Below are 56,867 nucleotides of genomic sequence, written 5' to 3' on the forward strand. Positions count from 1 at the left end.
CCAAGGGCATGTTACTGTTGCAGGCGACGATCTTCATGATAGATACTTTTCATAGGAAAGCAGAAGGAACGGGACAGCCCCTTTTATCAGCTTGCCTAGTCAATGTCATGAGCTTACGGCGTAGGGCAGCCACCTGCACGGCCCTTCATTGGTGTGATGGCAACATGGCTGCCCCATAAAGCCTCATCCCCCCTCACAACAGGCACAGCGCATCACATTAATATCATGCCCTCATGTCATTCCGTAAGGAGATAGATACGCTACCGTAACCCTTCTGCTACTTCTTTGCCTCCCCCGCGATGAACCGCTTCATCCCGTCTTTCTCTTTAGAGGCATCCCCTCCTACATCAGATTGCGCCGGGGGGGCTTTACGCTCCCGGCCGGAATAATTGGTGATAATCGTCCGCACCGCTCCTGCGGCTTCTTGCGCGGCGGCCTCGGCAACATCTGCCCATGATTTATCCAAAGAATGTGCTGGCACGTCATGAATCTGCGTTGCCGCACCGGCCTCTTGTCCATCAGGCGTAAGGACATGCCAAATAATCGTCACTTGCTGTTGCGGCCCCGCACTGGGAGGGCCTGCATCAGGCGAATCCTTTAGGCTAACGGTTGTTTTAACAATATAATCCGCCCCCTCATGCTTTGTTTGCACTTTATTATGTGCATCAGGCAACATGGTATAAAAGGCTTGGCCAAGCACCGTATTGCCATCCCCCGGCGCACCTTGGACGCCATCAAAGCAAATACGTGCAGGGCGATTCATCAAGCTCTGCGGGTTATCCATCATCATCCGTGTTTGGATTTCCGTTAGTTGATGAGCAATTTCTGGGGCCATTTGGAGGGCCACTGTATTTAATGCATCAGGGTCCGCACCGCGCCAGCCCGCTTCATCAATAACCGCGCCATAGCCTCTAGCCCTTACTTTGCCATCTGGCCCAACAATCGCATAACGAGGGCGAATACCGCCATTATCGGCCTTCACAGCACCGAGGCGCACCCACCAATCCCCCGGTTGCGGCATTTTTGCTACGGCTGGGATGGACTGCCCAACAAGCGCAATAACCATATCCCGCGCCCACATCGCCGTTGCAGCCCGCCATGGCGCATTCCCTGGCACAGGGACAGGCACCGCCAAACGAGCAGGCGGCAAGTTCGCTTGCACAAGACGTTGCGCTTGGCCACCGGGATTATGCTCAAAAGGCTTATAAACACTCAAACAACCGCCTAACCCTAGGAGAGGCACACATAACCCAGACATAAACAGCGCACGACAAAAGCGCATGGATAACCCACTTTCCCTACAATTTTTGGACAAACCCCACGTCCCCCAATGAGAGATGCGGCTGCAACTTAACGCCCTTTTTCCCCCCTGACTACAGGCGAAAGAGGGAGATTCTAATGGCGGATGAGGATGTAATTAATCGTCACATCTAGGTCGAAATGATCGCCCTGCATATCAGGCGGGACAGGCGGTAACTGCGCCCCTTGGAACATCCCAGCCGTTGCCGCATCAAGCGAATAAGAATTAGACGAATCCGTCAAACGCACACGAATAACCTTCCCACTTCGATCAATCACAACATGGACAGAAGATGGCCCTTCCTCCCCATTCTGCGCAGCTTCATCAGGGTAGAACATATGGTTGCGAATCCAGCGATCCACCTCACTCCCATAATCAGAGCTAACCCCTTTAACGCTGCTGCGCGTCTTGTAAGGGGCGTTGATCTCGCCATTCATGCTGAGCGGGCCAAGGGAGAAATCAACCGGTCCCCCCGTGCCCCCACGGCGGCCCCGCCTACGAGGCTGCGGTGTTGGCTCGCCATCAAAAGAGAGATTCATAGGCCGGGCAAAGGGGTTGGCGTCACTCTGCCGGGTCACAGGATGATGGCTTGGCGTGGCCCGATTATGACGTGGCAAACGCGGAGCCGCTTTGGAGAGCGGATGCTGTGCCGATTCTGCATTCGTCAGCTCCCCCGTAGGCGATGTCGTCAACGATGGAGAGGAGGGCGCATGTGGCACAGGCTCCATCGGTGCGGGGGTGGCTTCTTCCTGACTACTGGGCGGGGGCGCACTGGCCGCCCCACCAACCTCATGCGTTGGCGGGCCTTGCATACTATGTTTAACAGGTGGGGCATCAAACACCATTTCCACCTGTGGTTGCTCCGCTCCGTTCATCGTCCCATGCTTGCCAGCATCCGTCATGGTGACTAGCCAAAAGATAAGCCCATGAACACTAGCCGCCAAAAGCAACGGGCCAATGAGAGGGGGGTCCACCAGCACTTGCGTGCGCCGCATAGGCGTGCGCGCCTCTGTCCGCAATCCCATAGCAGAAGCAGCATAATCACTCAGCCGCTCCCGGCGCGTCTGCAAAGAGGCATCCGGCATCGTCACAGGGCTAAAACCCGTTGGCAGCAAGAGGGACAGAAAGCGGCTATCATCATAACCTTTCCCTTGTGCCTCAGAACAACCCATATTGTCATCACCGGAAACACCCTCTAGCCCTACTTTTCTGTAACCTTTAGTAAAAGCAGTCTATGTCTCCTCCCACTCTGCCCGCCTGTTTTGAGCAAGATCGTGCCCTTGCTGCCTTCATCGCACAGATTGGCCCCTGCCGCCTTGCTGAACAAACACGCCCCGACCCACAAACGCAGGACCCTTACGCCTCGCTCATCAAAGCCGTAACGGGCCAGCAGCTTCATAATACCGCAGCACGCACCATCTTTGGCCGCCTCTGCACCCTCGGTCCGCAGCGTGATAAAAACGGCCCACCACCCACGCCAGAGATTTTGCTTACTTTAGATGACGCAACCCTCCGCCAATGTGGCCTCTCTGGTGCTAAAATTGCGAGCCTCCGCGCGATTGCCCAAGGACGGTTAGACGGGATTGTCCCAAGCCTTACCGAGGCTCATAAAATGGATGATGAAACACTCATCACCCAATTAACCACCCTGCGCGGTGTGGGCCGCTGGACAGCGGAAATGATGTTGATGTTCCATCTCCGCCGGCCTGATATTCTGCCAGCGGGGGATTTAGGCGTGCAAGAAGGCTGGCGGCGATTACAAAGGCAGCCTAAACGCCTCACCTCAAAGGCATTAAAAGCAGCCACGATAGCCTTTAGCCCTCATCGCTCCACTTTAGCGTGGTATTGCTGGCAAGCTAAGGAAAGGCTCCCTCCTTCACCATCAGCCACCATCAGCTAACAGCGAATCCCCGCCTCAATAGCAAAAAACCTTGACGTCCTCCCCCCTTGCTCGCACATAATGCGCCGCCATTGCTGGGCTTTTAAAAAAGCCTGCATTTTGTTGACCTCCTTCCTGCAAGGGATATTCATGCCTAAAGAAGATTTGATCGAGTTTACCGGTACAGTGACAGAGCTCCTACCCAATGCCATGTTCCGCGTCACGCTGGATAACGAGCATACCATCCTCGCCCATACGAGCGGCAAAATGCGCAAGAATCGCATCCGTGTTTTGGCCGGGGACCGCGTTAATGTTGAGATGACCCCGTACGACCTCAGCAAAGGCCGCATCACCTTCCGCTTTAAATAAGCGTTTTCATGGCTGCGTCATCTCGGCCTGCCCTTGTGCTGGCCTCCGCCTCCCCGCGCCGTATCGCTCTCCTCCGCCAAATCGGGGTAGAGCCAGATGCCATCTGCCCAGCCAATCTGGATGAGACCCCCCATAAGGGCGAGCTCCCCCGCCCCTATGCGCTCAGGCTTGCCCGCGCAAAAGCCGCTCATCACGCCCATCAATATGGAAAACCAGCCCTTATCATTGGGGCTGATACGGTTGTGGCCGCTGGGCGGCGCATCCTCCCCAAAGCCGAGGATGAAGAGACAGCCCGCCGCTGCCTCACTCTCCTTTCTGGCCGCCGTCATAAAGTCTTTACCGCCATCGTCTGCCAGCCCACGCCAGAATGGCCAGAAGGCCATTATTGCGAACGCGTGGTCGAGAGCTCTGTGACCTTCAACCGCCTCACCCCTCAGCAGATCGAAGCCCTCATTCACGGGGGTGATTGGCAAGGCAAAGCGGGGGGATATGCCCTCCAAGGGCAAGCGGCGGCTTTTATTCGACAAGTTGGCGGTAGCCCCTCTGGCGTCATTGGCCTTCCTTTATTTGAGATGGTGCAACTCCTGCGGGGCCAGCCCCTCCCTGCGGGGCAAAAATGGGTGGATTAATCCCGTTATGGAACTCCGCCTAGCAAGCTCCCCCGGGGAAATCCGAATCGCCCTCCTTAAAGACGACATTCTCCAGGATGCTGCTCTTTGGCGGCCCGGCGCGCCAGATGGCTGGGGGGATGTGCATCTTGTCCGTATTACCGCCCATGCACCTGCCCTTGACGGTGCTTTTGTTGAACTCGCCGGGGAGGCTGGGCCTGCTACTACGCAAACAGGCTTTATAAAGGGACGTAAACTTCCCCCAGAAGGGAGCCTCCTCTGCGGGCAGATTACGCGCGCCGCCCAAAATGGGAAAGGCCTCCGCCTTAAAGCCATCCCTTTGCCCGCTCATATAACACCGGGTCCAACACCGCGCCTTTTAAAACGCGGCCCCACCCCTTTAGAGGATATTCTCCAACATACCCCGGCGGACTGCCCTATTTTAGTCGATAATGCCGCCTTGGCCGCACGCCTGCCTGCCACTCTGCACCCGCGTTTAGAGCGTGTTCGCCGTAGTTTTGATGATGTGTTAGAGGCCGATTGGGCCGCTTTATACGCTCCCACGGCCCTTCTTGGCCCCCTCATCGCACATATCACCCCCACCCCTGCCCTCACAGCGATCGATTTAGACGCCCAACAACAGCCCGATTTTGCAGCGAATCTAGCCTGCTTCCCCGCCCTACTCCGGGAGATTAAACTGCGTAACCTCTCTGGCCCGATTCTCATCGACCCCGCCGGTGTACGCAGTGCCAAACGCCCCGCCTTAGTGCCTTTCCTCCGCAAAGCGGCCACGCAGGAGCATGACCCACTCTCCCCGCGCATTACCGGCATAACCCCCAGCGGCTTACTAGAGATCACCCGCCCCCGCCGCCGTGCCCCATTGCATGAGCTCCACCACTCCCCGCACGGGCAAGGCCTTGCCATCCTCCAACGCATCCTGACAGAGGGTCTTAAAGGCGAGCAGCTTTTTGCCCCACCAGCCATTATCCATGCGCTAAAAGCCGACCCCATCGCTTTGGATGACCTCTTCCATGCTACTGGCCAACGCCTTACACTCCATAGCCGTCCTCTCCCTCCATCATCATGCTGGAGCCTTTCATGAGCTGCCCTATCTGCCATAAACCAACCCAAACCCGCTTCCGCCCCTTTTGCTCCCAGCGTTGTGCTGATGTCGATTTAGGACGCTGGTTTAAAGGCGCGTATCGTACCCCTTCCTTCCGCCAAGATAATGACCCTGCCGACCTCACCGAGGCAGAAGTCGCAGCCATACGCCTCGCCCAAGAGCCTTCCCCTCAATAAGCCCTGCGGCTTGGCCTCATGCTCATCACACTTTCTTCACCAAAGAGGGTTGATCCCCCCTCATCCATAGGGTAAACCCCTTCCCATAGCCGAGCGGGATTCCTGCTCGGCCCGGTGCCCAAGTAGCTCAGTTGGTAGAGCATGCGACTGAAAATCGCAGTGTCGGTGGTTCGATCCCGCCCTTGGGCACCATTTAATTCCCCTTAAAAATCTTGTTCTAGTGCTTTATGTGCCGCAGGATGGGCATAACAGACATGCTGGGCTTTCTCTTTCCCCTGTCCTCATGCTGCGCTTACCTATCTCCATCAAAGCGTGTCTATGAGGATTCGCCTCTCCACGCTTTAGGAGACGCCCCTTATGACAACGCCTTCAGCCCCCACTATTACCCTTAATGGCACCTCCCTCCCTGCTCTAGGGATGGGCACATGGCGCATGGGCGACAACCCTGCCCACCGAGCAGATGAGATTCGCAGCTTGCAAATGGGGTTAGAGGCAGGCCTAAACATTATTGATACCGCAGAAATGTACGGCCAAGGCCGTGCGGAAGCTGTTATTGGCGAGGCTATAAATGGGCGGCGTGATAAGGCCTTCCTCATCAGCAAAGTTCTCCCCAGCCACGCCTCTTACAAAGGTACGCAAGAAGCGTGCGAACGCTCCCTACGCCATCTGAATACCGATTATTTGGACCTCTATCTCCTCCATTGGCCCAGTGCCATCCCTTTTGAGGAAACACATCGCGCTTTCGAGACCCTTAAAAAACGCGGTCTCATTGGGGGATGGGGTGTCTCAAACTTCGATACGGAGGATATAAAGCCCCTCCTTGCTCATAAGTTCCGCCCCGCAGTTAATCAGATTCTCTATAGTCTCGACTATCGAGGGACGGAATATGACCTCCTCCCCCATAATGAGACAGCGCATATCGTCTCAATGGCTTATAGCCCTATCGGGCAGGGGGGAGCCTTGTTAAAACACCCGCTCCTCCATGAGATTGCCCAACGACATGAGACCACGCACGGCCCCGCTACCCCCGCGCAAATTGCCCTTGCATGGGTGTTACGCCGCCAAAATATGATCGCCATCCCCAAAGCAGGCACACCACATCACCAAGCCCTTAACCTCGCTGCGCAGGAGATTATCCTCACCCACGCAGATTTACAGGCTCTTGATGCCGCTTTCCCCCCACCACACCGCAAGATACCGCTCGCTGTTATTTAAGTCTTTAATTTTGCTCCAATCGGCTGACCGTTTGGCGTAATGGGTAAAGCTCTAGCTTGTGAATCACCGCTGCGGCGTTAGTGACCTGCACACTGAGTGTCTCAAGTGGGTTAGCGGGATAGATGAGGGCTGTGCCAACGGACATGCCCTCATTCGCAAAGACTTCTAGCGTGCTAGCATCCAACACAATCCGCAGCTTAAACCGCCGACTACCGGGCACGAGTGCAGAGGAGAACGTCCCGGTAAAGAAGGGATGGCTAAAGCCATGTAGATTACTTCTATCAAGCCATAATTGGCAGGAGAAGCCATCAAACCCAATGCTTAAACTCTCCCCTTGCCGGTTAGAGAACACCACAACAAAACGCCCTGCGCGCCCTTGCTCACCATCGGGCAGATTGCTGTTATGACGTTCCTCCAACGCTGCATCTAAAACCAACTCTATCGCCTCCCCAGCAGGGATGGCCACTTGCCGACTGCTCTGCGCCTCTAGCCGTGAGAGCGGGAAAGGGATCGCCGCCTTACGCAAGGCTTCCAACTTATACGGGTTTTGGGCGATACGCAGCCACCCAGCCGTATCCCGCCGTAACACCACTTTCCGCGGCAGGGTCATAATACCGCGCCAGCTTTTATTGGGCAGTTCCTCGCAATACTGCCAATTATCTAGCCAAGCGATATAGACAGTTTGCTTCCCCGGCATGTTCTCATAGGTCTGAAGCGCGTAACTATCTTTGCCGAAATCCGTAAGGTCCACAATCGTATCATCTGGGATGAAACGCTCGCCATCAAACTGCCCGACAAAATATTGTGTTATGCTCCCCCCTTGTGGCCCACCGGGGTTGATAGACACAAACAACACCCAGCGTTTCTCACCGGGGGCTTCACCCTCAACCTCGACCTCTGCCAGGGCCGGACATTCATAGTCCACCCCGGTAATGCCGGAAGGACCAAAGTCGCTCAAATGCATCCAATGTTTTAGGTCAAAGGAACCATAAAAGGAGACCTTATGCTCGCGGGAGCGGACCACGACCATAACCCATTTTTCAGTCGGACCGTGCCAAAACACTTTCGGGTCGCGGAAGGAATTATGCCCAATATCCAGCACGGGATTGCCTTCATAATCCTTCAAGGTCTGCCCGCCATCAGGGCTCCATGCGAGATATTGCGTCTGTCTTTGTGGCGTTGCCCGCGTGTAAATTGCCACTAATCCACCAGCCATAGGCGGCAAAGCCGGTGCCATAGGGACAGGAACATCCTTCCCTGCCACAGGATCATCCCTTAGGGCGGCTAAATACTCAGACTTTTGATGCCCCTGCAGAGGCCCTACAGCGAGGCGATCAATCTCTCGTTGGTCTTGCTCTCCCTTGCCCTCCAGAAGACGCGCGGCTTTTTGTGCGGCTGTCTCGACAGAGCCGGGCTGTGGTTTATCCTGCGTTCGTGCAGGAAAAAGGCCAGAGCGATTATCCCTATCTAAAATCGCACACCCGCTATAAGCCTCCCCGGCTTCTGTCTCATGAATCGCAATCGGAAGGTCCTGCCATGTATAGAGGTCCGTACTCACAGCATGACCCCAATGCACATGCCCAGCATAAGGCCCAAAGGGGTTATGCTGATAATAGAGATGGTAATATCGCCCATCAAAAATCAGCCCATTAGGGTCATTCATAAAACCCTTTGGAGGGGAGAAATGGATCTTAGGCCGATATTGTTGGTCCGCCACCGTCTCATGCACATGCTGAGGGACAGGTGCCGTTGCATTACCCGGCTCCGCATGGGCGTTATTAGGCTGATCCGGTGCAGCGTTAGACCCGCCCCCCTCTGCTGCGCGCACTTTACCGCCCATAAAAGCCCCTGCTGCCAGAAATGATCCTAAAACCATACGTCGATTAACGGTCATTCTTTGACCTCTCCCTCGCTTTATTAGGGCATGACCCATCTTTAAGCTCGAAGGGAAAATGCCCTTTTAAGGCCCCTTCTTGCAAGTTGTTTACGCATCCCTGTGGATGAATCTTTAGACAGATGGTCTCCCCTTTTTGCTCTACACATTGGCAGCGCGGCTAATCTGCTCTACCGTCTTTCTCACCGCAATTCGCCTCGTTGCTTTGCAGGAGCCAGCCTTATGAGACGTCCCGACCCTTTTTTAATGAGCCTCATCGCCGCTGTCCTGTTAGCCTCCTTTCTCCCCTGCCCTCCCACATGGCAACCTTGGCTCTCCCGCTTAACATCACTGCTTGTTATTTTGATGTTCTTCTTCCAGGGAGCAAAGCTGCAACGCTCTGCTTTAGTTGAGAGTATCCGTAATTGGAGGTTACAAGGCAGCACGCTCCTCGTGAGCTTTGCGCTGTTCCCCCTCCTTGGTGTGGGGCTTTATGCGCTCTGCCATCTACTCTCCCCCACGGGATTTTTAGGCCCTGACCTCTGGATAGGGGTCCTCTTTTTATGCTGCTTACCTTCGACTGTACAATCCTCCATTGCCCTTACCTCTATTGCGCGCGGTAATGTCCCTGCCGCTATTTGTGCTGCGACTGTCTCCAATATCTTGGGGATTCTTTTCACACCGTTATTAACGAGCCTCCTCCTCCATCGCAGCCATGGCGGCTCTGGCATGCAGACTGTCCTTAATGTCGCCCAAGAGCTTCTTCTGCCCTTTATTGCAGGGCAGATTCTACAACCATGGGTTGGTCCCATCGTACGCCACCATAAGATTCTTCTCTCTTTTTCAGATAGAGGCTCCATCATCGTGATGGTCTATGCGGCGTTTAGTGTTGCCGTGCTGCAAGGCTTGTGGCATCGCGTCCCGCTCCTCACCTTATTGGGGGTTGGGCTGGTCGATACACTCCTCCTCGCCCTTACCCTTACCCTTACCTTCCTCTTAGGCCACGGTATGAAGCAATCCATTGAGGATAATATCGCCCTGCAATTTTGCGGGTCTAAAAAATCGCTCGCCTCAGGGGTGCCGATGGCGAATGTTATTTTCCCTAGCGGGGCAGGTATTGTTGTCCTGCCTTTGATGATTTTTCATCAAATACAATTATTTGTCTGTACTGTTCTCGCCCGCCATTACGCTAACCGCCCCCAATAGAGGTCACAGTGCCGCGCTCTTTTGCTAAATCCTCCCCCATTGCTGCTCTTTATATAGAACGTCTCCATGAGCATCTCAGCCTGACATCTATTGTACGGGAATACTTGCTCGAATTACTAAGCCGCCCCGCTGCCCCACCGACCTTGCAACATTGGATCACCACCATTTTGGAGCAAAATAAGGAGCAAGAACGGCAAATCAGCCATCGCCTCCGCCAACATGGGGAGAAACCACGCAACGAGTCCGATACATTATCGGGTCTGCTTGATACGGTGGTGACCTGCTTCCCCACAGGGGAACAGGCAACGCATCTATTAGGGGTCATGCTTGATATTGCAGGCTATCTCGCCCGCCTAAGAACATCCCTCGCCCTGCTCTTACTCTTAGCTGAGAGCTCTCCTTGGCCGAGGATGCGGCCATCCTCACACAACTCCGCCATAACAGCCAGAACGCTTCCCGCAGCCTCAAAGAGGTTCTGCCTGCCCTTTTGGATGAACCATAAAGAAAAGGCACGCCCTAAAAGACGTGCCTTTCTCCGTATCATACGGCCTTAATCGTTAGGCCGTCACAGTCCCAGCGAGCAGGCCTGCGAGTGTACGGGCGAAGCCACTGGGGTCGGGGAGGGCCTCACCTTCCTGCACACGAGCGAGGTCCAGCAGAATACGGGCATGTTCTGCAACGCTCTCGCCCTTCTCCGCACGCTCTGCCAGAGCGCGAATGAGAGGATGACGGGGGTTAATCTCCAAGACCGGGGGCAGAGCGGGCATTTCCTGCCCAGAGCGACGCATAAGGCGTTGCATGGCTAAATCCGGCCCGCCTTCGCTGGCCAATACCACCGCACTCCCTGTCAGGCGTACAGTGCTGCGTACCTCCTTCACAGCCTCACCAAGAGCATCCTTCAGAGCGGGGGTTAGTTTTTCAACATTAGCTGCATCCCCTTGCTCCTCCGCCTCTAAAGCGAACTTCTCCAACTCACCATGAGCCTGCGCGACAGAGCGGAAGGTCTTGTCTTTGTAAGAATGGAGGCGGTCTGGCCAGAAGCTATCCACAGCATCAGAGAGCAACAGCACCTCCAACCCACGAGCACGGAAGCCCTCTAGCTGGGCGGAGGCCTTGAGAGCATTCAGATTATCCCCAACGAGATAATAGATGGTCTCCTGCTCTGGCTTCATCCGGCTGATATAATCATCCAGCGTTGTCAGTTCATCATCATGAGTGGAATGGAAGCGAGCAAACTCCGCAATCTCCTGCCGATGTTCGGAATCCTCCCATAGCCCTTCCTTAATCACGAGGCCAAAATTATTCCAAAAGCCAGTAAAGGCCTCACCACCTTCCTGCGCGCGTTTTTTAACCTCGCTGATAACACGTTTGGTCACCGCCTTGCGGATGCGTGCCAATACAGGGGTGGATTGCAACATCTCACGCGAGACATTCAAGGGGAGGTCATCCGTATCAACCACACCTTGGACAAAGCGCAGCCAGTTCGGCACCAAATTGGCCTCATCCGTGATGAACATACGCCTTACATGCAGGTGAATCCGGCTCTCCCGGCTGCTCTGCTCCATAAAATCGAACGGGCGCGCACCGGGGAGGAACAACAGAGAAGCAAACTCCACCGTGCCTTCGGCCTTCCAATGCAGGGTCGCATAAGGCTCATCAAAAGCGCGGGCTGTATGGCGATAGAACTCGGTATAATCCTCAGATGTAATCTCGGATTTTGGACGCAACCAAAGGGCCTTGCCCTCATTGATGGTTTCTTCCTTCTCCTTACCATCCTCATCCGGCTCATGCAGCACGACTGGCCATGCGATATGGTCAGCCCATTTACGGATAATGCTGCGCAAACGCCACGGGTCTAAAAACTCCTCCGCATCATCTTTAATATGGAGGGTAATATCTGTCCCCGCATGCGCGCGCTCAGCAGGGCCAAGGCTGTAAGAGCCTTTACCTTCCGACACCCAGCGGGCAGCCACATCCTCCCCCGCCCGGCGAGAAATCACATCCACCTTATCAGCCACCATAAAGGCCGAATAGAATCCCACGCCAAACTGACCAATCAGATTAGGGCGGTCCTCCGGCTTGGCGTTGCTCAGCTTCTCCCCAAACGCTTTGGTGCCAGAGCGGGCAATCGTCCCCAGATTTTGGGTCAACTCCTCCGGGCTCATCCCCAACCCGTCATCAGAGAGCGTGATGGTTTTGGCCTTTTTATCCGCCTTGATATGGATAGACGGGGCCTCTGGCAGGGATAATGCAGGGCTCGTTAAAGCCTCAAAGCGGCGTTTATCCATCGCATCAGCCGCATTCGCCACAAGCTCACGCAGGAAGATTTCCCGGTCGGAATATAAAGAATGAACAACCAAATCAAGCAGCTGCCCGACCTCAGCACTAAAGCTATGCTGCTTCATCTCCGCTGCATTTTTGCCATCACTCATGATGCGTTGCACTCCTCCAAAATGGCAGACTCCAAACAGGCTTCATCTTCGGCGGCCGCCTGCTCTACCGCAAAAAGATGGAGCAGATATGGGAGAGGCCTCCCCCGCTTTCAAGCATTCTTGGCAGCGTGAGAGGCCTCCAGCCTCATTATGGGGGCAGACCAACCGCCTTAGACGAGGCCGAGAGATGTCCCCTCATCCACCACAATGGCCGAGCCATGCATCGCCACAGCCCCGGGGCCAGCAAGGAACAGCACAACCGCCGCAATATCCTCAGGGGTGGAGAAAGTCCGCTTGCTGGGGTTGGCCTCTGCCACAGCCTGCAACGCCTCTGCCTTTGTGGGGTCGTTTATCAACGCATCATGCATGGAGGTCTTAACCCGGCCCGGCTCAACGGCATTAATGTTAATACCTAGCGGCCCAAGCTCTAAAGCAAGGCTACGCACAAGGGCGGTAGCCGCGGCCTTACTGGCAGCATAAGCGGCATAACCGGCAAAGCTGTAAAAGCCACAAATGGAGGAAATCGCCACAATCTTCCCCCCATGAACATGGCCTTTCTTACGCCGAATATAAGGGAGGGAGGCCTGCACAACATGCCACATGCCGCTGACATTAATGCTCATCATTTTATCAAAGGCTTCAGGTGTTTCATCCGTAATGGGTGTCTCAAAAAACACCCCGGCGGAATGAACCACGACATCCAACGTCCCTACCTTTGCGGCAATCTCTGCCAATAGGGCTTTTACCGCTGGGAAGTCCGTAATATTCACCCCATGAGCGCAGACGCGCACATCATGCCCAGCGGCTTTACCTGCGGCCTCAACAGCTTGTACGGCCTTTGTGTAATCACGCTCCGGGCTGCTGCCTATCAGGATGAGATGGTCTCCCTCCTTCGCAAAGGCCTGTGCGATGGCAAGCCCAATGCCGGACGTACCCCCTGTGACTAATACATGTCTCGCATCTGCCATCTTCATACTCCCTTTCCGAACGTGACAACCATGATACAACCTTCCCTACCTTTAGAACCAACTCCGAATCCCGAATGTAAAGCGCGCCTCGCTCGCTTTATCCCCACGGCGGCGGGCCATATGCCGCCCTTGGGTCAGGGGGGAATCATACGTCACGGCCACATAAGGGGCCATTTTGCGCCATAACTCATAGCGCAGACGCAACCCGGTATCGATATCCGCAAGGCCAGAGCCAATCCGCCGTTGTTTATCCGCTCGGCTATACAAATTTAACTCCACCTGCGGTTGAAGAATGAGACGATTGGTAAGAAGAATATCATAAGAGCCTTCAAACCGCCCAGCCACGCCTCGGTCACTAAAATACCCTGTCGCTTGGACCTCAAACTGATACAAGGCCAGCCCCTCTATCCCAACAGCTCCCCACGCACGTGTTGGGCCGCTATCAAGGTCTAACCTTACGCCACCTTGAAGGTTGAAATAGGTGGAAATCGCCCGGCTATAAAGAAGCTCTTGGTCGCCATCGCGCACCCGCCCTTTCGTCATAGTGCCCTCTGTTTTAAGCCAGAGGCGGTTATAATCACCACCATACCAAGCCTCACCATCCCACCGCAAAGATGACCGCCCACCCGCTTGATAGCGGCCTTCAAACTCATCCAACACACCATGAAACCACCGCCCTTGATCCATCCCCTGTAGATGATGGCCAATATCCACCACCGGCTCACCAGGCGCATCTACCGCTTTATGCACAAGGCGCGGCGTCTTTTTTACAGGCGCAAGCGGAGCGGCTTGCGTCTTATCCTGCTGAGGCCCCTGTTGAGGCAGTGCTTTTGGGTTCGGCTTCTTAGCGGGCATGGTCGTATCCGCCATATCCATGCCAGACATATCCATATCCCCCATATCTTCAGCATGAAGCGGCGTGACAGCGAGGCCCACCACAAGAGCAGCCCCTATCATTGTGATGTGTTTCATGACACCACCACCTCACGGAACATCCCCGTTTGCATGTGATACATAAGATGGCAATGATACGCCCAAACCCCACGAATATCCGCCGTTACAAGCACACTCATGCGGGAGCCGGGTTGGGAAATAACCGTATGTTTGAGCGGGCGATGCTGGTCATCCGCCCCTGTCTCCAACTCGCTCCACAGACCATGAAGATGAAGCGGATGTTCCATCATCGTATCATTAATGATGGTAAAGCGAACACGCTCCCCATAAGCGAGGTGAATCGGCCCGGATTCGGAATATTTCCGCCCGTTAAAGCCCCATATATACCGCTCCATATTGCCTGTCAGATGTAAGATAATCTCGCGTGAGGGCGGGCGTTGGTCCGGCGGAGGACGCAGGGCGATGAGGTCGCTATAAGCAAGGACGCGGCGGCCCAGCCCTTCCAACCCATCACCGGGGCTTGTGACGCGCTCTATCGGGTGAGCTGCAACATTTTGATTCTCCACATTCACAGGGGGCGGGCCGGGGTCATCAATCTCATCAGCCGGGGCGCGGGCAATGGTGGGGGGCATCGCCATCTTCGCGGCCCCGTTTTTCATAGGCATGGCCATGCCCATATCCACCATACCCCGCACAGGCCTGGGGTCCATCGCAGGGAGCGAGCCTAAAAGCCCCTCATGCGGTGTTAATGTCCCACGCGCATAGCCAGTACGATCCTCACTTTGGGCAAAGATTGTATAGGGCTTACCCTCTTGTGGGGTGAGTAGCACCGCATATGTCTCACCCGGCCCAATGCGGAACTCATCAAGATTAACCGGAACAACCGGATTCCCATCGGCCTCCACCAGCTGCATGGTAAGGCCGGGGATGCGGACATCAAATAACGTCATCGCCGCAGCGTTAATCACCCGTAAGCAGATGCGCTCACCGGGGGTGAATAACCCACTCCACCCCTCCTGCGCGGGCTTGCCATTCATTAAATAACGATACAACACACCACTTACATCGGAGATGTCAGTCGCGCTCATCCGCATATGCGACCATTGCAAGCGGCTCTTTAACGCAGCCCCTAATCCCCCAGCAGCACGGCTCTCCTGCGGCAGGGAAGCTATACTCCGTTGGCGGAAATTATAATAATCATCCTGCATCTTCAGATTAGCAACAATCTGCGCGGCTGAAACATCAGACCAATCAGAGAGGAGAATTGTATAATCACGCTCCGCTTTAGGCAGGAGAGAAGCCCCCGCAGGCTCGATAATCAATGCCCCGTAAAGCCCTGCGGATTCCTGATGGCCCATATGGCTATGGTACCAATATGTCCCACTCTGCTGAACAGGAAAGCGATATGTATAACGCCCCCGCGGTGGAATCCCAGCAAAGCTTAGCCCCGGCACACCATCTTGCGCACTCGGCAGACGGACCCCATGCCAGTGCAGAGCAGTCGGCTCATCCATATGATTATAAACATGGATGACCACCTCCCGCCCTTCTTGCCAACGCAAAAGCGGGCCGGGCATGTGCCCATTCACGCAATAACCCACACCTTGCTGCCCTGCGATATGCATCGTCCGGCGCGTAATGTGAAGCTCAAACTCCAAAGGTGGTAGCAAAGGCGCAGCTGAAGCGGCTTGCCGCTCCTTTGCCCGCGCAACTAATGGCGTGACTAGGCCCGACCCAGCCGCACCCAACCCCGCCAAAAACTGACGGCGTGGCACATGGTAAGATGACATTATATATTACCTAAAAAGACACATCATGAACGGCTAAGCCTTCCCAGCTTCGCCATAAAACGCAGTCAAACAGGTAATAAAGCCGGAGGACGCCACGGCGCGGCCAATAATGAACGCGCTTTGATACAATCCTGATAAACAAGCAGCCTTGTGCCACTAAAGGACATAGGATGAAGCCCCTGGCCAGCAGGCCATAAGCCTGCATCACACACGCTATGATGACCCTGACAACAGGCAGGCATAGCCCCTGTCTCCCGCCCTTCATGAGCTAAGACAGGCCCCGCCCTCATCACCGCTGCGCTCTCCACCCTCATCATAGGCGGCTCCATCCCATCGGCCATTGCAGAGGGCGTGATAAAAGCTGGCAGCTGCATCAGCAGACACAGCACCACCCCCATCATCACCCGCCAAAATGACCACATAGGCATGAGACGCCTTTTCTCCTTTTACAGACGACACCAGATTAGAAAGGTTCTTCCTTTTTGGAAAGACATTCCCTTAATCGCACTCTAACAAAGGACCATCCCTCATGACGACTCCTCTAACCATCTCCGTTGCTGGCATGACATGCGAAGGCTGCGTGCGTGCGCTCACCCGCGTGTTAGAGGCCTCCCCCGCCATCAAACAAGCAACTGTCACGCTAGAGCCGCCACAAGCGCGTATTCTCTTTCAGGCTGCCCCACTCCCACAGGCAGAGATTAATGCCCTCATCCGGCAAGCTGGTTTTGAGCCCGCCTAACACAACATGCAATAACGTGGCGTATAATTCAGCACTGGCCCTTCTTCTATAAACAAGGCACAATAGGCCACAATGCCGCATCATGCCCGCCATGCCCCGTCTGCCCCCTCTCCTTCCCCCGTGAAGGACCGCTCGCCCTGCGCAAAAGCGCAGCATCAACGGCGGCACGCTCGATTTGTCCATGGCAATATTATGCGCCATGTCATCACCATGGCCGGGACGGGGGCTATTGGGCTGATGGCCGTCTTTTTTGTCGATCTGCTCAATTTCTTCTATATTTCACATCTGCATGACCCCACCCTCACCGCCGCTATTGCCTTTGCGACCTCACTTGGTTTTGTCCAAGTCGCTGTCTCGCTCGGTATGTCCATCGGCCTTGGGGCCAATACGGGGCGGCTCATTGGGGCATGCCGCCATTTCCGTGCGCGGCGTCACGCCTCGGCCTTTCTCGTCCTCATGCTGGTTGTTACGACCGCCCTAGGGGTCACAACGGCGTTACTCGCTCACCCCCTCCTCGTCCTCCTGGGGGCCCGTGGGGAGGCCCTAAAACACGCCTCCCACTTCATGTATATCACCTCCCCTGCTTTACCCCTCGTCTGCTTAGGGATGGCTCTATCCTCCCTTCTCCGCGCTGTTGGGGATGCAGGGCGGGCAATGCGCGTTACCCTCACAGGGGCCGCTTGTACGGTGATTATCGACCCCATCTTAATCTTCGGCTTCCATTTAGGCTTAGAAGGGGCAGCTATTAGCACCGTCCTCTCCCGTTGTGTGATTTCACTAAGCGGGTTCCTTAATCTCCGCGGGCATGACATGCTCGAACGCCCCCGCCTAAAAATTATCCCCCATGCTAGCCGCGATATTGGCAGCATCGCCCTGCCCGCTATCGGCACGAATATGGCAACACCCATCGGCAATCTTATCGTCACCCATGCGATGTCCCGCTTTGGGTTGGAGGCTGTCTCTGGCCAAGCGGTGGTGGACCGCATGGTCCCTGTCGCCTTTGCCTTTGTCTTTGCCCTTACAGGCTCAGTTGGCCCCATCATGGCGCAAAATCTGGGAGCATGCCTGCCTCAGCGCGTCCAAGAGACCTTCCTTGCCGCCCTCAAACTCACCGCCCTCTGCGTAGGGTTGGATTGGCTCTTCTTCGCGCTGGGAGAGCCGCTTATTCTCCATCTCTTCCACGTCCAAGGTGATGCAGTCGGGCTTGTAAAGCTTTTCTGCCATTGGGCCGTGGCGAGCTATATGTTTGTCGGGCTGCTTTTTGTCTCTAACACCGCCTTTAATAATCTAGGCCACCCGCTTTATTCGACCATGTTTAATTGGGCGCGTGCCACAATTGGAACCATTCCCTTTGTCGCGATAGGCGTCCATTACGGCCCGCGGGGGGTCATGGTCGGCCAAGCCCTTGGCGTAACACTCATCGGCTCTTGCGCGCTCATCACGGCATTAACAGTGATTCGCCGTCTCCCCCAACGCCCCCAGCGACCAACACGCAAGAGCCATACAAAACGCAAAGCCCATTAGGCCGCTGCTTGCGCAAAAACATCCCGGTAGAACGCCAATTCTCGCTCCAAAGACTCCGCTATAACCTCTGCCGAGCGAAAGCCATGCCCCTCCCCTTGGTAAATATGCAGCGATGAGGCAGAAAGCTGGCTCTGCAACGCCTCTGCTTGAGAGAGCGGTACGACGCGGTCCGCATCCCCATGGAGGAACAACACCGGCGCGGTGATAGCCGCCGGCCATGAAAGGGGCGAACGCGCCCGATAAACCGCCTCGCCCTCTGGCCAAGGGGCGATTAATCCATCTAAATAACAGGCCTCAAAACGGTGCGTCTCTGCCACTAAGCCGCGCAAATCCGTCACGCCATAAAGCGATGTCCCTGCTACAAAAAGAGATGAATGCGCAAGGGCGGAAAGGACCGTTAGCCCCCCTGCACTACTCCCCCGAATGACACAGCGTTGCGGGTCCACCCAGCCTTTATCCACCACCCCTTGCACCGCGCGACAACAATCTTGCACATCCAGCACGCCCCAGCGGCCATCTAAAGCCGCACGATAAGCGCGCCCAAACCCTGTAGAGCCACGATAATTTACATCCAGCACGGCAAAGCCACGGCATGTCCACCATTGCACCTTAAAGGAGAGGTCCGTCCGTGCTTGCCCTGTTGGCCCGCCATGGACAATCACCACCAGCGGGGGCTTACCCTGTACCGCCTCACAATGTGGCCCTTGGGCAGGGCGGTAAAATTGTGCATAAAGCGGCCCCGGCCCTTCCTCTACAGGGAAGCTCACCGTCTCTGGCAGGGCAATATCAGCCGGGGTTACACCATCAGGCAACGCCCAGGCCTGCCGCACACATATGCGCCCCTCTATCTCACTCTCTAAAGAGCCCATCATCACACAAGGCGGGGCATCTGGAGGGCTATTTAGCCACGCAAAATCTCTCCCCCCCTCCACAGGCACGGGCACATCATCGGGGACAGCCCCTATCAGCACATCCTTCCAGCCTGTTTGCGGGTGATAAAGCAACGTCACAGGCACACCATGACGCACCCCACGCGCTAATAATTGCCCCTCCGGCAACGCAGCGCAACATGATTGCCCAAACACCCATGCTGGCAAGCCTATCTCTGCCGGGGCGGGGGGTAAGGGCTGAGGTTGCCAGGTCACCTCCTCCCCTGCAGCGTCAGCTTTGGCCTCAAAGGCAATGGGCGTCCAATGCCGGTTATAATCCGCGGCTGCATGCTCTGGCACCCCATCAGAAAGCGCATAAAGCCGCTCCCCCGCCCAAAACGGGCCCATCACGCTACAGGCCTGCCCCGCCCCACCGGCGAGGCACATTGTCCCTTGCGCGCCAGTGAGGTCCTGCACATATAGTCCGGTTTCCGTCCACGGCATATGAGGGTTCTGCCACGCGATGAAAGCTAAAAACCGCCCATCTGGCGATAAACGCGGGGCCATGTAAAAATCCGCCCCGCTTTGCAGGGAACACACCACCCCAGAGGGCATAACCTCCACAAGTTCAGCATGAATCACCCCATCAGGATGTTCCGCCTCCCGCACACAGACCAACCGCTCCCCTTGGAAGGCTAGGTCCGCATAAGAATAAGCAATGCCTCCCTCACCATAAGCCGCACCACATACGGGCTGCGCCTCTCCCCCTTGCACGCTGCGCCATAACCCGCCTCGCTTCCTATCGCTAAACACCACATGAATCGCCGCGCCATCATACATAGCGGCCCACGCGCCCCCGCCATAAACATGCATCTCCGTCCCCGGCTGGGCGTCTGGTGGGGTGAGGTCATGCAGGCTGCCATCTGGCGCACGCCCGACAATCACGCTACGCCCTTGCTCATCAGGCCGGCTCTCTTGCCATAAGACCCAGCCTTCTACAGCACGAATCTCGGCAAAATTGCGGGTTTTACGCGTCATCAATGCTGGGGTTACCCATGGATGCACCACGCTAGATGAGCCTGAAGAACGCCGCGCTGTCATAATATCTCTCCTGCATAAAACGCTCTTGCCTTGCTGTGAGCTCCCCCCTTATCGTGCTACCACAAAGCAAACGCACATCCCTCTTACAGGAAGCCCTTGCCCTGATACAGCATCTCTCCTCCTTTCTAGAACATCTGCCCCCCCTTTATGCGTATCTAGCACTCGGTGGCATTATTTTGCTGGAAAGCACGGGCGTCCCCCTCCCGGCGGAGAGCTTGCTCATCTTTGCGTCCCTTTATGCTTCCCATACCCATCACCTCACGCCGGAAAACCTCATCATCGCGGCCATTAGCGGGGCTGTTATCGGCGATAATATCGGCTATCTGATTGGCTATCAGCTCGGTTATCGCTTGATGGAAAAGCACGGCCATAAAGTCGGCCTGCATTATGACCGCATCGTCTTAGGCCGGTATCTCTTTCGCCGTTATGGGGGGATTGGTGTGTTGGTCGGGCGGTTTGTGGCCTTCCTGCGTATTCTCATTGCCCTTTTAGCAGGGGCCTCGCGCATGCCGTGGCATAGCTTTACCTTCTATAACGCATTGGGAGGCACCCTTTGGGGGTTGTGCTATGTCCTCATCCCCTATGAGCTTGGTAGCCAGATTGATAGCTTCACCGGCCCGGTTGGGCTTGGTTTTGCCGCCTTTATGCTGAGCCTACTTGTCGGCTCCTTCTTCCTTCTCCGCCATCATGAAAAGACCCTCATCCGCAGGGCTCTTATTAATGAAAAACGCCTCAAGGCCAAAAAATCACGCAAACGCCCGCAACGCCCTTCTTTGCGAAAGGAGTCCACAAAATGACAGTGCAATCCCTAGTTTCCCTCTTTAAGAGCAGCCTGAACCATTATTGCACATATCCACTGAATATCCGCAAACGGACAACACGTGCTGAATATTGGCCTTGCTTTATAGCAGGCCTCACATTACTTTGTACGTTATGTGTTTTATGTTTTATTTTCTCTCAGCTTTGTATCCGCTATGATAGCGGAATATGCTTTTTATTAGGGATTATCATTTATTTTGCCCTACTGACTAGCGAGGCTGTCATCACCATCCCCACCATCACCGCCCTCATCCGCCGCCTGCATGATACAGGCCGCTCCGGCTGGTGGCTGTGCATCAGCTTTACCATCATCGGCTATATCCCGTTAATCATCTTCCTCTGCCAAAAAAGCCAACCAACCGCTAATCGCTACGGCCCCGTCCCAAAGCAGCGGAAGTAAAGCACCTTACCGATTATAATGTTACGGAATAACTTATGTCACATACAGACCAACCAGAAGATGTCTCCAATAACCCAACCGAAGTAGCAGAATATTGGATACAAAAGCTTCTCGATAACGCTGATAAAGCCCCAGAAGATATTCATCTCTCTGATTTCGTGAAGGTATTGGAAAAATTACAGCCCCATCAATCACCGGGAGCCTCCCTCTTTTTCCGTGGCCAAGCTAATACAGAATGGTCTCCACTCCCCGGTATTTTTAGAACTTACAAACTCGCAGCAAATGAGGATAACATCATCCATGAAGTCTTAGCCAACCAAGCGGATGAGTTTCGCTATGATAAAACAACCTTTGAAAAACTCGTCCGTATGCAGCATTTCGGCATCCCCACCCGATTGCTCGATATTACAAAAAATCCGCTCGTTGCCCTTTACTTTGCTGTAAACTCTAAACCTAAAGCAGATTGTGCGATTTTTGTATATTATGAAGAATATATTGAGGATGTTTCTAAATATATTAAGGACGAAAAGGGAGACATTATCCCTCAAAAAGCTATTAGCCTTATTAATAGAATCTCGTTTAAAAAAATGCTTGAAGATAAAGCATCCCTAAGAGAGATTGAAAAATCTTTTAATATCTTCGCTAAGAAGAATATAAAAACTCCGGAAAGCAATAGAACTACTATACATGCAAATGTATCCTTATTGAATTTTAATGAGAAAAGTTTCATGAATTTCCTTTTTGAAATTTATTGGAAGAAAATCTACGAAAAAGATCTTAAAATTAATAAAGAACTCTCTGATTTCATAGAAAAAGATGGAGTTAAATTTAATAAAATTTATCCCTTCTTATCCTTGTTGCAACATATTAGGCAAGATAAACTTTCTTTCGAACCGCATATAGATTTAGCAATTCTTGATGAACCTATTATTGTCATCCCACCCAATACCAATAAACGGCTCATTGCCCAACAAGGGGCCTTTATCTTATTTGGTCTTAAAGACCTAATAACTGACATTCCTCTTCATAAAACCATCCCATTAGGTATGAAACTTATAAAAATCATCATTCCCGCTAACGCAAAGGAGAATCTTCGTAGAGAACTCGATTTTATCGGGATTAACGACATGACCTTATTCCCCGACCTCGAAAATACAGCCCGCTACATTAAAGAGAAGTACGACCGCTCCTAAAATACGGCGGCCCCGTGCCGATAAATAGCCGTTGCATCACATTAACACGCCCTTTATGTTTCTGGGCCATTAAAGGGGAGAATCCCTCTCCCTTGCTCATTTTCGAGGATAATGATGACTAATATGGTCAAGAAAAGATCGTTCTTTTTACAAAGCCTGCATAATGTCTTTAGCAACTATGCTAAATTTACAGGCCGTGCAACACGTGGGGACTTCTGGTTTCTATGCCTCTTTACGTTCCTTCTTAAATTGTTTTGCGCTTCTATTATGATAATAATTGCACTTCATTTTTATGGAATATCTAAAATCATATCCATCACACAGTCGATAGATGCTAGATTAGGAGCTGATTTTATTATTACACTATCCCTCTATGCGTACTTTGTCTTTCTCTTCTATATTCTCCTCTTCTCCCTTACGCTTCCTATCGTTACTACAAGCGTAAGGCGGCTGCATGATGTAGGCCGATCTGGTTGGTGGTTGCTGCTGGCCCTTACGGTTATTGGGACCATTCCGCTCTTTATTTTCTTCTGCTTAAAAAGCCAACCCCACGATAATGACTACGGCCCGGCCCCGTTAGCCTAACAGCACAATAGGGGGAGGCTTCCCTTCCCCCTATTAAGGCCGCACCACAATCATAATCACAATCACAATCATCAAAATGGTGGGGACTTCATTAGCGATGCGGTAAAACCGCTCGCGATGGTGGTTGTGCCCTTCGGCAAAGCCGCGCCGCCATACCGCACAAGCCCCATGGAAAGCGAACATCCCAAAGAGGCAGACTATCTTCACCCACCACCATAAAGCCGACCAATCCACCACACCGGGGAGGGAGGCCATCAAAGCCCCGGTAAAAAACGTCACCACCATCGCAGGGGCCATAATCTGACGTTGCAGACGCCGTTCCATCAGGCAAAAGCGCACATATTCTTCAGAGTTCGGGGCCATTTGCGTGTGATAAACAAATAAACGCGGCAAATAAAACAGCCCTGCCATCCATGAGACAAACGCCATAATATGCAGTGCGACAAACCAGCTAAGATGTGTCAGTAAAAATAGCTGCATTACCACCCCTCCCCAACGTTATTGTTTTAGTTCTGGAGCCAAAGCTGGCTCTAAAAGGGGAAGAACCTCATCCAAATGCTCTACCCGCACAAACCCCTCCACTGGCCAAAAGGGCGGCAGCGGATGGCTGGCAGGGCGCAGTAAAATGCACGACATCCCCGCCCGGCGTGCGGCCTCGGCCCCAGTATCGCTGTCCTCAATCACCACGGTTTGCTCTGGCCTGACACCTTCCTCAGCCGCGCCATGGAGATAGACAGCCGGGTCCGGCTTGGGGGCCCCCATATCCGCTGCTGAATGAATCCGCTCCGGTGCGAGCAGGCGGTCCATCCCTGTATGGCCAAACTTAGCCTCCATCTCCATCACAGAGGAGTTAGAGCCGACACGCACAGGGATATGGCGTTTCTTTAACGCTTCTAAAAGCGTAATAGCCCCCGCTATGGGCTCAACCCCCTGCTTCATCAAGGCCACCAAATTCGCATGCATTGTGGCATGTGTATCAGGGGGGAGCGAATGGCCAAGCTCTGCCTCCATCTCCGCAATAACCTGCGGCAAGGCCTTCCCTGCAAAGCGCGCTATGCCCTCCTCATCCGAAATATCCAGCCCGACCGAGCGCGCAAAACGCGCCGTGCCACGGCAAGCAGGGGCTTCGCTATCAATCAGCACGCCATCACAATCGAAAATGACAAGCTTAATGCCCGCTCTTAAGGCGTCCTTCATATTTTAGACGCTCCTTATTGTCTCAACTAATGTAGCAACATGCTCTGGCGGTGTGGTTTTTATCACCCCATGGCCCAGATTAAACACATGTGGCCGCCCTTTTAGACTATCACGAATACGGCGCGCTTCTTCCTGCAACGCCTCACCACCATTCAGCAAAATCATAGGGTCGAGATTACCTTGTAAGGTCACACTTGGAGGGACCATCTCCGCCACTTTGGCCATATCGGCCACCGTGTCTAACGCTAAGGTGTTAATGCCCGTTTTCTCGGCATATTCCGCAACCATAACACCCCCAAGGCGAGGGAAACCAATCAACGGAACATCAGGGTAACGTGCGCGAATATGGGCAACAATCTGCTTTGTTGGCTCAATCACATAACGGCGGAAAGCCTCTGGTGGGAGAATCCCCGCCCATGAATCAAACAACATGACCGCTTCCGCCCCGGCCTCAATCTGCCCACAGAGCATCTCCGCCGTACTGCGGGTCAGCATCGCCATAAGCTTATCAAACAAAGCCGGGTTCTGCTGCATCATCGCCCGAATATGGGCAAAATCACGAGAGCTACCACCCTCCACCATATAACACGCCACCGTAAAGGGGCTGCCCGCAAAACCGAGCAAGGTTGTCTCTGCTGGCAACTCCACCCGCAAGCGGCGCAACGCCTCCCGCACAGGGGCTACAGCCTCCATCACGCGGCCTTCATCCAGCCGAGCGAGGTCAGCTTCATCACGGATGGGCGTCATGACGGGGCCGCGCCCTTCCTCAAAGCGGAGGTCCTGCCCCATCGCCCAAGGGAGGATAAGAATATCGGAGAATAAAATCGCCCCATCCATCCCATAACGGCGGATGGGTTGTATGGTCAGCTCGACAGCAATCTCCGGCGTCATACAGCGTGTGAGAAAATCCGCCTGCTCCCGCATCGCGCGGAACTCCGGCAAATATCGCCCCGCTTGGCGCATCAGCCATACAGGCGGGGGCCATACAGCCTCCCCCTTTAACGCGCGCAAAAGCGGTTTGTGGCGTATTGTCTGCGTCGCTAGGCTTCCGCTTTGCTGCTGCGTCATGCTGCTTATCCTGCTCTCATATCCTAATATGTTGCTTATCCTTGCCTTGGAGAGGCGGCAAGCGTCAACTCTGGAATAACCGGACTTTCCTTAAAGCAACGCTTATAAGGCTATGATATTATAGCCTCACATCCCCCAACCAAAGGTGCCTTCATGCTCATCCTTGCCAGTGGTTCCGCCATACGCCGCCAACTCCTCCAAGAGGCGGGCGTGCCTATAACCACACATCCCGTTGCGGTGGATGAGGACGCCCTACGTCAACACGCCGAACAGGAAGGGCTTTCCCTCCGCGAGACAGCCCTCATCCTCGCCCGTGCCAAAGCCCGCGCGGCAAGCTCTGCCTTCCCTCATCGCTACATCCTCGCAGCAGACCAGCTTTTAGACCTAGAGGGCACAGCCTTTGCCAAAGCCCGCACAATGGAGGAAGCTCGCTCCCATCTCCTCACCCTTCGGGGCAAAACCCACGCCCTCCATACCGCTTTAACCCTATGGAAGGACGGCCAAGAATCGTGGGCGCATAGCGAAAGCCCCCGCTTAACTATGCGGTCTTTCTCCCCCGCCTTTTTGGACGCCTACCTCCATAAAGAAGGCACCGCCTTATTAGCCTGTGTTGGCTGTTATCGGATTGAAGGAGTGGGGATTCAGCTCTTTCATCTCATTGAGGGAGGGCATGATGCCATTGCAGGCTTACCATTACTGCCCCTTCTCCATGCCCTGCGGGAGCGGAAGATTCTTCCCTCCTAACAATAATATTTTACGGAAAAAATAACTTTCCCTCTTGCCTTTTCTCCAATGAGGGGGGTATATCCCTCCCCACAGGCGCATTATGTGCGTTCTGATATAAATGTGGGGCCATAGCTCAGTTGGGAGAGCGCTTGAATGGCATTCAAGAGGTCGTCGGTTCGATCCCGATTGGCTCCACCATTTTCCTCTTAAAATAAGACGCTTCTCCGAAGCCTTACCGTGCTGCCATCCTATTGATGATCGGTTCGCCTTATGCAGACGTTTCTTTTTGCTAAGAAAATGTTATTATATAACATTACCTACGGTCTCGGCTTGGATGTCCTGCATGTTTGTTCTGCGTCTTTTAGCGCATATACCGCGTTTTTTACGCCTAACCCTTAGCCTCCTTGCCATCCCCGCCTATGCCCAACAGCCCTCAAACGCCGCCCCCGCCCTGCGGCTAAGCTGTGTGGAAGCTGTATGGTGTGATATTGCCCAGCAAGTTGGCGGCTCTACGGTGCAAACTTACGCACTCATCCATAGTGAAGGGCTAGACCCGCACCATCTACAGCCCTCCCCCCTTATGGCCCAGCAGCTCGCGCAAAGTGATGCTATCTTGCTCAATGGGGCTACGTATGATGATTGGGCCAAGCCATTACATGCAGCCTCATCCAAGCTTTTTATCGCCGCCGATTATGCTGACTGGCATATAGGTGATGACCCACATCTCTTTTTCGACCTCCCCACGGTCCACAAAACAGCGCAGCGCATTGCGGAATGGCTCAGCACAAACAGACCCCAAGCGCGCGCAGACATCAGCCAAAATCTTGCTCGTTTTGAGCGTGATGTGGCTCGCCTCTCCACTCAGCTAGAGCGACTTCGCCATGTCGTCCCTAACGCCCCCTTCGCCATGACCGAACCGGCAGGGGAACGCCTCCTTTACGCTGCGGGGCTGCATATGATTGATGAAGGCTGGGCTAGAGCCTTGATGAACGAATCCGGCCTCTCCCCGCGCGATACAGCCCAGCTTGAAACCGCAATTCAACACAAAGGGATTCGCTTCCTTGTACGCAACCCCGCCCTTGAGGCCCCCCAAGCCCACGCGGTGGAAGCCCTCGCCCAACAAGCGCACATCCCCATCATCACGATCGGCGAGAGCCTCCCCGCTGGGCTGCATTGGCAGGACTGGCTAGGCCACATCCTCACCACTATAGAAACCACCCTCACCCAACAGGCCACACCATGAAGGAGGCTCATCTCTCTGCTCAGGATGTCAGCCTACGCGTAGGCTCCCAGTCTATTCTCAACCACGCTACATTCGACCTCCCCTTAACGGGCCTAACCATCCTCCGGGGCCATAATGGGGCGGGGAAAACATGCGTCCTCCGCGCCTTATTGGGCATACTCCCCCACCAAAGCGGCACGCTCCTCCTCCTTGGCCACCCACCAGACGTTGCACGGCATCAATGTGGTTATATGCCCCAAAAAGCGGACCAAACGGCCCCGATGCTCCCCGTCATCAGCCATATGAAGGCCTGCCTTAACGGCGCGCATTGGGGCTTTCCCTTCTCTAGCAAAACCACCCGCCATCACGCCGAGGCCCTTCTAAGAGATGTTGATGCGCTCCCCCTCGCCTATCGCCCGCTAGGCTGCCTCTCTGGCGGGGAGAGGCAACGCATCGCCCTCGCCCAAGCCCTCGCTAATAACCCTAAACTCCTCATCCTTGATGAGCCTTTCGCCGCTTTGGACACACAAAACCATAAGGCGTTGCTCCAACTTTTTGGGCAATTATACCAACAGCGAAGGGTCAATATCCTTATCACCGCTCATGGCCCTTTAGAGACAGCCTCTCTCCCCCTGCCTGTGCGTGAGGTGACGTTAGCAAGAGGGCACATCCATGGTTGAGCCATCCTTTCTCGCCTTCCCCTTTATGCAACATGCTTTTATTGGCTGTTTTCTCGTCTCGCTCCTCGCAGGGAGCTTAGGGTGGTGCCTCCTCCTCCGGCGGCAAGCTTTTGCAGCCCATGCTCTACCCCATATTGGCTTTAGCGGGGCCGCAGCGGCTGTGTGGCTCCATATCTCCCCTTTATGGGGAATGATTGCCACCAGCATGTTAGGCGGGGTCTTTATGGGCCATGAGGGACGCAGCAAACATCATCCCGCCCAGCGCGATATGATGACAGGGCTTATCCTCGCAGCAAGCCTCGGTATAGGGGTGCTATGCTTGCATGAGGCTAACGGGGCCTCCTCCCAAACAACAACGCTCCTCTTTGGGGATGTCTTAGGCTTGGACCTCCCAAGCTTGGGCATCCTTGCTCTCCTCACCCTTCTCTGCCTTGGAGGGCTGGCACTCCTCTGGCGGCCCTTGCTCTTTATCAGCATGGCCCCCAGCCTAGCGCAGGCACAAGGCCTCTCCGCCTCTCGGCTTGGGCAGCTTTTCCTCCTCCTCGCCGCCTTAGCCTCTGCCGCCTGTGCTGAAATTGCCGGGGCGTTGCTCTGTTTTAGCCTCATGGTCGGCCCAGCAGCGGCGTCCTTAAAACTAGGGCTTTCCCCCTTTAAGGGGATTCTCTGCTCTATCCTCGGGGCCTTACTCCTCTCTTGGGGAGGGCTGATCCTCTCTTGGTATAGCGATATTCCCCTCCCTTTTTGGATAAGCTTGGGCGGGGTTGGGCTTTATGCTCTAGCCAGCTTTCTCAAACGCTCGTTTTAGAAATCTTGCAGACCCATCAATTTCCAATGGAAGACGATAAGGAGCATAACGATAACGACATGGAATAAAATCAAGCATTTGCCATCTATGACAAACACCTCATTATTGCCCTTAGGCCACACAGTCCGGACGAACCTGCCCAAACGTGTTAGATTAACGGGCCCTGCTGTGGCTTTCATCGCTCTTTATCCTTAATCCTAGCTCGTACTCTGGCCTTAACAGATTCATCCTACTTTATAAATCATCTCTAAAAGCAAAAGGTGATTCATCTCCCTTCCAGCCCATAAAAATGCTAACATTTACGCAATTTATGCAACTTCTTCTTGAGGCTTGTTCCGTTCCCGGCTATGCGCCCTTATCGTAAGGTAGCGATTTACCCGTGGGCAATATCCATACGGGGGTCGTTGTATGTTCATTGAGCCAATGAGGTTTACGTGCCGCAGCCTGCCATGCCAGACCCCCAAGAGCATTTTCTGGATGGGCCAGAGCTTCCCTCTGGGGTTACGCGCTTCTGGTTGGTCCGCCATGCGATTGTTGAAGCCAACGCACGCAAGACCATGTATGGCTCGCTTGATGTCCCCCTTTGTACGCACCACCTTACCAGCCAAAAGGCTGCCTACCATGCCTTAGCACGCCGCCTACCACATCAAGCCCTATGGTTTTCCTCCCCTCTAAAGCGGGCTCAGCAAACAGGCCATACCATCCAAAAAGCCGGGAAATTATCGATCCCCCTTACCATTGACCCCGCCTTTGCCGAACAATCTATCGGACAATGGAACGGGACCCCTCATAAAGACTTCCCTGCCTTGCTCAGCAAGCCCACCGGTCCCTTTTGGTCTATCGCCGCTGATGAATGCCCCCCAGAGGGCGAAACCATGCTTGATGTCCGCCACCGTGTTGGCCATGCGCTTAATAAACTCGCCCAACAATATGCGGGGCGAGACATGATTATCCTCAGCCATGGGGGGGCTATTCGTATGGCCTTATCGCATTGCCTTGCCATCCCTGCTGAGACAGCTTTGCGCTTTTGCATCCAAAATCTTTCTCTCACCATCATCGAGCATATTGCCGGACAATGGCGCGTTGTTACGGTCAATGAACTACCAGATTTCGGGACCAACGCAGCATGAAGGGTCTATTTAGCGATGATCTCTTTCGTGTTGTTCTTAAAAACGCAGGTAAACTCGGCTCTACCAAATTAATTGGGGCCATCATCGGACTACTCGCCCTTGTCAGCACCGGGCGTACCTTGCACCCGCATGATTTTGGTGTCCTCACCCTTATCGCCTCTTATATCGAAACTATCGCCGCAATGGGGCAATTCCAAAGCTGGCAAATTGTGTTGCATTATTCAGCCATCCCTTGGAAGAAAGGGGAACGGACCATGGTGCAAAACAGCATTAACCTCGCTATTGGGCTTGATATATGCGCCGGGTTACTCTCCATGGTCCTAGGAGCGTTAGCCTTCCTCTTTTTTGGGAAGATGTTAGATGTTCATGACCAACACACAGCCCTTGTTCTGCTTTATTGTACCTTAATCCCCGGCCTTGGCAGCACTGCCCCTTATGGTATCCTCCGCTTATTCGACCGTATCGACCTTGTCTCCCGTCAGCAGCTCATCACCCCTGCGGTTCGCGCGTTAGGTTGTCTCTTAGCGTGGTTAAGTGGCACAAAATTAACAGGCTTTGTCATTGCTTGGTATTGCGCCACATTAGCGGGGCAGCTTTACCTATGGGGGACAGCTCTCCTTGAACTAAAACGCCATGATTTGCTCGCTACTTTAAGACCCAGCATCATTAAAGCCTCCCGCCAAATGCCCAAAGGGCTATGGGGCTTTGTCTGGACAGCCAGCATCACCACACTTTTAGAAACCGTATGGGAGCCTATCAGCAAATTGCTTGTCGGACGCATTGTCAGCACCTCCGCAGCGGGGCTTTATTCCCTCGCAATGGAGTTTTTAGACGCTGTCCAACGCCCAGCCAAACTCCTTGAGAAGAGCTATTACCCTGAAGTCGTGCTGATGGACCCACGCACCCCCGCCCCGTGGAAGCTTGCCCTGCGTACAAGTGCCCTCTCCGCCGTTTTTGGCCTTGTCGCTATGCTCATTGTTTATCTTGGCGGCAAACCTGTTATCAGCATCTTCGGCCATCGTTTTGGCGATGCTGCAACCTTGATGATGTGGATGTCCCCCTCCCTTGTCTTTTTTACCGCAGGGCTGCCGATGGAAGGCGTCCTCTATACCGCGGGCCGCTCTCATTACATCATGCTCGCCCAGCTTTGCTCTGTAATATGCTACGTCCCCTTACTCATTTATCTAGGCAATCATTACGGGCTTAATGGGGCAGGGCTGGCCTATGCGCTGGGAATGTTCCTCGCTACACTCATTACATTCGCCATTATGGGGGTTACCTATCTCCGCCGGCATAAAATCATCCTCCCCCATGAGCGCGAAATCCGGCAGGCCTCCACTGCATCACCCCCGCCTCACGCATAACCAACCCCCTAAGGAATTATTTGTGCCCTTCTTCCCCTTCTCCCGTAAGGCAAGCCCACGCCATTACCCCGCTTTTCCACAAAATATGTTCGATACCGTCTTTGAGCATATCCTCTTAGATGATGTCCCCCACCCTACAACGCCACTCCCAAAGGATGTCCTTCCCCTTTGTACAGCACAAGAAGTAACCGAGGGTTATAACCTCTGCTGGCAATTGCTTGAGGATGGGGTGGACCGTAAAGCCTTCCGCCGTTTAATCCTCAAAATCGCTTTCTCCGGCCAAGCTGATGAGGAAGAACGCCTCTCTTTCAAATATGAGCGTGCTAAGTTTAAGCATATGCGGTTTGCATGTGCTAATTTTACACGCAAGCACCGCTATCCCTTATTGCTCCACATCGTCACCATCATTATGGGCAATATGCAGGACGCTTTTAAAAACCACCAACGCCGCTCGACCTTAATCCTTGGTCTTATCCTCTGGATTGCGTTATCACCAGCCTATTATTGGCTCATCGCAGCCCCACTTACCTCATGGCGGGAGGATAGTGCTACTGGCATCCAAGCGTATCAAAAACGAGAAAATACCCGCCTCGCTAAGATGGTTGCAAAATTAGAGGCCACAACGGGCCATGAGTTCCATGTCGTCCGCAAAATCATCAGCCGCCGTGTCGCCTTTAATGATACGCTACGCACCATTCGCCCCTCGCATGAGCTAGACCAACTCTCCGAGTATTTAGCGACAATCAACGGCATGATGGGCGACCTGCATGACCATCTCATCGAGAAAAAACTAGACGGTACGCAAAATTATAAGCGCGACCGCTTCCAATCTCCACAAGAGATTCCCCAGCGCATCCGCGCTTTTCTCAGCCGTTCCCCCCAATAAGAGCCTTTAGATAAGGTTATGCTTACGTAGCAGAGTGACCACTTGCTCCTGCACGGCTTCGTATGATTGCCGTGCATCAATCACCTCTAGCTGAGCATGATTAAAGGTAATCTGCGGCATGAGTGTTGCTTTTGCCTGCATGGCCTCTTTGTCATGGTCTGGCTTGCGCTGAAAGGCCGTCTCCGCATCCACATCCAGTAAAATCACAAGATCCGGCTTAAATTGTGCAATTTTGCGATAAAGCCCGCGCTCCAACCATGCGAGGAGTCGAATAAAAGGATTATGGCTATATGCAGTAGAAAGACCCGGCCCATCACATTGATGACCGGAAATCTCCGCTTGAGGGTACCGGTCCGTTACCACGAAGAACCCAGCCTCCACCGCCCGCTTTACCCGCAAAAACCGCCGATACCGGATCGCAGAGAAGGTAAACATCACAATCGCGGTTAGCATACCGGGGATTTTCTCCCCCTTTGTGCGCGCTTTTTTAGCCTTGCTATTCAGCTTCTTCTCCACAGCAGGGCCAATAAGTGGCAAACGACCAATCCGGCGGCCTAAATCCCCAGAGCCTAAGCCAAGATAGCCATAGCGCATTGGTTTTTCAGTGGCGAAATGTTCCACCAAATATTCACTAATGCTCGATTTGCCAGAGCCATCACACCCTACCAAAGCCACCAATATGCCTGCCCGCCGGCCATTTTTATGGCTCGACCTATCTACTCGCTGCGTGGCGGGAGCAGGGTAAAGGGCTAGCACCTTCCTTACAGTCTCCTTCGCTTGGGTGAGTACCTCTGCCAAAGGGGCGGTGGCATCAATATCCACAATCGGCGCACCGGCAAACTCAACTTGGCTCAAATCCTCAATCTTGCGCGCAAGCTTATAAGGCACATGGTCCGGTTTGCGCTGCAACGCTGTAGCCAAATCCACATTTAAGCGAATCACCACATCAGGGCGAAAGCGCGCCATACGACCATAAAGGGCTCGCTCTATCTTGCTAAATAAGCGCATCCCCATACCATCCCGGTTCAATGCCGCGAGGGAAGGGCCATCCATAGGGCCGGGAACGACATTTTGTGGGTAACGGTCCGTCAAAATAGCCAAGCCACGCTCATGCTTAACACGCATGCACCCAAAACGCACAATACGCCGCATAGAGAATATAAAACTGCAGATCGCCGCTAATGCGCTTGCTTGCTTGCCAGACTGCGTTCTTGCGGTTTCCTTCTTGGACTTACCCCTTACATAAGGGCCAAGAAAGGGTACAGAATCCAGAGCACGGCCAAAATTACCAGCCTGTTTGCCTAAATGACAAAAGGCTGTTGGCCGCTCTGCCCTTAACTGCGCCAGCAAAGCCTCCCCTATTGTGGATTTCCCACTTCCATCACACCCAACCAAGGCTATCACTGGCTGGTGCCGTCCCTCAACTGGTTGGGGCATGAACTCGCTTACACGCATAGCACTCTCATCGTTTTTAATGCGTCTATCATAGCCTGTCTTGCTCCTCCATAACAGGCTTATGATAAACCCGCCCGCATAAAGTGCCTCATAATAAATAGGCTTTTTTAACGAATGGTTAGACGCCCTACGGTCCTACTTCTACCAAGACCTCATAACTGTTTTTATTTATTTTATAAAGCAATCCCATAACGCCGCGCGCACCACACCATTACCGTATAAAGTACGATAGTCATAACACATCCCACAGCCAAGCTGCCCCAAAAAGGCCAATCACGCCTCAATAACGCCGGAATAAGCAAAAACATGGGGAGAGAGGGCAGGACGTACCAAAAGGTGGCCTCACTATGGGTTTCCATCATCGCCCGGTCAGGCTTTTCTACCCACAGAAACATCATCCCCAAAACAGAAACAAGCGGGAGTGAAGCAATCAACGCACCAAAAGCAGGCAGACGCCGCCCAACTGTAGCAATAGACGCTATCAAGATAGCGGAAAGAATTGTTTTAAGGAGGAACGGAGCCATAAACATCCTTCATCATGCAGGAGAAAATGGCCGATTGTGGTGGGCACACTAGGGCTCGAACCTAGGACCCGCTGATTAAGAGTCAGCTGCTCTACCAACTGAGCTATGTGCCCACAATCGCTTACCGATGCCCTTCCTCTATCAGACCACTGCTAAGCGAGCAAGAGCTTTTACGCCATTCCTGACAAAAAGATTACATTTTAGCGTGTAAGATGCGCCATCAAGGCCTCAAATTGCTCTAATGAGGAATAATTAATCTTCAAAGAGCCACTTTTGCCATTAAACCGTATCTGCGTTTTCAGGCCAAAGCGCGCTGATAAATCCTCCTCCAAACGTGTGATCTCTGGGGCGGGGTGCGCTGCTTTAACCGCGGCCGACTCTGCCTTATTCAACCGCGCAACCATATCCTCCGTTTGCCGAACATTCAGCCCCTTGGACAGCACCTCCGCCATACCCGCTACAGGCTCAGGATGGCTTAATAAAGCCCGTGCATGGCCAGCACTTAAAGCCCCCTCGCGCAACTGAACCAACACAGGCTCGGGCAAATTAAGCAAGCGCATTGTGTTTGTAATATGCGAGCGAGACTTCCCAATCGCCCCAGCAAGCTCCTCTTGAGTTAGACTATAATCCTGCAACAAACGCTGCAATCCCATGGCTTCTTCCACCGGGTTTAGGTCCGAGCGTTGGAGATTCTCCACCATGGCCGCGGCCATAGCATCGGTATCATCAAGCTGACGAATATAAACGGGCACCTCATGCAGACCCGCCTTTTGTGAGGCCCGCCAACGGCGTTCCCCCGCGATGATTTGATACCGCCCCTTATGCTCTGGGTCTGGTCGCACCAAAATAGGCTGAATCACCCCGCGTGAGCGAATGGAATCCGCAAGCTCGGCCAAACGCTCCTCATTCATATCCCGCCGCGGCTGAAACGGGCTAGGGGAGAGAAGGTCCACCCCCAAACTCCCCGGCTGAGATGATGCACGGGCCTCTGTTTGCGGGGCCCCCGCACGCGCTAAATCAGGAGCTTGGTCTCCCAGCAATGCAGCAAGCCCACGCCCTAACTTACGCGATGATGGTGATGCTTTTTTTGCCATGATGCTCAGCCTTTCTTCTTCAGCCGTTTTAGCAGCTCATCCCCTAAAGCTTCGTAAGCCTGCGCCCCGGTAGATGAGCGGGCATAATCCAACACAGGCTGACCATGGCTTTGCGCCTCGGAAATACGAATATTGCGCGGGATGACCGTCTTAAAGACTTGCTCCCCAAAAAAGCCGCGCGCATCTTCTGCCACAAGGGTGGAGAGATTATTACGCGTATCAAACATCGTCAGTACAATCCCTTCTAAATGAAGGTCCGCGTTAAAAGCCAAACGCACACGCTCAATCGAGCGTACAAGCTGACTAATCCCCTCCAAAGCAAAGAACTCACATTGCAAAGGCACTAACACACTTTGCGCCACAACAAGGGCGTTTAATGTCAGCAACCCAAGGCTTGGGGGGCAATCAATTAAGATAATATCGTAACGATGTAGTAATGGTTGTAGTGCATCCCGTAACCGATATTCCCGCCGGTCTTGGTCGATCATCTCCAGCTCGGCCCCAGCAAGGTCGGCATTTGCGGGCATGACATCCAGCTTTGGCACCACGCTTTTGCGGAGGAGCGTCTCTGCGGGCTCATCCTCCAACAAAGCACCATATGTGCCGCGGCCACGCTCATCATACTCCAAACCAAGGCCTGTTGAGGCATTGCCTTGGGGATCAAGGTCCACCAACAAGACACGCTTACGCCGCGCAAGGGCAGCCGCCAAGTTCAGGCTGGTTGTTGTTTTGCCCACGCCACCTTTTTGGTTGGCAATGGCGATAATATGCACAGTGTGAGAGGAAGGCTTAGACACGTCTAAAATCACTAATCTTGAGAAGGACCCCATCGGGGTCTGTATGGCTAGGGAAGCTATTATATAGCATGTGCCAGTCAGAGCGGGCTTTGGTCAACTCATCTGGCGTTTTTCTTCCCTTTAAAAACAAACAATAGCCATCCTCTTTTAACAAAGGCCGCGCCCACGTTAAAAGTTGGGGCAGGGGGGCAAGGGCACGAGCGGTGATAATATCGGCAGGCTCTAGCACAGCTTGCTCGATCCGTTTTGCCAGCACACTAACACGCGCCCCACATTCCCGCGCGGCCTCGCGTAAAAAGGCGCATTTGCGTTGGTCAGACTCAATTAGCGTAACAGGATTACCCGTTGCTATAGCGACAATCAAACCGGGAAAGCCCCCGCCTGAGCCAAGGTCAGTTATCCTTGCCCCTTCAGGCACATACGGCACAAGTTGGAGACTATCTTCAATATGCCGCTGGCGAAGATGGGCAATATCTTTAGGACTTACGAGGTTAATTTTCTCATTCCAGCGCGTTAAAAGCTGGGTGAAGTGAGCGAGCTTCGCTTCAGTTTCATGTGAAACATGGTGCATTAGGGACGGCTCCTCATATAAGCCAGCAGCGCAATCAAAGCCGCAGGGGTAACACCACGCACACGCCCAGCGGCTGCAAAATCAACCGGGCGGGCTGCACTTAATCGCTCTTGCATCTCTTGGCTTAGCCCCCCAATCGCCCCGTAATCCAAATCCTCCGGCAAACGAAGGGAAGCCTCACTTTTAAGTTGCTGAATCTCCCGCTCTTGCCGGCGCAGATACCCCCCATAGCGGGCCTCTGTTTGCACATGCCGCCCAATGCGCAACGGCAAAGCCGCAAACCACGGGGCCAGCTGGGCAAGCTGTGCTTCATCAGCTTGTGTGGCTAATACATCCAGCAAGCTGCGCCGCCGCCCATCTTGGGAGACCTCAATCCCATGTGCGCGCAAATCTTGGGGCAGAAAAACCGGCTGACGCGCCTGCTCCATCGCCGCCTCAATCTGACACACCGTATCCTTAAACGCAGCCTCACGCTCTGGCCCAACACAGCCAGCCTCAATCGCCTTCGGAGTGAGGCGTAAATCCGCATTATCTGCCCGCAATAACAAACGATATTCCGCCCGTGAGGTGAACATCCGATAAGGCTCGCTAATGCCATGGAGGGTGAGGTCATCAATCAACACACCAAGATACGATTCCTCCCGCCCTAATGTAAGCGGCTCCTTCCCCCCTACAGCGCGGGCCGCATTCAGCCCAGCGAGCAACCCTTGCGCCCCGGCTTCCTCATACCCTGTTGTCCCGTTAATCTGCCCAGCCAAATACAAACCGGGAAGGGCGCGTAACTCCAAAGAAGGCCTCAGCTCTCGCGGGTCCACATAATCATACTCCACCGCATAGCCGGGTGTGACGATGCGCGCTTGCTCCAACCCCGGCATAGAGGCAATCATCAGCTCTTGGACCTCCGCTGGGAGAGAGGTGCTAATGCCATTAGGATACACTAAATCCCCACCCGGATTGCCCGGTAGGGCCTCTGGCTCCAAAAAGATTTGATGACTATCGCGCCCAGCAAAACGAACAATTTTATCCTCAATAGACGGGCAATAACGCGGCCCCCGCCCGGTAATCTCCCCCCCATACATGGCAGAGAGATGGAGATTCTCCTCAATAATCTTATGGGTTTGTGGCGTTGTTTGGGTAATACGGCACGAAATCTGCTTATTCGGCAAAGAGGTGGTGAGTGTACTAAATGCCTCTGGCTGCACGTCTCCCTCATCAGCAGGCAGGGCCTCCCAGTCGATACTCTCGCGGGCAAGGCGCGGGGGGGTGCCCGTTTTTAACCGCCCCATCTTCAACCCCAAAGCCTCCAACCGCTCACCGAGCATCGTCGCAGGGGCATCCCCAATACGCCCCGCTGGTCGGCTCACCCGCCCTGTATGAATCACCCCCCGCAGGAAGGTCCCGCTCGTCAACACAACAGCCCCCGCCATAAAGCGGCGGCCATCCTCACACACCACACCGCGCACATGACCTTGCTCGACAATCACATCCCCCACAGCCCCGGCAAGTATGGTCAGATGAGGGGTTTGGGCCAAAAGCCCCTGAATCGCCGCCCGGTATAAGGACCGATCCGCCTGCGCACGCGGGCCATGCACCGCCGGCCCTTTGGAGCGATTAAGCAGCTTAAAATGAATCCCCGCTTGGTCCGCTGCTTTGCCCATCAGGCCATCAAAGGCATCAATCTCCCGCACGAGATGGCCTTTACCAATGCCCCCAATCGCTGGGTTGCACGACATGCTGCCTATCGTGTCCAGCTTATGGGTTAAAAGCAATGTGTCTGCCCCAAAACGGGCCGCGGCGGCGGCGGCTTCCGTCCCTGCATGGCCGCCCCCCACGACGATAACATCATAGCGTTGCGTATGTGATGTACTCATGCCGTAATGTTACTTTCCTATACAAAACTGGCCGAAAATTGTATCGAGCAGGGCCTCTACATCCACATGGCCTGTCAGCCGCCCTATAGCCTGCATTGCTAAGCGCAACTCCTCCCCGCGTACCTCCGGCCATGAGGCCTCCAACGCATGGGTAAGATGCTGCTGCGCCTCCTGCAACCCTGCACGATGGCGCGCCCGCGTTAAAGGCGGTGTGCCACGTTGTGCCATAAGCGTGGCAAGATGTGCTTTTAGCCATTCACGCAAGGGGGTTAAACCGGCCTCATCCTGCGTATGCACCCCAAGTTCACCTCCCTGAGTCGGAGTCAGGTCTGTCTTGGTGCGTAATTTTACAGCATGAGGGGCAAGCAAAGGCGTCTCATCCCCCGGCCCGACGAGATGAAACAATACATCCGCCTTCTCCACATGCTGCATGGTCCGGCGGATGCCTTCAGCCTCAATCTCATCCTCTGTCTCGCGTAGCCCTGCTGTATCAATCAAGCGAACCCGAATCCCCTCAATCATCCACTCAACACTTATCGCATCCCGCGTTGTGCCAGCTTTTTGCGTCACGATGGCTGCATCCTGCCCACTAAGAGCATTAAGCAAACTTGACTTCCCGACATTTGGGGCCCCAGCGAGAACAATCTTCAACCCATCCCGCACAATCTCGCCCCGCTCATCAGCAAGATGAGCCTGCATCTCCTGCGCTAAAGCCCGACACTCTTCTATAAGGGCACCCTCCACCTCTGGGGGAAGCTCCTCATCGGGGAAGTCAATCAACGCTTCCTGTTGGGCTAAAATCTGCCGCAATCGCGCTGCCCATCCTGTATAAAGCTGGCTTAATGCCCCATCAGCTTGCCGCAAGGCTTGATGACGCTGCGCTTGTGTTTCCGCCTCAATTAAATCCGCAATCGCTTCCGCTTGGAGAATATCCATCCGCCCCGCTTGGACAGCCCTGCGGGTAAACTCCCCCGGCTCAGCAGGGCGGCCACCAAGATGCACAAGAGCCTGCGCTACGGCCTCTATAATCGCCGGGCCAGCATGGAGGTGCAGCTCAAAACTATCTTCCCCTGTATAAGAGCGCGGCCCCGGCAACCATAAGATAAGGGCATGGTCTAACACATCCCCCTCATATGTTAAGGCCCGCACGCTAGCGTGACGCGGCGGCGGTAAAGCCCCGCATAATGCCTTTAAAATCTTACCACTCTCCGGCCCGCTTACCCGCATAACCGCAATCGCCCCCTGCACGGGGCCTGTCGCTATAGCAAAAATTGTATGAGTGGATGCGCCAGATATGTTCATGCCGCCTTTCATACAGCACTCCTGCCAGAAAAGCAGCGTTTTGTAGAAAGAATTGACGCTCATCGCTAAAACAGGCAGCTTAGAACTTATGCCACAGCTTTCTTTTCATTCCCCCCTAGGTGCCCTCACTCTTAGCGAAGAAGACGGGCGCATCGTCTCCCTTGATGAAGGCTGGGGACGCGACCAGAGTGAGACCCCGCTCCTGCTTCAGGTACGAGACATGATGCAGGATTATTTTGATGGCAAAGTGGTGGATTTCCAATCCATCCCGCTCATGCTGTGTGGCACAGCCTATCAAGAGCGCGTATGGGCTGCCTTACGCACAATTCCCTACGGTCAAACCCGCAGCTATGCCGAGCTAGCCCGCAGCATCGGCGGTAGCCCGCAATCCATCGGCCAAGCCGTGGCGCGCAACCCGTTGCTTATCCTCATCCCCTGCCATCGCGTATTGCCCTCTCATGGCAAAAACTACGGCGATTACAGCGGCTTTGACGGAGCCGAGAGCAAAGCCTTCCTGCTCGACTTAGAGCGTGAGATACTCACCCCGTAAAAACGGGCTGTTATAAAACATACCCTATAAGCTCCATACAAAATTGTAATAATAGCTTTTTCGTACCTGCCTCATCCGCCAAAAACAGGCATTTAACAAGTACCGATATCCTTTACATAAACAATACCTATCACAGAAAAAATAAAACCAATTTTATAATGTCTCATAAGTCCAATAACGAAAAATATGAAGTCTTCCTAATTTAACGGAAAGGAACGATTATTTATGGTTACCGACCATAATATACCCCTGATAATCGCACGAATACAATTTGCACTTACCGTTGGCGTACATATAATATTTCCTGCATTTTCAATCGGACTATCTGTCTTTCTCACATTCCTTGAAGGGATGTGGTTAAGAACGACTGATAATCGTTATTTAAATCTCTTTAAATATTGGTTGAAGGTCTTTTCAATCGTCTTTGGGATGGGTGTCGTCTCCGGGATCGTTATGGCTTACGAATTCGGCACAAACTGGGCTAGATTCTCTGCCAAAGCAGGACCGATCACCGGTGTTCTACTCTCCTATGAGGTTATGACAGCCTTCTTCATGGAGGCAGGCTTCCTTGGTGTTATGCTTTTCGGGCTAAACCGAGTTGGGCGCAAAATGCACTTCTTTGCCACTTGTGCTGTCACCACGGGAACACTCATCTCCATGACATGGATCCTTGCGTCAAACTCATGGATGCAAACCCCGCAAGGCTATATCATCGACCCTGAAACCGGCCATTTTTTACCAAAAGATTGGCTGGCCATTATTTTTAATCCGTCATTCCCTTATCGGATCATCCATATGGGACTGGCCGCTATGCTCTCTGTCGCCTTTACTGTAGCGGCGGCTGGAGCGTGGCATCTACTCAAAGCAAAAAAGAACAAAACACAGGCTGATAGTACAGTCCGCCTTATGTTCTCCCTCTCCCTTTGGATGATTGTCGCCACAGCCCCGCTCCAAATCTTGGCAGGTGATATGCACGGGCTAAATACCCTGAAATATCAACCCGCTAAGATTGCAGCGATAGAAGGAGACTGGATAAGTGAGAGACGGGCTCCCGAACTGCTCTTTGGCATCCCGAACATGAAGACCGAGCATACAGATTATGCCATAAGTGTCCCACTACTTGGCTCTCTCATCCTTACCCATGACATTAATGGCAAGGTCCCCGGGTTAAAAGATTATCCAGCAGACCAACGGGCCCCCTCGCCAATTGTATTCTTCTCCTTCCGCATCATGGTTGCCTTGGGAGGGATTATGCTGCTCTGTGGTTTATGGTCACTCTGGCTACGCCATAGGGGACGGTTTTTTACACATCCACTCTTCTTGCGGGTAATGCTCATCATGGCCCCGGCCGGCTTTGTTGCATTGCTCTGCGGCTGGGTCACCACCGAGGTAGGCCGCCAACCATGGACTGTGTACGGCTTACTTCGCACAGAAGACAGTGCCTCACCCCTTGCTCTCTCTAGCCTGTCTTTCTCCATGCTCTTTTTTGTCGTGATTTATGTTTTTGTCTTTGGCTCTGGCCTTCTCATGCTCGTCCGTCTGCTCAGAACCGCCCCAGAAGCCACCGATAACACTCATGATGACACCATGATTCTAGGTAGTCATCACCATACGGTCTCTCATAACAAAGAGGTGCCCTGACATGTCCGGTCTTGCTTATTATTTGCCCTTCATCTGGGCTTTCATCGTCATTCTAGCCATCTCTATCTATGTCATTCTGGATGGTTTTGACTTAGGCATTGGTATGCTCTTTGCTTTTGAGAAAAAGCCAGAGCACCGCGATGTTATGATCAACACCATTGCCCCTGTCTGGGATGGTAATGAGACATGGATGGTTTTAGGGGGTGCTACATTATTTGGTGTTTTCCCCGGTGCTTACAGTACATTACTACCCGCTTTTTATATTCCCATCATCATCATGCTGGGTGCCCTAATCTTCCGTGGTGTTGCCTTTGAGTTCCGCATCATGGCGCACTCCCCCGGTTACCGGACATTCTGGAACAAGGGCTTCATGGCAGGCTCCATGCTCGCATCCTTTTGCCAAGGATGTATTCTTGGGGGCTATGTCCAAGGAATCCACACTCATGACGGTGCTTTTGCCGGTGGCCCAATGGATTGGCTAACACCCTTTAGTGTTCTCTGTGGCCTCTCTGTCATCATCGGCTATGCCCTTTTAGGCACAACATGGTTGGTCTGGCGCACATCCGATGAGCTAGAAGCACAATGCCGCCGTTGGTCTAAACGGCTATCTATCCTAATGCTTCTTTGCATCATTGCCGTTAGCTGTTGGACGCCTTTCCTCCATGCGCCCTATCTTCATCACTGGCTTGCTTTCCCGAACATTCTGTTCGGCCTGCCTGTCCCGCTACTCGTAGCCCTATTTGGGTTTATGATGTGGCACAGTTTGGATAAAGACCACACTATTACACCCTTCCTCTGCACTATAGGATGGTTCCTACTAAGTTTGGTGGGGCTAGCTATCACCATCTGGCCCTACGCTGTTCCCCCAACATTAACCCTGTGGGATGTAGCATCACCTGTTCCCAGCCAGCTCTTCCAACTTGTTGGGACCGTTATCTTGCTCCCTATCATTACAGGATACTCAATTTATTCTTACTATCTCTTTCGTGGAAAGGTCACCAAAGCCGATGGATATCACTAAATTCATCACATATGATGCAAAGAAGGTTCCCACTTCTTTTTGTAAGCGTCTAGGCTGGTTCCTCAGCCTCTGGATAGCGGGCACGGTCACCATTATTCTGGTGGCCAGCCTGCTCCATATGTTGATCCCTCATTGAAGGACAGCCCACTAACATAGACCCGTTATAAAAAAGGCAGGTCCCTTAATGAGGGCCTGCCTTTTTTGCAGCAACTTACTAACTATAATAATCTAGTTATTCATCGCATCGAAGAAATCCTGATTTGTCTTGCTATAGCGCAGCTTATCAAGCAGGAAGTCCATAGCATCCATCGTGCCCATGGGAGCCAAGATACGGCGAAGGACCCACATTTTGGAGAGGGAGGCACGATCCACCAATAGCTCCTCCTTACGCGTGCCGGACTTGGTGATGTCGATAGCGGGGAAGGTCCGCTTATCAGCCAATTTACGATCCAACATCAGCTCGGAGTTACCTGTACCCTTAAACTCTTCGAAGATGACCTCATCCATACGGGAGCCTGTATCAATCAAGGCTGTAGCGATAATGGTAAGGGAGCCGCCTTCCTCAATATTACGCGCCGCACCGAAGAAGCGTTTAGGCCGTTGGAGGGCATTAGCATCCACACCACCGGTCAACACCTTACCAGATGACGGCACAACCGTGTTATAGGCACGCGCAAGACGTGTGATGGAATCTAACAAGATGACCACATCGCGCTTATGCTCAACAAGACGTTTGGCTTTCTCCAACACCATTTCCGTCACCTGCACATGACGATGAGCGGGTTCATCAAAGGTGGAGGACACAACCTCACCACGCACAGAGCGGGCCATGTCTGTCACTTCCTCAGGTCGCTCATCAATAAGCAGAACAATGAGGAACACATCAGGATGATTTGCCGAGATAGAGGCCGCAATGCTTTGCAGCATGACCGTCTTACCCGTCCGCGGGGGGGCGACAATCAACGCACGCTGGCCCATCCCAATAGGAGCGACAAGGTCAATCACGCGGGAGGTATAATCTTTTTGGTCTTTACGGTCCCGTCCCTTGCTTTTTGCTGGGGCAGGGGCGGCATTAACAGCATCTTGCTGCTCTGTCTCCATCCGCAAAGGACGCTCAGGAAAGAGCGGTGTTAGATTATCAAAATTAATCCGCGTGCGAACTTGCTCCGGAGCTTCAAAATTGATCGTATTGACATTTTGCAGGGCGAAATAACGCTCGCCATCCCGTGGGGCGCGGATTTCCCCTTCCACCGTATCACCCGGCCGCAAGGCAAAACGCCGCACTTGCGCAGGGGAGACGTAAATATCATCAGGGCCGGGAAGGTAGTTTGCCTCTGGGCTACGAAGGAAGCCAAAACCATCCGGCAAAATCTCAAGAGTGCCCTCGCCGTAAATAGCCTGTTCACGCTCGGCAAGAGTTTTGAGAATAGCGAACATCATATCCTGCTTCCGCAGGGATGAGGCATTCTCAACCTCCAATTCTTCAGCAAAAGCCAATAGATCAGCGGGAGATTTCTTCTTCAATTCGGCGAGATGCATGAAATGATGCGCCTTGATAAGCCCCTCTCACGAAGGGTGAAAATAGGAAAGAAAACGGAAGTCCAGACTAAGGGCCAATAAAGGCCCCCAAATACTACCAATCAATAGAGACAAGCAAAATGACGTTTCTCTAAAGAAAGACTGGCAAAACTGCCTTCCGGTGCGAAGGGAATGACCCGGCAGGCTGGGCAGGACGCCGCCTCCATAAGGTCCGACTCCTCATTAAGTGAAAGGGGCCGATACTGTCAAGACGCCCCCTCTCACTTAACATCATCATACTTACACAACCTTTAGCAGCGCATCCGCTGTTCGTAAGGAAAGTGCCATAATGGTCAAAGCAGGATTAGCCGCCCCAGAGCTAGGGAAGGTAGAGTGATCGCTTATCCATAGATTCTCAATATCAAAACTACGGCCATAGGGATTAACCACCGCAGAGCCTGCATCTTTACCCATACGGCATGTGCCAATCATATGGGCAGCACGGCTTATGACCCGTATATCCTTCGCCCCGATCGACTCCCACATCTTCACCATAAGACGGGTAGCATGGCGATGCATGGCCTCCTCATTAGGGCCATAACTGTAATCAATGCGCGGTTTTGGCAGGCCAAAAGCATCTTTCTCCTCCGAGAGGGTTACGCGGTTTTCCTCCCGTGGGAGGCTCTCCCCATGCATCCCAATACCGGCACTATAATTATAGGCGGCCAAAGTTTGGCTTAAAGCTTCACCACGCCGCCCATCAGCACGCACAAGATTTGCCGCCCATGTCAGAGGCATCATACCGAGGGATTGCAGCAAATAGCCCCCCGCAAAATCCGCATCCTTAGGCCGAAGCATATCCTCAGTAATCGTAAGGGATGGGTATCCTTTATTCGGCCGGATTTCCTCATCAAACACGCCCCACACTTGGGTGGAGACATGTGTCATGTAATTCCGCCCCACTTGGCCGGAGCTATTGGCCAGACCATTATGCAGTAATAAGCGAGCCGTCTCCACCGCCCCAGCGGCAAGAACAACAGCCTTACATTTTTGCCGTTCTTCTCGCCCATCTTTTACATAAATGACAGCTGTAATCCGCCCCTGACTATCACGCTCAAAAGCTGTTGCCATACAGCCGGGACGCAGCTCCGCCCCATGAGCGCAAGCTAGCGGTAGATAGGTATTATCAACACCTGATTTCGCCCCATTGCGGCAACCTTGATGGCAGGCCCCGCAATTAACACACCCTTCACGATGACCAAAATGAGGCTGCTCACGCCCTTGCGAAATCACAGCTACAGGCCCATCCGCATGGCGTAACCCTACATTATCGCACGCTTTCCGCATTTTAAGGGCTGCTGCATTAGGAGCCAAAGGGGGATAGGCATAATGGCGGCTTTCATCCCACGGATAATGCGCCGGGCCGCTGACCCCGATAAAGCGTTCAACCTCCTCTATATAAGGTTGAATCTCCTCAGCACCGAAGGGCCAATCAACCCCTTGGCCAGTCTCACTATAGAGATGAAACTCCCGCTTATCCATTCGTGGTAAAAATGCCCCGTAATGAAGCAAAGAGCCCCCAAGGCCCGTCCCGCTATTATTGCCACCAAAGGCTTGTGGGGTCTTCCCACCGGAGAGCCGCTCATGCAGCCAATAAAGCTCCTGCGCGGTTGGCTCATCAGGCGTATGGGACCGCGCTTGAAAAGCCGGTCCTGCTTCCAACGCTACGACCTTTCGCCCTGCTTGGGCCAGCCGCGCTATAAGAGGGGCACCACCGGCCCCTGTACCGATAACAACAACATCAGCAATTTGTTGTGAAACATCATTCATCATGTTCTGCGTCATCAAACTATGTCCATCACCTTATGGATAAAGTGGTTTAGGTTGGGGTACATGGGGATTGTACGGGCTTTTATGAGAGCGGTACCGAGTACTGGGGACGGTACTGTACTCCCTTATAAAAAGGGGATTGTACACAGGCCCATTGTGGAAAAAGAAGGATAACATCCTAGAGGCCTTGAGTCTTCTTGCTTAGTGAAGTTGTACACAGTGTGAGTAAGCTGGGGTACATTTTTAGAAAGCCGGGTACCCCAGTTTTCACAGGGTTTAACCACATCATCAATTTATAATTTTATAAATTAAAATGTTGTGTTGTCGGTCTTTCTTCTCACGCACACTATGATTTCACGTCATTTTCGCTTTAAAGCTGAACCCTCTACGGATGGAACTTTTCTCTCACATATAGCCCTTTATCCCACCATGTTTTATGGATGATTCCGATTCAAAAAACGGCGTTCATTTTCAGGCTCAAACGCTTCTTTTTGCTCTAAGCTATGAGCCGAAAATCCTTGTATTTCCTTATCTCCACCGGTCATATTGGCAGAAATACCAAGCTTATCTTGCGCTATAGGATGCGCCAGAAAAGACGATACAATCGCCGTGCGCATATCCCCACTCCACAAAGCCATCTGGGCAGGGGAAAAAGCAGCGGAAGAGCAAGCTGGTAATGTGCCTGCAAAAGCATCATCAAGCAGAGAGCCACGATCTTCAGCCTTTAAGGCTGTATAAGAGGTGCTAAAAAGATGCTGAGCGTAATCATTAAGAGAAGCTAGGCCCATCTCCCAAGCTTTTAAGTCAGTTGGGAGGTCGGCAAAACGCCACCCATCACCCGGCCCGGCGAGGGTTTTATCAATCATAACAGCAAGGTTAAGGTGAACATCACCAAGCAGAGAGCTTTGTGGCAAAATATCATCGCAAACTTGCTCTAAACAATCGAAAGATGATGCAGAGAGATGCTCTCTCTTGCCTTGTTCATCCTCCATACGTTGTAACAGCGCAGAGCGCGTGCGGGCTGATATATGGTCTGATTGAAGGAAATCAGGGGGTGTGCGTGGCATGGTCTTTTCCTATAAGAAAGATGAAAAAAGTAAGAGAAGGCTTTACCCTATTGTCTCATCAGGAGATATAAGGGAATGAAATGCGAGGCCTTTTCTGGCAAGTGGGGGGTAAAACCCGTTTTTCAAGTTCTAAAAAAGCAGGAGACATAAGGTGACGGTTGAAATTAAGGTCCCTGTGCTTGGGGAGAGCCTAAATCAGGCAACCGTGGCACGTTGGCTCAAGCAGTCTGGTACATATGTACAGGCTGGGGAAACGATTTTAGAGCTAGAGACGGATAAAGTGACCCTAGATGTCCCCGCACCAGCGGCAGGGCAATTAACATATGACCTTGCTGAGGGCATTGATGTTGATGTTGGGCAGGTTGTTGCTCTTATTGATGAGACAGCACCACCACCGCGCGTTGCTCCAAAAGAGACGGTGGATGAACACGCCCCAGAGCCTGCGTTTGCGGTGGTTGATGATGCCCCACCGGCCTCTCCCGCCCCTCAAGAGGTTGTATCTGTGAAAGATGATAGGCAAGAGAAAGAACCTTTCATAGAGCATGTGGCTGAGGGGAATGAAGGAGAACGGCGCGTACCGATGAGCCGCCTTCGCCAAACCATCGCCCGTAATTTAAAGGCGGCGCAAAATAACGCGGCTATTCTTACAACCTTTAATGAGGTTGATATGAGCGCGGTGAAGGAATTGCGCGCTCAATATCGGGATTTGTTTGAGAAGAAGCATGAAGGTGCCCGATTGGGCTTTATGTCCTTTTTTGCTCGCGCTGTTATAGGGGCTTTAAAGGATTATCCTATCCTAAATGCACAGATTGACGGCCAAGAGATTGTCTATCGGGATCATGTTAATCTTGGCATTGCTGTGGGAACAGAGCGCGGCTTGGTGGTGCCTGTTCTGCGTCATGCAGAGACGTTGAGCTTTGCGGAGCTAGAGAAACGCATTGCCGATTATGGGAAACGGGCCCGTAAAGGTGGCCTTGCTCTTAAAGAGTTAGAAGGGGGGAGCTTTACCATCACGAATGGTGGAATCTTTGGTTCGTTGCTCTCCACGCCCATTCTTAATGCCCCGCAATCTGGGGTGTTGGGTATGCATGCAATTCAGGAGCGGCCTGTTGCCCGCAATGGGCAGGTGGTCATCCGGCCTATGATGTATGTGGCCCTCTCTTACGATCATCGGCTTGTTGATGGACGTGAGGCGGTAAGCTTCCTCGTGCGGTTAAAAGAGTTGATTGAAGACCCACGCCGTTTGCTTTTGGATATTTGACCCTAAGCTAAATGGTAAAAAAAACCCCCTCTATTCTGATTGGATAGAGGGGGTTTTGTTAAAGAGGTAAGGTTATAAGGGGGTGTTGATTATCAATGGCCCCAACCAGCGGGGATTTTGCCACCATTGTTAGCAAGCTCGGTGTAAACTTGCTTAATGAGCCATACATTCATCGTGGCGGTATCGTTTTTATCGCCTGTATAATGCAGCTCATCAGCTAGGGACTGACGAGCCTGTAAGGAGCTGTCGAGCCCTAGGAGCTTGAGAAGATCAACAATCGATTCTTTATAGTTCAAAGGTTGTCCTGCCTTAGCAGCCAGCTCTTTTAGAACAGCATCTACATCGACTTGCGCAACAGAAGGCGTGGCAGATGGTGCAGCATTGTCAGCGGCTTCCGCAGGGGACGTGCCAAGCAGGCTTTTGGCAAAGTGCGAGACTTTGGAGACGATGTCGTTAAAAAGACCCATGATGTAGTCCTTCCTTCAAATAGGAGTGAAAAGGTTGGGCCATGCTCTTTGCCTTCATTTTTATATGAAAGCAAGGAGCATGACTGATAGTAGTGATTAATATCGGTACAGGTCGTGCTTAAACGGCCCTGTTGGGGAAACACCGATATAATCAGCTTGCGCTTGCGTCATCTTAGAGAGAGTGGCTCCGACCTTTGCGAGATGCAAGGCAGCGACTTTTTCATCAAGAATCTTTGGCAATGTGTACACTTTCCCCGCTTCATATTGGCCGGGTTTAGCGTTCCAAAGTTCAATCTGTGCAAGGGTTTGGTTGGTAAAGGAGGCAGACATCACAAAAGAGGGATGACCTGTTGCATTACCAAGATTCACCAAACGCCCTTCAGAGAGGAGGATTAAGCGGCGGTTAGGGGCAAGCTCAATCTCATCAACCTGTGGTTTAATGTTGGTCCATTTATGGTTGCGCAGGGCAGAGACCTGAATCTCACTATCAAAATGCCCGATATTGCAGACAATGGCCCGGTCTTTCATCTCACGCATATGCTCAATGGTAATGATGTCCTCATTACCGGTGCAGGTGACGAAAATATCCCCACGCGGAGCGGCATTTTCCATCGTGACGACTTCATACCCTTCCATAGCAGCTTGAAGGGCGCAGATTGGGTCTACCTCTGTGACCAGCACACGGCAGCCAGCACTCCGCAGAGAGGCGGCAGAGCCTTTACCCACATCACCATAACCAGCCACGACAGCGACTTTGCCAGCCATCATAACATCAGTCCCGCGGCGGATGGCATCAACCAAGCTCTCGCGGCACCCATAAAGGTTATCGAACTTCGATTTCGTCACGCTATCATTAACATTGATAGCAGGGACTTTCAGCAGCCCTTTGCGTTCCATCTCCCAAAGGCGATGCACGCCTGTTGTGGTTTCTTCAGAGATACCGCGAACCTCTTTGAGAAGGTCGGGGTATTTTTCGTGCATGAGGGTTGTAAGGTCCCCCCCATCATCAAGGATCATATTAGGTGTCCAGCCATCAGGGCCTTTGATGGTCTGCTCAATACACCAAATGAACTCCTCCTCATTCATCCCCTTCCACGCGAAAACGGGGATATTTGCTGCAGCAATGGCTGCGGCGGCTTGGTCTTGGGTGGAGAAGACATTGCAAGAGGACCAACGGACCGTTGCCCCAAGGGCGATGAGTGTCTCAATAAGGACAGCGGTTTGAATGGTCATATGCAGGCAGCCAGCAATCCGCGCGCCTTTAAGCGGCTGGCTTTTGCCATATTCGGCACGCAGAGCCATCAGGCCCGGCATTTCCCCTTCTGCGATGGAGATTTCCTTACGGCCCCAATCGGCAAGGGACATATCGCGGACTTTGTAATCCTGTTTACTCATTTATTGTTCCTCAGCTTTTTGCTGTTTTTGGACCTCATAACTATAGAGCCTTGCATAGTCGGTGGGAAGGAGAGGAGGTTAAGAGTTTCCAGCAGAAAATAAGCCTCCCTATATTGCGTCCTATTTAGCAACGTGCCAGAGAACAAAGCGCGCTTTTAAATAAGGGGCGTTATACCTCCCAGAGGGAGGGATGGCCGTGCCTTCGGTCCGGGTTAAAAACTGTAATGGGGGTGGTTATGCCCGACAATACTGTTCCGACTTTCTCTTTTACAGTGCTGGACCCTGCTTTAAAGGAGGCTCATTCCGTCCCACGCATTAAAGGGCTTGTTTGGGCGATTGAGGCTGTGCCGGGGAAGGGCATCACCCCGTTGGAAGCCGATGAGGTCCAACGTATTTTGCAATCTCCCGCTGTGGAAGACCCAGAAAATGATGTGTTGTTAGAGGCGAACTCATGGTGTTGGCTGCATTTTGATACGGTTCATCGCTCTGCACGCAGCCATGTAGGGCGTTTGCCCGGTATGCCAGAAGATGTTGGCATGATGTTAGCAGAGACGGATTACGGCATTGCGTTGGAAGCCGCGGATGATACGGTTTGGGGGGCTTTACCGGCTTTTGATGATGCGTTAGCGGAGGAAGATCGCGAGATTTGTGCATGGCGGTTTGCGATGCGGCAAAATTTGCTCATCACCACGCGCCGCACGCCCATCCCTGTTTTAGGATCGGCTTATCGCTCCTTACAGACACAAGGTGTCCCGCGTAATCCCGCTGGGGTTATAGACCGTGTTTTGAGGGACTTTACCGGGACGGTACGCCGCCAACTGGGCCAGCTTGATGATGAATTAGACCGCGCGGAAGATGTCCTCTTAGCTATTGAGCATGGCTCCGACCTTGGGCATCTTGGTGGGATTGTAGGTAAAGTGCGCCGCCGTGCGACAGAGCTGCGGCGCGTTGTCATGCCGATTGACCGTGTATTGCGTGATGAAGATCTCGACCTCCCCGATTGGGCGGAGGATGATTTGCGTGACCGTGCCGAGCGACAGATTCATGCTGCGTTGGATGACCTCATCGCTTTACAAGACCGCGCGCGTTCGCTGCAAGATGAGCTTGCCTCTAGCCAAGCTGAAGAAACAAACCGCCGCCTATGCATTGTCTCTATTGTGACGACCCTTATGCTCCCTGCCACATTAGTAACGGGCTTCTTTGGGATGAATACCGGCGGTATGTTCCTAGCCTCTGGCGGGTTAGGCACCATCTTTGCGGGAGGGTTGTGTATCGCGGCCATGATTGTGACCTTCATCTTTATGAAGATGGCACGGCTTTTTTAGACAAATAAAGGAAGGAAACAGTAGCACAGAGCGTTGTTGCAAATTATTATCATAATAAATACTTACAGTCTTATATCGGTACTAATTATGAGAGACGATTATGTCATTCTTTTAAAGAAAAAGGGGATGGACAGCATCCGCAAACCTGCTTATCCTCCCGCATTGAAGGCTAATACCGGAGTGGATTGGAACTGTTTATTAGAGAAACAGGATTAATCATCTTCCTTTTCGCGTAGGTACTACCTATTTTCTGACATCAGATAGTAAGGAAGGAGTCCTTTAAATGTCTGATAAAAACATCATTCGCACAACAGCCGGTGCCCCTTGGGTGAGCAATCAGGACAGTAAATCTGCTGGTCCTCGTGGTCCGTTGCTGCTGGAGAATTATCAGCTAATTGAAAAGCTGGCTCACCAGAACCGTGAGCGTATCCCAGAGCGTACTGTCCATGCTAAGGGTGTTGGTGCCCATGGGACATTGACTGTCACAAAGGACATCACGAAATATACATGTGCGTCTCTTTTCTCCAAGGTTGGGAAGAAGACGGAGATGTTCTTGCGGGCTTCCACCGTTGCTGGTGAGCGCGGGGCTGCTGATGCCGAGCGTGACGTACGCGGTTGGGCGCTGAAGTTCTATACCGATGACGGTAACTGGGATTTGGTGGGTAATAACACGCCGGTCTTCTTCATCCGTGATCCGATCAAGTTCCCGGACTTCATCCATACGCAAAAGCGTCATCCACGCACTAATCTGCGTTCTGCTACAGCGATGTGGGACTTCTGGTCTCTTAGCCCAGAGAGCTTGCATCAGGTCACTATCCTGATGTCTGATCGTGGTATCCCTAAAGGCATCCGTAACATGAACGGGTATGGCAGCCATACCTACTCTATGTGGAATGCGAAGGGTGAGCGTTTTTGGGTGAAGTTCCACTTCAAAACCCATCAGGGTCATGAGTTCTACACAACTGAGGAAGCGGCCGAGGTTGTTGCTAAGACCCGTGAATCCACACAAGAAGACCTGTATGAGAACATCGAGAAGGGGAACTTCCCCAAATGGACGTTCTATATTCAGGTGATGGAAGAAGAAGAAGCCGAGCGCGTCAACTTTAATCCGTTTGATGTAACTAAGGTTTGGTCTCATAAGGATTATCCGTTGATTGAGGTTGGTGAGCTAGAGCTTAACCGCAACCCAGAGAATTACTTCGCTGAGGTTGAGCAGGCTTCGTTCTCTCCATCCAATATTGTGCCGGGTATTGGTTTCTCTCCTGACCGTATGTTGCAGGGGCGTATCTTCGCCTATGCAGATGCGCATCGCTACCGTGTTGGGACGCATTATGAGGCATTGCCGATTAACCGTCCTAAAATCAAGGTGAAGAATTATCATCTTGATGGGCCGATGCTTCATGATGTGCCAAAGCGTGGCGATGGCGATTATTATGAGCCAAACTCCTTTGGTGGCCCGGTAGAGGATTTAGCAGCGATGGAGCCGCCGCTGCGTGTTAGTGGGGATGCCACCTATTACGAGCATCGTAAGGATGGTGACGACTTCGCTCAGCCGCGTGCTTTGTTCCATCTGTTTGATGCAGGGCAGAAGCAGCGTCTGTTCAACAATATCGCAGGGGCTATGGCTGGTGTGCCGCAAAATATCATCGACCGTCAGCTTGCTTTGTTTGAGAAGGTTGACCCTGCCTATGCCGAAGGGGTCCGTAAGGCTCTAAAAGGCTGCTAAGCTGGTTTAAGCATCTACGCTAAACTAAGGAAAAGCCCTTTGCGTTATAGGCGCAGAGGGCTTTTTTACATGTTGATATGGATGATGAAGGTAGAGGCAAGGGAGGGATCATCACCATGTTGTAGGGTGATGACATCTTGTTGTCCGGCGGGGAGTTGCCCAAGGCGTGTTAATTCAGAAAGATTTTCAGGGAGGGGGACGTCAATCTCTCCAATATGGAGATGGAAGGGCACCTCTGATGAAACATGAGCTGGGCCAATAACATGCTGATTTAACGCGCGGAGTTCAGCGTGGTTTTGGTCGATGAGGCGTGCAAGCCCTTTATAGCCCTCTAGTGTTAAGGGGAGGAAAGAGCTTGCTTCATCTTGGCTCTCGGCAGTGAAATCAAGCGTATTATCCTCCGACCTAAAGGTAAGCCAATGACGGTTTGTTTCTGCATTGCGGAGGGTTATCAAACCGCGTGATGTGGGGATGATGTCACTCTCTGGCAGAGGGAAGGGGAGGGAGATGCGTTTATGAAACCGTGCCGTGAGAGGGGGGTTATCCTCATAAGAGGTGAGAGGCGCCTTTAGATAAAGGGCAAGGCCGGGGAGCTGATGTGCTGTAAAGGGTTGGAGGATAATTGCATCAGCAAGGCTATCATGGCTCATCATTTGGCCTGTTGCATCTAATAGCCAGAGATGATGGGCGTTTGCTGCTGTCATATGCTCAAAAGGGGAAGAAAGAGGCATAATAATCCTACCGGGGTGTCTCATAGGTATATAGGTGGCATATAGGTTTCACGGGAAACATTCTAGTTGAAACCATAAAATTGCACCCCGGTAGGTTTGGGGTTAGGCCGTTACATCGACTAAAACCACTTCCGTATCCTCTAGGGCTTTTAGTGTTAGAGCTTCTTGTTGGGCGATGGCGGCCCCAGCGCGGGATGTGATGCTTTGCCCATTAAGGAGGAGGCTGCCCTTAGCGGGGACGAGATAGCCCAGCCGGTTTTCCCCTAATTGATAGCGGATATCTTGCCCTTTTTGTAGATTGAAGCCAACCACACGGGCATCTGCATGGATAGGCAAAGCCCCCTCGTCCTCAGCATAGCCGGAGGCGAGGATGCTCATCTGGCTTGTTTGGTCATTTTTGGGAAAATGACGCGTCCCCCAAGAGGGCGCATGGCCTTTTGATGTGGGAATGATCCATATTTGGAATATCTTGGTAGGGATGGCCTCAAGATTATATTCGCTGTGGAATATCCCCGTCCCAGCAGACATCACTTGTACATCACCAGCTTCCGTCCGCCCGCTATTGCCGAGGCTATCTTTATGGGTAATAGCCCCTTCACGCACATAGGTGATGATTTCCATATCCCGATGAGGGTGGGTGTCAAACCCTGTACCGGGGGCGATGATATCATCATTCCATACGCGGAGATGGCCCCAATTCATACGCTTAGGGTCCATATAATGAGCAAAGGAAAAATGATGATGAGCGTCCAGCCACCCATGATGCGCATGGCCCAATGTTGCAAAAGGACGGATGTCTATCATGATATAAGAACTCCTTCATAAGGTGATAGGAGGAGTCTAAAATCTAAGAGATAGATAGTGTATAGAAAGAAAAGAAAGCTATTTGTTCTAAAACTATCATCGTCTTAATTTTGCACCATTTTGTTCATATAAAATTAACTTCCTTATCGGGAGGCTATGAGACGCCATGAAATTACCAGACTTTGAAGCATGGGCTATTTTTGCCAAAGTGGCTGAATATGGCTCTTTCTCGCAGGCAGCGAAGGAACTGCAACTCTCCCCGCCGACTGTCTCTAAAGCGGTGAGTCGTTTAGAGCAGTCTTTAGGTGTGTCGTTATTCAGCCGTAATTCTCGGCATATGTCCATCACACAAGCTGGGCATATGGTGTTGGAGCGGGCAAATCGTATCTTTTTAGAAGCGGAGCTAGCAGAGGCTGAGGCGCGTGGGGGGAAGGTTCAGCCTTCTGGTCTTATTAAAATAGCAGCCCCTACGATTTTCGGTATTCGGCATATCTCGCCTATTCTTCCTTCATTTTTGGAAAATTATCCAGAGATTGACCTTATGGTTAATTTTAGTGATTCTTTTGTGGATCTGATTGCCGAAGGTTATGACCTTGTAATTCGTATTACGCGGCTAGCTGATTCCGCACTAACTGCGCGGAAGTTGTGTACCGTGCGGCGGTTGCTTGTTGCAGCCCCTTCCTATGCGGCCTCTTTAGGGGGGATAACACACCCACGGGATTTAGAAGGCCAAAAGAGCTTTATTTATAGCAATGGTGTGGCACCGGGGATGATTCGCCTTATGGGGGAGGGGGTGCATAAAGGGGAGGTTTATATGCTTTCCCAAAAGGCGCGCCTTCAATCAGATAATGTAGAGGGTTTTCTTCCGGCTTTAGAAGCGGGGTTAGGCTTTAGTCTTTTACCAGAGTTTTTAGTAAGTGACGCGCTGGAGGCAGGGCGATTGGTGGGGCTTCTCCCCGGTTGGCATGTGGAGGATGTAGGGTTGTATCTTGTCACAACGGGGCGGGCTTTGCGCCCACAACGCGTTACGTTGTTGATGGAGCATCTCATACGCCATTTTGAAGCTCCTTCATGGCGGAAGGGTAAGGCTATAGAAACGTGAAAAGCTCCCTTTCTATTTTTGCTCTATGCGCCTCATGATCTGACCATTAGCGTATGGGGTGAAGTGACCTTTTGATAGAGAAGGTCACGCGGAAAAGGTGGCGTAATATGTCGAAGATTCTTGTTCTTTATTATTCCTCTTATGGTCATGTAGAGACAATGGCCTATAATATTGCAGAGGGTGTGCGCAAAGCTGGGCTAGAGGTAGATGTAAAACGTGTGCCGGAATTAGTGCCCGAAGAGGCGGCGAAGGCGCATCATTTTAAAGTGGATCAAAAAGCCCCAATCGCCTCGCCTGATGATTTGGTTCATTATGATGGTATTATTGTTGGGGCACCTACGCGCTTTGGGCGTTTACCAGCGCAGATGGCCAATTTCTGGGACCAAACAGGTGGTCTTTGGGCAAAAGGGGCATTGATTGGTAAGGTCGGTGCTGTTTTTACCTCCACAGCGACCCAGCATGGTGGGCAGGAGACAACGCTTTATTCTTTGATGTCTAACTTGTTGCATCATGGCTTAGTGATTAGTGGGCTGCCTTATAGCTTCCAAGGGCAGATGCGTAATGATGAGATTACCGGTGGTGCACCTTATGGGGCGACGACAATTGCCTCGGGTGATGGCTCTCGTCAGCCAAGTGAGACAGAGCTAGAGGGTGCGCGCTTCCTCGGGCAGCAT

56 protein-coding genes and 3 tRNA genes (2 of these 59 cut by a window edge) are annotated in these 56,867 nt (G+C 52.8%); 31 read left to right on the top strand and 28 right to left on the bottom strand.

Going from position 1 to position 56,867, the window contains the following annotated elements; genetic code table 11:
* From GM556_RS07875 to GM556_RS07885, 3 genes are all read right to left on the bottom strand, one after another.
* A protein-coding gene (locus GM556_RS07875) for a ribose-phosphate pyrophosphokinase (protein ID WP_155572539.1) crosses the window boundary here: on the bottom strand, positions 1–37 show its beginning. Its footprint begins 899 nt before the window's first position; the window shows 37 of its 936 coding nt (coding positions 1–37); its start codon is at positions 35–37; the stop codon falls past the left edge of the window.
* A gap of 240 nt (positions 38–277) precedes the next feature.
* A complete protein-coding gene (locus tag GM556_RS07880; RefSeq protein ID WP_196424556.1) occupies positions 278–1,216 on the bottom strand; it encodes a hypothetical protein in 939 nt (312 codons plus the stop codon).
* A 179-nt stretch (positions 1,217–1,395) separates the two neighbouring features.
* Positions 1,396–2,472 (bottom strand): energy transducer TonB, encoded by a 1,077-nt coding sequence (locus tag GM556_RS07885; protein ID WP_230873354.1) that lies wholly within the window; start codon positions 2,470–2,472, stop codon positions 1,396–1,398.
* Positions 2,473–2,534: 62 nt separating this feature from the next.
* Here GM556_RS07885 and GM556_RS07890 point away from each other — a divergent pair, with 62 nt between their 5' ends.
* The 7 genes from GM556_RS07890 (at position 2,535) to GM556_RS07920 (ending at position 6,670) form a co-directional block, all read left to right on the top strand.
* Positions 2,535–3,200, top strand: a complete 666-nt coding sequence (locus GM556_RS07890) for a DNA-3-methyladenine glycosylase (RefSeq protein WP_155579756.1) — start codon at positions 2,535–2,537, stop codon at positions 3,198–3,200.
* 129 nt (positions 3,201–3,329) lie between these two features.
* The gene (gene infA / locus GM556_RS07895; RefSeq protein WP_043559458.1) at positions 3,330–3,548 is read left to right on the top strand and encodes a translation initiation factor IF-1; all 219 of its coding nucleotides are present in this window, start codon (positions 3,330–3,332) and stop codon (positions 3,546–3,548) included.
* 8 nt (positions 3,549–3,556) lie between these two features.
* Positions 3,557–4,177 carry a Maf family nucleotide pyrophosphatase gene (locus GM556_RS07900; protein ID WP_155579757.1) on the top strand — a complete coding sequence of 207 codons (621 nt, stop codon included), beginning with the start codon at positions 3,557–3,559 and terminating at the stop codon, positions 4,175–4,177.
* A gap of 7 nt (positions 4,178–4,184) precedes the next feature.
* A complete protein-coding gene (locus tag GM556_RS07905) occupies positions 4,185–5,258 on the top strand; it encodes a ribonuclease E/G (RefSeq protein WP_155579758.1) in 1,074 nt (357 codons plus the stop codon).
* Positions 5,255–5,455 (top strand): DNA gyrase inhibitor YacG, encoded by a 201-nt coding sequence (locus GM556_RS07910; protein WP_155572535.1) that lies wholly within the window; start codon positions 5,255–5,257, stop codon positions 5,453–5,455. The genes GM556_RS07905 and GM556_RS07910 overlap by 4 nt, the downstream gene beginning before the upstream one ends.
* Positions 5,456–5,571: 116 nt before the next feature.
* Positions 5,572–5,647 (top strand) — tRNA-Phe (locus GM556_RS07915).
* A gap of 165 nt (positions 5,648–5,812) precedes the next feature.
* A complete protein-coding gene (locus GM556_RS07920; RefSeq protein WP_155579759.1) occupies positions 5,813–6,670 on the top strand; it encodes an aldo/keto reductase in 858 nt (285 codons plus the stop codon).
* Between the two features lie 4 nt (positions 6,671–6,674).
* On the opposite strand, the gene GM556_RS07925 is transcribed toward GM556_RS07920, so the two are convergent.
* Entirely contained in the window at positions 6,675–8,564 is a 1,890-nt protein-coding gene (locus tag GM556_RS07925) for a glycoside hydrolase family 32 protein (RefSeq protein ID WP_196424794.1), read from the bottom strand.
* Positions 8,565–8,786: 222 nt separating this feature from the next.
* Here GM556_RS07925 and GM556_RS07930 point away from each other — a divergent pair, with 222 nt between their 5' ends.
* Positions 8,787–9,749 carry a bile acid:sodium symporter family protein gene (locus tag GM556_RS07930; RefSeq protein WP_155579761.1) on the top strand — a complete coding sequence of 321 codons (963 nt, stop codon included), beginning with the start codon at positions 8,787–8,789 and terminating at the stop codon, positions 9,747–9,749.
* An 8-nt stretch (positions 9,750–9,757) separates the two neighbouring features.
* Positions 9,758–10,303, top strand: a complete 546-nt coding sequence (locus GM556_RS07935; protein WP_155579762.1) for a hypothetical protein — start codon at positions 9,758–9,760, stop codon at positions 10,301–10,303.
* A gap of 3 nt (positions 10,304–10,306) precedes the next feature.
* Here the strand turns inward: GM556_RS07935 and htpG are convergent, their stop codons facing one another.
* From htpG to GM556_RS07960, 5 genes are all read right to left on the bottom strand, one after another.
* Positions 10,307–12,181 carry a molecular chaperone HtpG gene (htpG, locus tag GM556_RS07940; RefSeq protein ID WP_155572530.1) on the bottom strand — a complete coding sequence of 625 codons (1,875 nt, stop codon included), beginning with the start codon at positions 12,179–12,181 and terminating at the stop codon, positions 10,307–10,309.
* A gap of 170 nt (positions 12,182–12,351) precedes the next feature.
* Complete coding sequence (locus GM556_RS07945; protein WP_180794207.1) at positions 12,352–13,149, bottom strand: SDR family NAD(P)-dependent oxidoreductase; 798 nt, start codon at positions 13,147–13,149, stop codon at positions 12,352–12,354.
* Between the two features lie 51 nt (positions 13,150–13,200).
* The gene (locus GM556_RS07950) at positions 13,201–14,121 is read right to left on the bottom strand and encodes a copper resistance protein B (RefSeq protein ID WP_155579763.1); all 921 of its coding nucleotides are present in this window, start codon (positions 14,119–14,121) and stop codon (positions 13,201–13,203) included.
* The gene (locus GM556_RS07955) at positions 14,118–15,833 is read right to left on the bottom strand and encodes a copper resistance system multicopper oxidase (protein WP_155579764.1); all 1,716 of its coding nucleotides are present in this window, start codon (positions 15,831–15,833) and stop codon (positions 14,118–14,120) included. The genes GM556_RS07950 and GM556_RS07955 overlap by 4 nt, the downstream gene beginning before the upstream one ends.
* Before the next feature lie 65 nt (positions 15,834–15,898).
* Positions 15,899–16,261, bottom strand: a complete 363-nt coding sequence (locus tag GM556_RS07960; protein WP_155579765.1) for a hypothetical protein — start codon at positions 16,259–16,261, stop codon at positions 15,899–15,901.
* Between the two features lie 101 nt (positions 16,262–16,362).
* Between GM556_RS07960 and GM556_RS07965 the strand changes: the two genes are divergently transcribed.
* A complete protein-coding gene (locus GM556_RS07965; RefSeq protein WP_155579766.1) occupies positions 16,363–16,572 on the top strand; it encodes a heavy-metal-associated domain-containing protein in 210 nt (69 codons plus the stop codon).
* Positions 16,573–16,644: 72 nt separating this feature from the next.
* Complete coding sequence (locus tag GM556_RS07970) at positions 16,645–18,096, top strand: MATE family efflux transporter (protein ID WP_230873355.1); 1,452 nt, start codon at positions 16,645–16,647, stop codon at positions 18,094–18,096.
* Here the strand turns inward: GM556_RS07970 and GM556_RS07975 are convergent.
* A complete protein-coding gene (locus GM556_RS07975) occupies positions 18,093–20,066 on the bottom strand; it encodes a prolyl oligopeptidase family serine peptidase (RefSeq protein WP_155579767.1) in 1,974 nt (657 codons plus the stop codon). The two genes, GM556_RS07970 and GM556_RS07975, sit on opposite strands and share 4 nt — an antisense overlap.
* Before the next feature lie 35 nt (positions 20,067–20,101).
* Between GM556_RS07975 and GM556_RS07980 the strand changes: the two genes are divergently transcribed.
* From GM556_RS07980 to GM556_RS07995, 4 genes are all read left to right on the top strand, one after another.
* Entirely contained in the window at positions 20,102–20,863 is a 762-nt protein-coding gene (locus GM556_RS07980; RefSeq protein WP_370513614.1) for a DedA family protein, read from the top strand.
* Positions 20,860–21,285, top strand: coding sequence for a DUF805 domain-containing protein (locus GM556_RS07985; RefSeq protein WP_155579768.1), 426 nt, complete (start codon positions 20,860–20,862; stop codon positions 21,283–21,285). Before GM556_RS07980 ends, GM556_RS07985 begins: the two co-directional genes overlap by 4 nt.
* A 35-nt stretch (positions 21,286–21,320) precedes the next feature.
* Entirely contained in the window at positions 21,321–22,478 is a 1,158-nt protein-coding gene (locus tag GM556_RS07990; RefSeq protein WP_155579769.1) for an FRG domain-containing protein, read from the top strand.
* A gap of 123 nt (positions 22,479–22,601) precedes the next feature.
* On the top strand, positions 22,602–23,063 hold the full coding sequence (locus tag GM556_RS07995; RefSeq protein WP_155579818.1) for a DUF805 domain-containing protein: 462 nt from the start codon (positions 22,602–22,604) through the stop codon (positions 23,061–23,063).
* Between the two features lie 33 nt (positions 23,064–23,096).
* On the opposite strand, the gene hemJ is transcribed toward GM556_RS07995, so the two are convergent.
* Genes hemJ through hemE form a run of 3 tightly spaced genes read right to left on the bottom strand, consistent with a single transcriptional unit; the run spans position 23,097 to position 25,328 of the window.
* Positions 23,097–23,543: a protoporphyrinogen oxidase HemJ gene (hemJ, locus tag GM556_RS08000; RefSeq protein WP_155579770.1), complete on the bottom strand. Its 447-nt coding sequence runs from the start codon at positions 23,541–23,543 to the stop codon at positions 23,097–23,099.
* An 18-nt stretch (positions 23,544–23,561) separates the two neighbouring features.
* Entirely contained in the window at positions 23,562–24,260 is a 699-nt protein-coding gene (locus GM556_RS08005) for an HAD family phosphatase (protein WP_155579771.1), read from the bottom strand.
* Between the two features lie 3 nt (positions 24,261–24,263).
* Positions 24,264–25,328 (bottom strand): uroporphyrinogen decarboxylase, encoded by a 1,065-nt coding sequence (gene hemE, locus GM556_RS08010; protein ID WP_155579772.1) that lies wholly within the window; start codon positions 25,326–25,328, stop codon positions 24,264–24,266.
* A gap of 153 nt (positions 25,329–25,481) precedes the next feature.
* Between hemE and GM556_RS08015 the strand changes: the two genes are divergently transcribed.
* The 8 genes from GM556_RS08015 to GM556_RS08050 all read left to right on the top strand — a co-directional run bounded on the left by GM556_RS08015 (position 25,482) and on the right by GM556_RS08050 (position 32,141).
* Entirely contained in the window at positions 25,482–26,072 is a 591-nt protein-coding gene (locus GM556_RS08015) for a nucleoside triphosphate pyrophosphatase (protein ID WP_155579773.1), read from the top strand.
* A 104-nt stretch (positions 26,073–26,176) separates the two neighbouring features.
* Positions 26,177–26,252: transfer RNA gene (locus tag GM556_RS08020), tRNA-Ala, on the top strand.
* A 145-nt stretch (positions 26,253–26,397) separates the two neighbouring features.
* The gene (locus GM556_RS08025) at positions 26,398–27,297 is read left to right on the top strand and encodes a metal ABC transporter solute-binding protein, Zn/Mn family (protein WP_196424796.1); all 900 of its coding nucleotides are present in this window, start codon (positions 26,398–26,400) and stop codon (positions 27,295–27,297) included.
* The gene (locus GM556_RS08030; protein ID WP_155579775.1) at positions 27,294–27,956 is read left to right on the top strand and encodes a metal ABC transporter ATP-binding protein; all 663 of its coding nucleotides are present in this window, start codon (positions 27,294–27,296) and stop codon (positions 27,954–27,956) included. Before GM556_RS08025 ends, GM556_RS08030 begins: the two co-directional genes overlap by 4 nt.
* On the top strand, positions 27,949–28,761 hold the full coding sequence (locus GM556_RS08035; RefSeq protein ID WP_155579776.1) for a metal ABC transporter permease: 813 nt from the start codon (positions 27,949–27,951) through the stop codon (positions 28,759–28,761). Before GM556_RS08030 ends, GM556_RS08035 begins: the two co-directional genes overlap by 8 nt.
* Positions 28,762–29,210: 449 nt before the next feature.
* Positions 29,211–29,891, top strand: a complete 681-nt coding sequence (locus tag GM556_RS08040) for a histidine phosphatase family protein (protein ID WP_155579819.1) — start codon at positions 29,211–29,213, stop codon at positions 29,889–29,891.
* Entirely contained in the window at positions 29,888–31,255 is a 1,368-nt protein-coding gene (locus GM556_RS08045; RefSeq protein ID WP_155572514.1) for a lipopolysaccharide biosynthesis protein, read from the top strand. The genes GM556_RS08040 and GM556_RS08045 overlap by 4 nt, the downstream gene beginning before the upstream one ends.
* Positions 31,256–31,277: 22 nt before the next feature.
* Positions 31,278–32,141, top strand: coding sequence for a hypothetical protein (locus GM556_RS08050; protein ID WP_155572513.1), 864 nt, complete (start codon positions 31,278–31,280; stop codon positions 32,139–32,141).
* Positions 32,142–32,147: 6 nt separating this feature from the next.
* On the opposite strand, the gene GM556_RS08745 is transcribed toward GM556_RS08050, so the two are convergent.
* The 8 genes from GM556_RS08745 to mnmE form a co-directional block, all read right to left on the bottom strand.
* Positions 32,148–33,578 (bottom strand): hypothetical protein, encoded by a 1,431-nt coding sequence (locus GM556_RS08745; RefSeq protein WP_230873356.1) that lies wholly within the window; start codon positions 33,576–33,578, stop codon positions 32,148–32,150.
* Between the two features lie 191 nt (positions 33,579–33,769).
* On the bottom strand, positions 33,770–34,120 hold the full coding sequence (locus GM556_RS08060; RefSeq protein ID WP_370513395.1) for a DUF3147 family protein: 351 nt from the start codon (positions 34,118–34,120) through the stop codon (positions 33,770–33,772).
* Between the two features lie 37 nt (positions 34,121–34,157).
* Positions 34,158–34,233, bottom strand: a tRNA-Lys gene (locus tag GM556_RS08065).
* 87 nt (positions 34,234–34,320) lie between these two features.
* Positions 34,321–35,214 (bottom strand): ParB/RepB/Spo0J family partition protein, encoded by an 894-nt coding sequence (locus tag GM556_RS08070; protein ID WP_155579777.1) that lies wholly within the window; start codon positions 35,212–35,214, stop codon positions 34,321–34,323.
* Between the two features lie 5 nt (positions 35,215–35,219).
* Positions 35,220–36,044, bottom strand: coding sequence for a ParA family protein (locus GM556_RS08075; protein ID WP_155579778.1), 825 nt, complete (start codon positions 36,042–36,044; stop codon positions 35,220–35,222).
* A complete protein-coding gene (gene rsmG / locus GM556_RS08080) occupies positions 36,004–36,582 on the bottom strand; it encodes a 16S rRNA (guanine(527)-N(7))-methyltransferase RsmG (RefSeq protein WP_155572509.1) in 579 nt (192 codons plus the stop codon). The genes GM556_RS08075 and rsmG overlap by 41 nt, the downstream gene beginning before the upstream one ends.
* Positions 36,582–38,453 carry a tRNA uridine-5-carboxymethylaminomethyl(34) synthesis enzyme MnmG gene (gene mnmG, locus GM556_RS08085; protein WP_155579779.1) on the bottom strand — a complete coding sequence of 624 codons (1,872 nt, stop codon included), beginning with the start codon at positions 38,451–38,453 and terminating at the stop codon, positions 36,582–36,584. The genes rsmG and mnmG overlap by 1 nt, the downstream gene beginning before the upstream one ends.
* 9 nt (positions 38,454–38,462) lie before the next feature.
* Positions 38,463–39,755 carry a tRNA uridine-5-carboxymethylaminomethyl(34) synthesis GTPase MnmE gene (gene mnmE, locus GM556_RS08090; protein WP_230873357.1) on the bottom strand — a complete coding sequence of 431 codons (1,293 nt, stop codon included), beginning with the start codon at positions 39,753–39,755 and terminating at the stop codon, positions 38,463–38,465.
* An 88-nt stretch (positions 39,756–39,843) separates the two neighbouring features.
* On the opposite strand from mnmE, the gene GM556_RS08095 reads away from it, so the two are divergent.
* The 3 genes from GM556_RS08095 to cydB all read left to right on the top strand — a co-directional run bounded on the left by GM556_RS08095 (position 39,844) and on the right by cydB (position 42,967).
* On the top strand, positions 39,844–40,305 hold the full coding sequence (locus GM556_RS08095; RefSeq protein ID WP_155579780.1) for a methylated-DNA--[protein]-cysteine S-methyltransferase: 462 nt from the start codon (positions 39,844–39,846) through the stop codon (positions 40,303–40,305).
* Positions 40,306–40,530: 225 nt separating this feature from the next.
* Positions 40,531–41,946, top strand: coding sequence for a cytochrome ubiquinol oxidase subunit I (locus tag GM556_RS08100; protein WP_155579781.1), 1,416 nt, complete (start codon positions 40,531–40,533; stop codon positions 41,944–41,946).
* A 1-nt stretch (position 41,947) separates the two neighbouring features.
* On the top strand, positions 41,948–42,967 hold the full coding sequence (cydB, locus tag GM556_RS08105; protein WP_155572504.1) for a cytochrome d ubiquinol oxidase subunit II: 1,020 nt from the start codon (positions 41,948–41,950) through the stop codon (positions 42,965–42,967).
* 228 nt (positions 42,968–43,195) lie between these two features.
* On the opposite strand, the gene rho is transcribed toward cydB, so the two are convergent.
* The 3 genes from rho to GM556_RS08120 form a co-directional block, all read right to left on the bottom strand.
* A complete protein-coding gene (rho, locus tag GM556_RS08110) occupies positions 43,196–44,506 on the bottom strand; it encodes a transcription termination factor Rho (protein WP_099026616.1) in 1,311 nt (436 codons plus the stop codon).
* A 279-nt stretch (positions 44,507–44,785) separates the two neighbouring features.
* Entirely contained in the window at positions 44,786–46,330 is a 1,545-nt protein-coding gene (locus GM556_RS08115) for a GMC family oxidoreductase (protein ID WP_230873358.1), read from the bottom strand.
* 419 nt (positions 46,331–46,749) lie between these two features.
* Complete coding sequence (locus tag GM556_RS08120; RefSeq protein WP_155572503.1) at positions 46,750–47,382, bottom strand: gluconate 2-dehydrogenase subunit 3 family protein; 633 nt, start codon at positions 47,380–47,382, stop codon at positions 46,750–46,752.
* 151 nt (positions 47,383–47,533) lie between these two features.
* Between GM556_RS08120 and sucB the strand changes: the two genes are divergently transcribed.
* Positions 47,534–48,643 carry a dihydrolipoyllysine-residue succinyltransferase gene (gene sucB, locus GM556_RS08125; RefSeq protein WP_370513615.1) on the top strand — a complete coding sequence of 370 codons (1,110 nt, stop codon included), beginning with the start codon at positions 47,534–47,536 and terminating at the stop codon, positions 48,641–48,643.
* Positions 48,644–48,735: 92 nt separating this feature from the next.
* Here the strand turns inward: sucB and GM556_RS08130 are convergent, their stop codons facing one another.
* Both GM556_RS08130 and ahcY read right to left on the bottom strand, forming a co-directional pair.
* Positions 48,736–49,110: a DUF3597 domain-containing protein gene (locus GM556_RS08130; RefSeq protein WP_155572502.1), complete on the bottom strand. Its 375-nt coding sequence runs from the start codon at positions 49,108–49,110 to the stop codon at positions 48,736–48,738.
* Between the two features lie 96 nt (positions 49,111–49,206).
* On the bottom strand, positions 49,207–50,505 hold the full coding sequence (ahcY, locus tag GM556_RS08135; protein WP_155572501.1) for an adenosylhomocysteinase: 1,299 nt from the start codon (positions 50,503–50,505) through the stop codon (positions 49,207–49,209).
* A 236-nt stretch (positions 50,506–50,741) separates the two neighbouring features.
* Here ahcY and GM556_RS08140 point away from each other — a divergent pair, with 236 nt between their 5' ends.
* Both GM556_RS08140 and GM556_RS08145 read left to right on the top strand, forming a co-directional pair.
* Positions 50,742–51,830: a CorA family divalent cation transporter gene (locus tag GM556_RS08140; RefSeq protein WP_155579782.1), complete on the top strand. Its 1,089-nt coding sequence runs from the start codon at positions 50,742–50,744 to the stop codon at positions 51,828–51,830.
* A gap of 283 nt (positions 51,831–52,113) precedes the next feature.
* On the top strand, positions 52,114–53,556 hold the full coding sequence (locus GM556_RS08145; protein ID WP_155579783.1) for a catalase: 1,443 nt from the start codon (positions 52,114–52,116) through the stop codon (positions 53,554–53,556).
* A gap of 65 nt (positions 53,557–53,621) precedes the next feature.
* Here the strand turns inward: GM556_RS08145 and GM556_RS08150 are convergent, their stop codons facing one another.
* Together GM556_RS08150 and GM556_RS08155 are read right to left on the bottom strand one after the other, a co-directional pair.
* A complete protein-coding gene (locus tag GM556_RS08150; protein ID WP_155579784.1) occupies positions 53,622–54,287 on the bottom strand; it encodes a hypothetical protein in 666 nt (221 codons plus the stop codon).
* Between the two features lie 102 nt (positions 54,288–54,389).
* Positions 54,390–55,091: a pirin family protein gene (locus GM556_RS08155; RefSeq protein WP_155579785.1), complete on the bottom strand. Its 702-nt coding sequence runs from the start codon at positions 55,089–55,091 to the stop codon at positions 54,390–54,392.
* Between the two features lie 166 nt (positions 55,092–55,257).
* Between GM556_RS08155 and GM556_RS08160 the strand changes: the two genes are divergently transcribed.
* Complete coding sequence (locus GM556_RS08160) at positions 55,258–56,193, top strand: LysR family transcriptional regulator (RefSeq protein WP_155579786.1); 936 nt, start codon at positions 55,258–55,260, stop codon at positions 56,191–56,193.
* A gap of 107 nt (positions 56,194–56,300) precedes the next feature.
* Positions 56,301–56,867, top strand: the 5' portion of a protein-coding gene (gene wrbA, locus GM556_RS08165; protein WP_155572496.1) for an NAD(P)H:quinone oxidoreductase. It continues 30 nt past the right edge of the window; the window shows 567 of its 597 coding nt (coding positions 1–567); the start codon lies at positions 56,301–56,303; the stop codon falls past the right edge of the window.

The sequence above is a fragment of the Bombella sp. ESL0378 genome (genome assembly GCF_009725845.1).
In the GTDB taxonomy this organism is placed as follows: domain Bacteria; phylum Pseudomonadota; class Alphaproteobacteria; order Acetobacterales; family Acetobacteraceae; genus Bombella; species Bombella pollinis.

Coding starts and splice junctions, on each gene's coding strand:
- GM556_RS07885 (WP_230873354.1), bottom strand. CDS start 2,472: ATGGGTTGTTCTGAGGCACAAGGGAAAGGTTATGATGATAGCCGCTTT.
- GM556_RS07890 (WP_155579756.1), top strand. CDS start 2,535: ATGTCTCCTCCCACTCTGCCCGCCTGTTTTGAGCAAGATCGTGCCCTT.
- infA (WP_043559458.1), top strand. CDS start 3,330: ATGCCTAAAGAAGATTTGATCGAGTTTACCGGTACAGTGACAGAGCTC.
- GM556_RS07900 (WP_155579757.1), top strand. CDS start 3,557: ATGGCTGCGTCATCTCGGCCTGCCCTTGTGCTGGCCTCCGCCTCCCCG.
- GM556_RS07905 (WP_155579758.1), top strand. CDS start 4,185: ATGGAACTCCGCCTAGCAAGCTCCCCCGGGGAAATCCGAATCGCCCTC.
- GM556_RS07910 (WP_155572535.1), top strand. CDS start 5,255: ATGAGCTGCCCTATCTGCCATAAACCAACCCAAACCCGCTTCCGCCCC.
- GM556_RS07920 (WP_155579759.1), top strand. CDS start 5,813: ATGACAACGCCTTCAGCCCCCACTATTACCCTTAATGGCACCTCCCTC.
- GM556_RS07925 (WP_196424794.1), bottom strand. CDS start 8,564: ATGACCGTTAATCGACGTATGGTTTTAGGATCATTTCTGGCAGCAGGG.
- GM556_RS07930 (WP_155579761.1), top strand. CDS start 8,787: ATGAGACGTCCCGACCCTTTTTTAATGAGCCTCATCGCCGCTGTCCTG.
- htpG (WP_155572530.1), bottom strand. CDS start 12,181: ATGAGTGATGGCAAAAATGCAGCGGAGATGAAGCAGCATAGCTTTAGT.
- GM556_RS07945 (WP_180794207.1), bottom strand. CDS start 13,149: ATGGCAGATGCGAGACATGTATTAGTCACAGGGGGTACGTCCGGCATT.
- GM556_RS07950 (WP_155579763.1), bottom strand. CDS start 14,121: ATGAAACACATCACAATGATAGGGGCTGCTCTTGTGGTGGGCCTCGCT.
- GM556_RS07955 (WP_155579764.1), bottom strand. CDS start 15,833: ATGTCATCTTACCATGTGCCACGCCGTCAGTTTTTGGCGGGGTTGGGT.
- GM556_RS07960 (WP_155579765.1), bottom strand. CDS start 16,261: ATGCCTATGTGGTCATTTTGGCGGGTGATGATGGGGGTGGTGCTGTGT.
- GM556_RS07965 (WP_155579766.1), top strand. CDS start 16,363: ATGACGACTCCTCTAACCATCTCCGTTGCTGGCATGACATGCGAAGGC.
- GM556_RS07970 (WP_230873355.1), top strand. CDS start 16,645: ATGCCGCATCATGCCCGCCATGCCCCGTCTGCCCCCTCTCCTTCCCCC.
- GM556_RS07975 (WP_155579767.1), bottom strand. CDS start 20,066: ATGACAGCGCGGCGTTCTTCAGGCTCATCTAGCGTGGTGCATCCATGG.
- GM556_RS07985 (WP_155579768.1), top strand. CDS start 20,860: ATGACAGTGCAATCCCTAGTTTCCCTCTTTAAGAGCAGCCTGAACCAT.
- GM556_RS07990 (WP_155579769.1), top strand. CDS start 21,321: ATGTCACATACAGACCAACCAGAAGATGTCTCCAATAACCCAACCGAA.
- GM556_RS07995 (WP_155579818.1), top strand. CDS start 22,602: ATGGTCAAGAAAAGATCGTTCTTTTTACAAAGCCTGCATAATGTCTTT.
- hemJ (WP_155579770.1), bottom strand. CDS start 23,543: ATGCAGCTATTTTTACTGACACATCTTAGCTGGTTTGTCGCACTGCAT.
- GM556_RS08005 (WP_155579771.1), bottom strand. CDS start 24,260: ATGAAGGACGCCTTAAGAGCGGGCATTAAGCTTGTCATTTTCGATTGT.
- hemE (WP_155579772.1), bottom strand. CDS start 25,328: ATGACGCAGCAGCAAAGCGGAAGCCTAGCGACGCAGACAATACGCCAC.
- GM556_RS08015 (WP_155579773.1), top strand. CDS start 25,482: ATGCTCATCCTTGCCAGTGGTTCCGCCATACGCCGCCAACTCCTCCAA.
- GM556_RS08025 (WP_196424796.1), top strand. CDS start 26,398: ATGTTTGTTCTGCGTCTTTTAGCGCATATACCGCGTTTTTTACGCCTA.
- GM556_RS08030 (WP_155579775.1), top strand. CDS start 27,294: ATGAAGGAGGCTCATCTCTCTGCTCAGGATGTCAGCCTACGCGTAGGC.
- GM556_RS08035 (WP_155579776.1), top strand. CDS start 27,949: ATGGTTGAGCCATCCTTTCTCGCCTTCCCCTTTATGCAACATGCTTTT.
- GM556_RS08040 (WP_155579819.1), top strand. CDS start 29,211: ATGCCAGACCCCCAAGAGCATTTTCTGGATGGGCCAGAGCTTCCCTCT.
- GM556_RS08045 (WP_155572514.1), top strand. CDS start 29,888: ATGAAGGGTCTATTTAGCGATGATCTCTTTCGTGTTGTTCTTAAAAAC.
- GM556_RS08745 (WP_230873356.1), bottom strand. CDS start 33,578: ATGCCCCAACCAGTTGAGGGACGGCACCAGCCAGTGATAGCCTTGGTT.
- GM556_RS08060 (WP_370513395.1), bottom strand. CDS start 34,120: ATGGCTCCGTTCCTCCTTAAAACAATTCTTTCCGCTATCTTGATAGCG.
- GM556_RS08070 (WP_155579777.1), bottom strand. CDS start 35,214: ATGGCAAAAAAAGCATCACCATCATCGCGTAAGTTAGGGCGTGGGCTT.
- GM556_RS08075 (WP_155579778.1), bottom strand. CDS start 36,044: ATGGGGTCCTTCTCAAGATTAGTGATTTTAGACGTGTCTAAGCCTTCC.
- rsmG (WP_155572509.1), bottom strand. CDS start 36,582: ATGCACCATGTTTCACATGAAACTGAAGCGAAGCTCGCTCACTTCACC.
- mnmG (WP_155579779.1), bottom strand. CDS start 38,453: ATGAGTACATCACATACGCAACGCTATGATGTTATCGTCGTGGGGGGC.
- mnmE (WP_230873357.1), bottom strand. CDS start 39,755: ATGAACATATCTGGCGCATCCACTCATACAATTTTTGCTATAGCGACA.
- GM556_RS08095 (WP_155579780.1), top strand. CDS start 39,844: ATGCCACAGCTTTCTTTTCATTCCCCCCTAGGTGCCCTCACTCTTAGC.
- GM556_RS08100 (WP_155579781.1), top strand. CDS start 40,531: ATGGTTACCGACCATAATATACCCCTGATAATCGCACGAATACAATTT.
- cydB (WP_155572504.1), top strand. CDS start 41,948: ATGTCCGGTCTTGCTTATTATTTGCCCTTCATCTGGGCTTTCATCGTC.
- rho (WP_099026616.1), bottom strand. CDS start 44,506: ATGCATCTCGCCGAATTGAAGAAGAAATCTCCCGCTGATCTATTGGCT.
- GM556_RS08115 (WP_230873358.1), bottom strand. CDS start 46,330: ATGACGCAGAACATGATGAATGATGTTTCACAACAAATTGCTGATGTT.
- GM556_RS08120 (WP_155572503.1), bottom strand. CDS start 47,382: ATGCCACGCACACCCCCTGATTTCCTTCAATCAGACCATATATCAGCC.
- GM556_RS08130 (WP_155572502.1), bottom strand. CDS start 49,110: ATGGGTCTTTTTAACGACATCGTCTCCAAAGTCTCGCACTTTGCCAAA.
- ahcY (WP_155572501.1), bottom strand. CDS start 50,505: ATGAGTAAACAGGATTACAAAGTCCGCGATATGTCCCTTGCCGATTGG.
- GM556_RS08140 (WP_155579782.1), top strand. CDS start 50,742: ATGCCCGACAATACTGTTCCGACTTTCTCTTTTACAGTGCTGGACCCT.
- GM556_RS08145 (WP_155579783.1), top strand. CDS start 52,114: ATGTCTGATAAAAACATCATTCGCACAACAGCCGGTGCCCCTTGGGTG.
- GM556_RS08150 (WP_155579784.1), bottom strand. CDS start 54,287: ATGCCTCTTTCTTCCCCTTTTGAGCATATGACAGCAGCAAACGCCCAT.
- GM556_RS08155 (WP_155579785.1), bottom strand. CDS start 55,091: ATGATAGACATCCGTCCTTTTGCAACATTGGGCCATGCGCATCATGGG.
- GM556_RS08160 (WP_155579786.1), top strand. CDS start 55,258: ATGAAATTACCAGACTTTGAAGCATGGGCTATTTTTGCCAAAGTGGCT.